This window comes from Sphingomonas sp. BL2 (assembly GCF_056680015.1).
The window spans coordinates 2,905,257-2,962,927 of sequence record NZ_CM155261.1 but is presented as its reverse complement, the minus strand read 5'-3'; the positions used below and the strand labels follow the sequence as shown (position 1 = coordinate 2,962,927).

At 65.3% G+C, this 57,671-nt stretch carries 55 protein-coding genes and 2 tRNA genes (2 of these 57 cut by a window edge); 17 read left to right on the top strand and 40 right to left on the bottom strand.

Annotated features, from left to right (window positions below; translation table 11 throughout):
* Positions 1–457, bottom strand: the 5' portion of a protein-coding gene (locus tag AC1ME3_RS13885) for an energy transducer TonB (RefSeq protein WP_480953597.1). The gene continues 236 nt to the left of window position 1, outside the view; the window shows 457 of its 693 coding nt (coding positions 1–457); the start codon lies at positions 455–457; the stop codon falls past the left edge of the window.
* A 566-nt stretch (positions 458–1,023) separates the two neighbouring features.
* Here AC1ME3_RS13885 and AC1ME3_RS13880 point away from each other — a divergent pair.
* Positions 1,024–2,205, top strand: coding sequence for a molybdopterin molybdotransferase MoeA (locus AC1ME3_RS13880; RefSeq protein WP_480953596.1), 1,182 nt, complete (start codon positions 1,024–1,026; stop codon positions 2,203–2,205).
* A 68-nt stretch (positions 2,206–2,273) separates the two neighbouring features.
* Positions 2,274–2,948 carry a transcriptional repressor LexA gene (gene lexA / locus AC1ME3_RS13875; protein WP_480953595.1) on the top strand — a complete coding sequence of 225 codons (675 nt, stop codon included), beginning with the start codon at positions 2,274–2,276 and terminating at the stop codon, positions 2,946–2,948.
* Positions 2,949–3,551: 603 nt separating this feature from the next.
* Here lexA and AC1ME3_RS13870 read toward each other — a convergent pair.
* The gene (locus tag AC1ME3_RS13870; protein ID WP_480955839.1) at positions 3,552–5,807 is read right to left on the bottom strand and encodes a ComEC/Rec2 family competence protein; all 2,256 of its coding nucleotides are present in this window, start codon (positions 5,805–5,807) and stop codon (positions 3,552–3,554) included.
* Positions 5,808–5,897: 90 nt separating this feature from the next.
* Between AC1ME3_RS13870 and gltX the strand changes: the two genes are divergently transcribed.
* From gltX to AC1ME3_RS13855, 3 genes are read left to right on the top strand one after another with little or no spacing between them, the layout of a single operon-like run.
* Positions 5,898–7,328, top strand: a complete 1,431-nt coding sequence (gltX, locus tag AC1ME3_RS13865) for a glutamate--tRNA ligase (RefSeq protein WP_480953594.1) — start codon at positions 5,898–5,900, stop codon at positions 7,326–7,328.
* A gap of 25 nt (positions 7,329–7,353) precedes the next feature.
* Positions 7,354–8,637 (top strand): citrate synthase, encoded by a 1,284-nt coding sequence (locus tag AC1ME3_RS13860; protein ID WP_056048581.1) that lies wholly within the window; start codon positions 7,354–7,356, stop codon positions 8,635–8,637.
* A complete protein-coding gene (locus AC1ME3_RS13855) occupies positions 8,637–8,840 on the top strand; it encodes a hypothetical protein (protein ID WP_480953593.1) in 204 nt (67 codons plus the stop codon). The genes AC1ME3_RS13860 and AC1ME3_RS13855 overlap by 1 nt, the downstream gene beginning before the upstream one ends.
* Here AC1ME3_RS13855 and AC1ME3_RS13850 read toward each other — a convergent pair.
* The 3 genes from AC1ME3_RS13850 to AC1ME3_RS13840 are packed head-to-tail and all read right to left on the bottom strand — an operon-like array spanning position 8,814 to position 12,426.
* Positions 8,814–10,196, bottom strand: a complete 1,383-nt coding sequence (locus AC1ME3_RS13850; protein WP_480953592.1) for a sensor histidine kinase — start codon at positions 10,194–10,196, stop codon at positions 8,814–8,816. The genes AC1ME3_RS13855 and AC1ME3_RS13850 overlap by 27 nt on opposite strands.
* On the bottom strand, positions 10,193–11,290 hold the full coding sequence (locus tag AC1ME3_RS13845) for a DUF2336 domain-containing protein (protein ID WP_480953591.1): 1,098 nt from the start codon (positions 11,288–11,290) through the stop codon (positions 10,193–10,195). The genes AC1ME3_RS13850 and AC1ME3_RS13845 overlap by 4 nt, the downstream gene beginning before the upstream one ends.
* A gap of 35 nt (positions 11,291–11,325) precedes the next feature.
* Entirely contained in the window at positions 11,326–12,426 is a 1,101-nt protein-coding gene (locus AC1ME3_RS13840) for a hypothetical protein (protein WP_480953590.1), read from the bottom strand.
* A gap of 514 nt (positions 12,427–12,940) precedes the next feature.
* Here AC1ME3_RS13840 and AC1ME3_RS13835 point away from each other — a divergent pair.
* Complete coding sequence (locus tag AC1ME3_RS13835) at positions 12,941–15,073, top strand: coiled-coil domain-containing protein (RefSeq protein ID WP_480953589.1); 2,133 nt, start codon at positions 12,941–12,943, stop codon at positions 15,071–15,073.
* Positions 15,074–15,174: 101 nt separating this feature from the next.
* The gene (locus tag AC1ME3_RS13830; protein WP_480953588.1) at positions 15,175–15,954 is read left to right on the top strand and encodes an SDR family oxidoreductase; all 780 of its coding nucleotides are present in this window, start codon (positions 15,175–15,177) and stop codon (positions 15,952–15,954) included.
* 141 nt (positions 15,955–16,095) lie between these two features.
* Here AC1ME3_RS13830 and AC1ME3_RS13825 read toward each other — a convergent pair whose 3' ends face one another.
* From AC1ME3_RS13825 to gap, 30 genes are all read right to left on the bottom strand, one after another.
* Positions 16,096–16,377, bottom strand: coding sequence for a DUF1467 family protein (locus AC1ME3_RS13825; RefSeq protein ID WP_093397299.1), 282 nt, complete (start codon positions 16,375–16,377; stop codon positions 16,096–16,098).
* A gap of 4 nt (positions 16,378–16,381) precedes the next feature.
* Entirely contained in the window at positions 16,382–18,019 is a 1,638-nt protein-coding gene (locus AC1ME3_RS13820; protein WP_480953587.1) for a ribonuclease J, read from the bottom strand.
* Between the two features lie 63 nt (positions 18,020–18,082).
* Positions 18,083–18,859, bottom strand: a complete 777-nt coding sequence (locus AC1ME3_RS13815) for a type III pantothenate kinase (RefSeq protein WP_480953586.1) — start codon at positions 18,857–18,859, stop codon at positions 18,083–18,085.
* Between the two features lie 10 nt (positions 18,860–18,869).
* Entirely contained in the window at positions 18,870–19,601 is a 732-nt protein-coding gene (locus AC1ME3_RS13810; RefSeq protein WP_480955838.1) for a biotin--[acetyl-CoA-carboxylase] ligase, read from the bottom strand.
* 2 nt (positions 19,602–19,603) lie between these two features.
* Positions 19,604–21,049 carry an NADH-quinone oxidoreductase subunit NuoN gene (gene nuoN / locus AC1ME3_RS13805; protein ID WP_480953585.1) on the bottom strand — a complete coding sequence of 482 codons (1,446 nt, stop codon included), beginning with the start codon at positions 21,047–21,049 and terminating at the stop codon, positions 19,604–19,606.
* Positions 21,049–22,584, bottom strand: a complete 1,536-nt coding sequence (locus AC1ME3_RS13800; RefSeq protein ID WP_480953584.1) for an NADH-quinone oxidoreductase subunit M — start codon at positions 22,582–22,584, stop codon at positions 21,049–21,051. The genes nuoN and AC1ME3_RS13800 overlap by 1 nt, the downstream gene beginning before the upstream one ends.
* A complete protein-coding gene (gene nuoL, locus AC1ME3_RS13795; RefSeq protein WP_480953583.1) occupies positions 22,584–24,689 on the bottom strand; it encodes an NADH-quinone oxidoreductase subunit L in 2,106 nt (701 codons plus the stop codon). Before nuoL ends, AC1ME3_RS13800 begins: the two co-directional genes overlap by 1 nt.
* Before the next feature lie 5 nt (positions 24,690–24,694).
* Positions 24,695–25,003 (bottom strand): NADH-quinone oxidoreductase subunit NuoK, encoded by a 309-nt coding sequence (gene nuoK / locus AC1ME3_RS13790; protein WP_082441002.1) that lies wholly within the window; start codon positions 25,001–25,003, stop codon positions 24,695–24,697.
* Complete coding sequence (locus AC1ME3_RS13785; protein WP_056048540.1) at positions 25,000–25,611, bottom strand: NADH-quinone oxidoreductase subunit J; 612 nt, start codon at positions 25,609–25,611, stop codon at positions 25,000–25,002. Before AC1ME3_RS13785 ends, nuoK begins: the two co-directional genes overlap by 4 nt.
* A gap of 43 nt (positions 25,612–25,654) precedes the next feature.
* Positions 25,655–26,140, bottom strand: coding sequence for an NADH-quinone oxidoreductase subunit NuoI (gene nuoI, locus AC1ME3_RS13780; RefSeq protein ID WP_055877898.1), 486 nt, complete (start codon positions 26,138–26,140; stop codon positions 25,655–25,657).
* Positions 26,137–27,183, bottom strand: coding sequence for an NADH-quinone oxidoreductase subunit NuoH (nuoH, locus tag AC1ME3_RS13775; protein ID WP_056058320.1), 1,047 nt, complete (start codon positions 27,181–27,183; stop codon positions 26,137–26,139). Before nuoH ends, nuoI begins: the two co-directional genes overlap by 4 nt.
* Positions 27,180–29,174: an NADH-quinone oxidoreductase subunit NuoG gene (gene nuoG / locus AC1ME3_RS13770; RefSeq protein WP_480953582.1), complete on the bottom strand. Its 1,995-nt coding sequence runs from the start codon at positions 29,172–29,174 to the stop codon at positions 27,180–27,182. The genes nuoH and nuoG overlap by 4 nt, the downstream gene beginning before the upstream one ends.
* Positions 29,174–30,475 carry an NADH-quinone oxidoreductase subunit NuoF gene (gene nuoF / locus AC1ME3_RS13765; protein ID WP_107955021.1) on the bottom strand — a complete coding sequence of 434 codons (1,302 nt, stop codon included), beginning with the start codon at positions 30,473–30,475 and terminating at the stop codon, positions 29,174–29,176. The genes nuoG and nuoF overlap by 1 nt, the downstream gene beginning before the upstream one ends.
* Complete coding sequence (locus AC1ME3_RS13760) at positions 30,475–31,143, bottom strand: complex I 24 kDa subunit family protein (RefSeq protein WP_480953581.1); 669 nt, start codon at positions 31,141–31,143, stop codon at positions 30,475–30,477. Before AC1ME3_RS13760 ends, nuoF begins: the two co-directional genes overlap by 1 nt.
* Positions 31,143–32,354, bottom strand: a complete 1,212-nt coding sequence (locus AC1ME3_RS13755; RefSeq protein ID WP_274705252.1) for an NADH-quinone oxidoreductase subunit D — start codon at positions 32,352–32,354, stop codon at positions 31,143–31,145. The genes AC1ME3_RS13760 and AC1ME3_RS13755 overlap by 1 nt, the downstream gene beginning before the upstream one ends.
* A gap of 20 nt (positions 32,355–32,374) precedes the next feature.
* Positions 32,375–33,211 carry an NADH-quinone oxidoreductase subunit C gene (locus tag AC1ME3_RS13750; protein ID WP_480953580.1) on the bottom strand — a complete coding sequence of 279 codons (837 nt, stop codon included), beginning with the start codon at positions 33,209–33,211 and terminating at the stop codon, positions 32,375–32,377.
* Positions 33,208–33,756, bottom strand: a complete 549-nt coding sequence (locus AC1ME3_RS13745; protein WP_056058310.1) for a NuoB/complex I 20 kDa subunit family protein — start codon at positions 33,754–33,756, stop codon at positions 33,208–33,210. The genes AC1ME3_RS13750 and AC1ME3_RS13745 overlap by 4 nt, the downstream gene beginning before the upstream one ends.
* Positions 33,747–34,121: an NADH-quinone oxidoreductase subunit A gene (locus tag AC1ME3_RS13740; protein WP_056048518.1), complete on the bottom strand. Its 375-nt coding sequence runs from the start codon at positions 34,119–34,121 to the stop codon at positions 33,747–33,749. The genes AC1ME3_RS13745 and AC1ME3_RS13740 overlap by 10 nt, the downstream gene beginning before the upstream one ends.
* 623 nt (positions 34,122–34,744) lie before the next feature.
* Complete coding sequence (locus AC1ME3_RS13735) at positions 34,745–35,557, bottom strand: inositol monophosphatase family protein (protein ID WP_056048515.1); 813 nt, start codon at positions 35,555–35,557, stop codon at positions 34,745–34,747.
* 163 nt (positions 35,558–35,720) lie between these two features.
* Entirely contained in the window at positions 35,721–36,284 is a 564-nt protein-coding gene (gene efp / locus AC1ME3_RS13730) for an elongation factor P (RefSeq protein WP_056482276.1), read from the bottom strand.
* 86 nt (positions 36,285–36,370) lie between these two features.
* Positions 36,371–36,982, bottom strand: a complete 612-nt coding sequence (locus tag AC1ME3_RS13725; protein WP_480953579.1) for a M23 family metallopeptidase — start codon at positions 36,980–36,982, stop codon at positions 36,371–36,373.
* A gap of 4 nt (positions 36,983–36,986) precedes the next feature.
* Positions 36,987–38,000 carry a L,D-transpeptidase family protein gene (locus AC1ME3_RS13720; RefSeq protein ID WP_480953578.1) on the bottom strand — a complete coding sequence of 338 codons (1,014 nt, stop codon included), beginning with the start codon at positions 37,998–38,000 and terminating at the stop codon, positions 36,987–36,989.
* A 64-nt stretch (positions 38,001–38,064) separates the two neighbouring features.
* On the bottom strand, positions 38,065–38,754 hold the full coding sequence (thiE, locus tag AC1ME3_RS13715) for a thiamine phosphate synthase (protein ID WP_480953577.1): 690 nt from the start codon (positions 38,752–38,754) through the stop codon (positions 38,065–38,067).
* Positions 38,751–39,227 carry a hypothetical protein gene (locus AC1ME3_RS13710; RefSeq protein ID WP_480953576.1) on the bottom strand — a complete coding sequence of 159 codons (477 nt, stop codon included), beginning with the start codon at positions 39,225–39,227 and terminating at the stop codon, positions 38,751–38,753. The genes thiE and AC1ME3_RS13710 overlap by 4 nt, the downstream gene beginning before the upstream one ends.
* Positions 39,228–39,233: 6 nt before the next feature.
* Entirely contained in the window at positions 39,234–40,154 is a 921-nt protein-coding gene (locus AC1ME3_RS13705) for a class I fructose-bisphosphate aldolase (protein ID WP_480953575.1), read from the bottom strand.
* A 22-nt stretch (positions 40,155–40,176) separates the two neighbouring features.
* Complete coding sequence (locus tag AC1ME3_RS13700; RefSeq protein WP_353464302.1) at positions 40,177–40,509, bottom strand: type II toxin-antitoxin system PemK/MazF family toxin; 333 nt, start codon at positions 40,507–40,509, stop codon at positions 40,177–40,179.
* A complete protein-coding gene (relB, locus tag AC1ME3_RS13695) occupies positions 40,506–40,772 on the bottom strand; it encodes a type II toxin-antitoxin system RelB family antitoxin (RefSeq protein ID WP_093397274.1) in 267 nt (88 codons plus the stop codon). The genes AC1ME3_RS13700 and relB overlap by 4 nt, the downstream gene beginning before the upstream one ends.
* A gap of 48 nt (positions 40,773–40,820) precedes the next feature.
* A complete protein-coding gene (locus tag AC1ME3_RS13690) occupies positions 40,821–42,011 on the bottom strand; it encodes a phosphoglycerate kinase (RefSeq protein WP_480953574.1) in 1,191 nt (396 codons plus the stop codon).
* Positions 42,008–42,469, bottom strand: a complete 462-nt coding sequence (locus tag AC1ME3_RS13685) for an MOSC domain-containing protein (RefSeq protein WP_480953573.1) — start codon at positions 42,467–42,469, stop codon at positions 42,008–42,010. Before AC1ME3_RS13685 ends, AC1ME3_RS13690 begins: the two co-directional genes overlap by 4 nt.
* Positions 42,470–42,601: 132 nt before the next feature.
* Positions 42,602–43,612 carry a type I glyceraldehyde-3-phosphate dehydrogenase gene (gene gap, locus AC1ME3_RS13680; protein ID WP_480953572.1) on the bottom strand — a complete coding sequence of 337 codons (1,011 nt, stop codon included), beginning with the start codon at positions 43,610–43,612 and terminating at the stop codon, positions 42,602–42,604.
* A gap of 144 nt (positions 43,613–43,756) precedes the next feature.
* Here gap and AC1ME3_RS13675 point away from each other — a divergent pair, with 144 nt between their 5' ends.
* The 4 genes from AC1ME3_RS13675 (at position 43,757) to AC1ME3_RS13660 (ending at position 45,182) form a co-directional block, all read left to right on the top strand.
* Entirely contained in the window at positions 43,757–43,951 is a 195-nt protein-coding gene (locus tag AC1ME3_RS13675) for a hypothetical protein (RefSeq protein WP_181321090.1), read from the top strand.
* Entirely contained in the window at positions 43,951–44,259 is a 309-nt protein-coding gene (locus AC1ME3_RS13670) for a cell division protein ZapA (protein WP_056048487.1), read from the top strand. The genes AC1ME3_RS13675 and AC1ME3_RS13670 overlap by 1 nt, the downstream gene beginning before the upstream one ends.
* Positions 44,260–44,451: 192 nt before the next feature.
* Positions 44,452–44,985, top strand: a complete 534-nt coding sequence (locus tag AC1ME3_RS13665; RefSeq protein ID WP_480953571.1) for a 5-formyltetrahydrofolate cyclo-ligase — start codon at positions 44,452–44,454, stop codon at positions 44,983–44,985.
* Complete coding sequence (locus tag AC1ME3_RS13660) at positions 44,982–45,182, top strand: DUF2842 domain-containing protein (protein WP_056048481.1); 201 nt, start codon at positions 44,982–44,984, stop codon at positions 45,180–45,182. The genes AC1ME3_RS13665 and AC1ME3_RS13660 overlap by 4 nt, the downstream gene beginning before the upstream one ends.
* A 295-nt stretch (positions 45,183–45,477) precedes the next feature.
* On the opposite strand, the gene AC1ME3_RS13655 is transcribed toward AC1ME3_RS13660, so the two are convergent.
* The 4 genes from AC1ME3_RS13655 to AC1ME3_RS13640 all read right to left on the bottom strand — a co-directional run bounded on the left by AC1ME3_RS13655 (position 45,478) and on the right by AC1ME3_RS13640 (position 49,031).
* Positions 45,478–45,554 (bottom strand) — tRNA-Asp (locus AC1ME3_RS13655).
* An 85-nt stretch (positions 45,555–45,639) separates the two neighbouring features.
* A tRNA-Asp gene (locus tag AC1ME3_RS13650) sits at positions 45,640–45,716 on the bottom strand.
* A gap of 54 nt (positions 45,717–45,770) precedes the next feature.
* Positions 45,771–46,919 (bottom strand): AI-2E family transporter, encoded by a 1,149-nt coding sequence (locus AC1ME3_RS13645; protein WP_093398070.1) that lies wholly within the window; start codon positions 46,917–46,919, stop codon positions 45,771–45,773.
* A 360-nt stretch (positions 46,920–47,279) separates the two neighbouring features.
* A complete protein-coding gene (locus tag AC1ME3_RS13640; RefSeq protein WP_480953570.1) occupies positions 47,280–49,031 on the bottom strand; it encodes a class I adenylate-forming enzyme family protein in 1,752 nt (583 codons plus the stop codon).
* A 148-nt stretch (positions 49,032–49,179) separates the two neighbouring features.
* Here AC1ME3_RS13640 and AC1ME3_RS13635 point away from each other — a divergent pair, with 148 nt between their 5' ends.
* The 6 genes from AC1ME3_RS13635 to AC1ME3_RS13610 all read left to right on the top strand — a co-directional run bounded on the left by AC1ME3_RS13635 (position 49,180) and on the right by AC1ME3_RS13610 (position 57,316).
* Complete coding sequence (locus AC1ME3_RS13635) at positions 49,180–50,400, top strand: serine hydrolase domain-containing protein (protein ID WP_480953569.1); 1,221 nt, start codon at positions 49,180–49,182, stop codon at positions 50,398–50,400.
* A 115-nt stretch (positions 50,401–50,515) separates the two neighbouring features.
* A complete protein-coding gene (locus AC1ME3_RS13630) occupies positions 50,516–52,561 on the top strand; it encodes a 3-hydroxyacyl-CoA dehydrogenase NAD-binding domain-containing protein (protein ID WP_480953568.1) in 2,046 nt (681 codons plus the stop codon).
* Positions 52,562–52,598: 37 nt separating this feature from the next.
* Positions 52,599–53,903, top strand: coding sequence for an amidase family protein (locus AC1ME3_RS13625; RefSeq protein WP_480953567.1), 1,305 nt, complete (start codon positions 52,599–52,601; stop codon positions 53,901–53,903).
* Positions 53,904–53,907: 4 nt separating this feature from the next.
* Entirely contained in the window at positions 53,908–55,089 is a 1,182-nt protein-coding gene (locus AC1ME3_RS13620; protein ID WP_120300063.1) for an acyl-CoA dehydrogenase family protein, read from the top strand.
* A 138-nt stretch (positions 55,090–55,227) separates the two neighbouring features.
* Positions 55,228–56,355: an acyl-CoA dehydrogenase family protein gene (locus AC1ME3_RS13615; RefSeq protein ID WP_480953566.1), complete on the top strand. Its 1,128-nt coding sequence runs from the start codon at positions 55,228–55,230 to the stop codon at positions 56,353–56,355.
* Between the two features lie 73 nt (positions 56,356–56,428).
* Entirely contained in the window at positions 56,429–57,316 is an 888-nt protein-coding gene (locus AC1ME3_RS13610) for an acyl-CoA thioesterase (protein WP_480953565.1), read from the top strand.
* A gap of 9 nt (positions 57,317–57,325) precedes the next feature.
* On the opposite strand, the gene AC1ME3_RS13605 is transcribed toward AC1ME3_RS13610, so the two are convergent.
* A protein-coding gene (locus tag AC1ME3_RS13605) for an amidohydrolase (RefSeq protein ID WP_480953564.1) crosses the window boundary here: on the bottom strand, positions 57,326–57,671 show its final stretch. 1,340 nt of this gene lie beyond the right edge of the window; only the last 346 of its 1,686 coding nucleotides appear in the window; the start codon falls outside the window, past its right edge — the gene reads right to left on this strand; the stop codon is at positions 57,326–57,328.

The following is a 57,671-nucleotide window of genomic DNA, read 5'->3' as shown; positions in this document are numbered from 1 at the left end:
GCGGATAGTCCGAATCCTTCAACCGCCCCTTACGCCACCGCGGCGGCGTCTCCTCTCCACCCCCACCGTCACCATCGCCATACCCACCGCTGCCGGTGCCATTACCAATCCCCCCACTCCCGGTCCCCGGTCCGCGAACATCCGAAGCGCCAGCCGTCGCCTGCGCCCCCACCCCAGCCTTCTCCGCGACCACGACCGGCGGTGGCACGACGATCGGTACCACCGGCGGCGGCGCCACCACCTCCGTAGCCTTCGACTTCAAATTAGGCGGCGACGCAGCCCCCTCCGGCTTGCGGCTAGGCGACGGCCGAGGCCTAACCTTCTCCTCAGGCGGTGGTGGTGACGGCGGCGCCGCATCGAACACCTTCAACGCATCGCTCACCGCCGCCGGCATCGGCACCACCAGCCCGTTGAGCAGCGCATAGCCCAGCACCCCCGGCAACAGGGCAGCACCCACCGCCGCCCCGATCCTGTCTCTCGCCCGAGGCTGATTACGTGTCATCATACTGATCTGGTGCCTCTTTCTCCCAAACAAAGCCCTGCTTCGGATGAACCCCCGCTGGCCGAGCGCTTTGGGAAGGCGACAGGCGATCACCCGCGTCCCCTCGTCGGCTCGGAAGAGGGCAGCCCCCCAACCACCACCCCGGCGAAGGCCGGGGCCCAATTGGGAAGTTCGCAGTAACGAAGCGCGACGTCCGCCAAACCCATGTTTCCCCGCGAAGGCGGGGACCCAGTCTGGGCTCCCGCCTTCGCGGGAGAACAAGAAGGATGTCGCAAACGTTCGATATCAAGCAGCGCAGAGAGCAACGGATCGTCCTGCCGCAGCCCCAACAACACCTGTCCTACATCCCAAACCCATGGCAAAGCGCCAGCCACGCCAAAACTCACCCCCTCCCGCCGGACCTTCTACCGGACGAGACCGTTCCAAACCTGAACCCCAGATCCGCTCCCGCCAAGAGTCTCCCAGCGTGTGAACTTCCTGCACTTCCAGCAGGAAAACCACGTAATATCAGAGCCAAAAGCATGACCCTAGTCCCCGTCGCCGAAGCCCAGAACCGCCTCTTCGCCATGGCCCCCCGCGTCGCTAGCGAGACCGTGACGTTACGCGAAGCCGCCGGCCGCTGGGCCGCCGAGGACATCCTCGCCCGCCGGACGCAACCCGCCGCGGATCTCTCGGCCATGGACGGCTACGCGATCCGCTTCGAAGACCTCCCCGGCCCCTGGAAAGTCATCGGCGAAAGCGCCGCCGGCCGCCCCTTCGCAGGCCACGTCGCCTCCAACGAGGCCACCCGCATCTTCACCGGCGCCGCCATGCCCGACGGCGCCGACACCGTCATGGTCCAGGAAGAAGCCGAGCGAGACGGCGCGACCCTGATCCTAGCCGGCGAAGGCCCGCCCACGGTCGGCCGCAACACCCGCCGCAAGGGCCTCGACTTCTCCACCGGCACCCGCCTCATCGCCGCCGGCGACCGCCTCAGCCCCGCACGCATCGCCGTCGCCGCAACCGGCGGCCACGGCAGCCTCACCGTCAATCGCCGCGTCCGCGTCGCCGTCGCCGCCACCGGCGACGAACTCGTCCCCCCCGGTTCGACCACCGACGGCGTCGCGCTCCCCGAATCGAACGGCATCATGCTCGCCGCGATGCTCGCCGACATGCCCGTCGACGTCGTCGATCTCGGCATCCTGCCCGACAATCTCGACATACTCCGCGAAGCCTTCGCCAGCGTTCAGGCAGACCTGCTCGTCACCACCGGCGGCGCGTCGGTCGGCGACCACGACCTCGTCCGCCCGGCGATCGAAGCCGCCGGCGGCACCATCGAATTCTGGCGGATCGCGCTGCGCCCCGGCAAGCCGATGATGGCCGGCCGGATCGGCGAGATGATGGTGCTCGGCCTCCCCGGCAACCCGGTCTCCGCGTTCGTCACCGCGACGTTGTTCGTCAAACCCGTCGTCGCGCACATGGCCGGCGCCCGCGACCCGTTGCCCCAGTCGACCCACGCCCTCCTCGGCGAAGACCTGCCCGCCAACAACGCCCGCACCGACTATCTCCGCGCCGAACTGCGCGACGGCAAAGCCTATGCCTCGACGATCCAGGACAGTTCGATGCTGCTCACGCTCGCCCGCTCGACCTGCCTGATCGTCCGCCCCGGCAACGCACCCTTAGCAAAGACAGGCGAATCGGCGGAAATCCTCGTGATCGCGTGAAGCGAGCGCTTGACGCGGTTAATTATGTTCCATAGAAGTTCCCAGTCTGTTCCGGACGGAGAACCGCCATGCTCACGCGCAAGCAGCACGAACTCGTCTGCTTCATCAACGATCGCCTCAACGATACCGGCGTCTCGCCGTCGTTCGAAGAGATGAAGGACGCACTCGACCTCAAGTCGAAGTCGGGCGTCCACCGTCTGATCAGCGCGCTCGAGGAGCGCAACTTCATCCGCCGCCTGCCGAACCGCGCGCGCGCGCTCGAAGTGCTGCGCATGCCCGAGCGTGCGGAAAAGAAGACGCCGACCAAGCCATCGAACGTCAAGGCCGCCCCAGCGGCCGCGACGCCGCAACCAGCGAACGACGTCGTCGAAATCCCGCTCCACGGCCGCATCGCCGCCGGCGTCCCGATCGAGGCGTTCGAAGGCAGCACTATGCTGGCTGTCCCCGCCGCACTCCTCGGCACCGGCGAACACTACGCCCTCGAAGTTTCGGGCGACTCGATGGTCGAAGCCGGCATCCTCGACGGCGACTACGCCCTGATCCGCCGCACCGAAACTGCCCGCGACGGCGAGATCGTCGTAGCCCTGATCGAAGACAGCGAAGCCACTCTAAAATACTTCCGTCGCGAAGGCGCCATGGTCCGCCTCGACCCGGCAAACCGAGCCTACGACCCTCAACGCTATGCCCCCGCCCAAGTTCGCGTCCAAGGCAAACTCTCCGGCATCCTCCGCCGCTACGACTGAGTTGCCGAGACCGGGCTGCGTCATCGCGACGCAGCCCGGTCTCGGTTTTTGGTTGCTCAGGAAAAGCGACAGCCTAGCCCCTTAGCTAAGTCGCTTCTCCGCCCGACAACAGCGACGGGATCTGTTGGGCAAGTTAAGCTAGATGCACTGGGCGTGTCGAAAAGCGGCTAGTTTTTCGACACCCCCAACCAGCCCCCAAGCGTCCGAAAGCCCCTCTAACGCTTCGATGCATAGTCGCGCTCTCAACTCGAATGCCCAATCTCTGCGCCTCTGCGCCTCTGCGCGAACATCTCGTCCTCAATCTCCAGCGCGGCCGAAGAATTGGTTCACGTGGAGACGCGGAGCTGTTGCGCTTAGGGAAAACGAAGCACCTCCAAACGTCTTCGGAAGGAAGACTAAACAGTCCCCAGCCTGAGCCACCCCGTCATACAAAAACCTTCTCCGCGCCTCCGCGTCTCGGCGTGCACCAGTTCTTCTTGCTGTGACCGTATGCGACGACGGAAGATTTTGTTCACGCGAAGGCGCAAAGGCGCGAAGATATGGTGCCTGGATCAGCGCCTACCGGCCTTCGCGGACCGCCGAAAACCAACGTCGGCTTATCGTTCATGGAGGTATAAAGGTCTCCCGAGTCGCATCACCTTCGCGCCTTTGCGCCTTCGCGTGAACATTTCTACTTTGACGGACTCGGCTGGCGCGAAACGCCGGCACAGCACCGTGAAACCGGTCATGGCGCGGCCTGAACGCGTACGCGGTGCGTTCGAGGAGAGGCGGATCGCGCCAGGGGTGGCGATCGCCTGCGTTCAGGATCGTCACGACTGTCCCGCTACCTAAGGTCAGCGCGACGCCGCCCGTACGCCGGAGTACACGACGATCCAGTTTCAGCCACCGTGGTACACACGGTTTCGGCAGACCGCGTTCGCTGACGACGACATCGGCGCCGTGACAGGCGGTAATGAACTCAGCAATCGGAACCATATAGGCGCTGCGGGTCGCCAGGATGCGCCACATCTGTCCCCGCGCAGCAATATCTGTGACGCAAAGATCGCGACTGCACCGCGCATCGGGTTGGTCCGCCAGCAGCAGCGGCTCGCCATCCACCCCGCCATTCTCGGCCAGCATGTCGCGCGTGTAGTCGCCCGCTCGGTCGCGCAGCATCGCGAGCCCCGCCGCCGTTCGCACCGCGACATGGCGCCCGTCACCGGTCACGAGAACGTCCGGGGCCGGCGTCGTCAGCGCCCAGACCGTGCCGATCACCAGCGGGACCAGCCCGAGCCGTCGCCACCGCGTTCGCCACAAGGCGATCCATATTCCCCCGACGATCATCAGCGCGAACGCCGCCGTCGGCATCGCGGGCAAGGACCGCACCGAGCCTGGCGCGCTGGCAACGATATGCGCAAGCCACAGCAGAGCATCGAGCGAGCGCTGCACCAGCCACCATATCGGCGCCCCGAGCCCGCCCGCATCGAGCAGCAACGCCAAAGCTTCCAGCGGCATAACGACGAAGGTCGTCAAGGGAATGGCGACGATGTTGGCGAACGCGCCGTAAAGCCCGGCCTTGTGGAAATGATAGACCGCGATCGGCATGAGCGCGAACTCGACGAGCAGGCCGGTGAGCAACAGCGATGCTATGCCGCGGGCGAGGCGGTGCGCTCGCCCCTCCTCATGCGGACCGAAAAACGCGCGGATCACCGGATGCTCGTGCAGCGCCATTATCGCAGTGATTGCCGCGAACGAGAGTTGAAAGCTCGGCCCCGCCGCCGATTCGGGCAGCACGAGCATGACGCACGCCGCGCCCGCCGCGACGAGGCGCAAGGTCATCGCCTCGCGCCCCATCGCCAGCGCCGCCAACACGAGCAGCGCGGCGACGCACGACCGGATCGTCGGGACTTGGCTGCCCGTCAGCAGCGTATAGCCGATCGCTGCCGCTGCTCCCGCCAACGCAGCGATCAAAGGCAAGCGCGCGTGCAACGCCAGCCACGGGCTCAGCGCCAGCAGCCGCAGCACGATCAGCATCGTCGCGGCTACCGCCGCCGTAATATGCAACCCGCTCACCGACAGCAGATGCGCGAGCCCGGCGCGGCGCATCGCCTCCGAATCCTCCTCGCTGATCGCGCCGACGTCGCCGGTTGCGAGCGCTGCGGCGATACCGCCGGCACTCCCCTCCAGTCGCGATACGATGTGATGCGACAGCGCGACGCGGATGCCGGCACCCGACTCGCTCGGCGTCGTCACGACCACCGGTGCGAAGCCGCGTCCCGTCGCACCGATCTCGCCGAACCACGCGACCCGAGCGAAATCATAGGCGCCCGGCACCGCGGGCAGCGGCGGCGGCATCAGCCGCGCCCGTAGATGCACGACCGCTCCCGTTCCCAGCAGCTTGGGTGCATCCGCTTCCGCCAGATTAACCCGGACGCGGTATGGCAGGGCGACCGGTTGCCCGTCGGTTTCGGCGCCCTTCCCGATCGGCAGCAGCGTCAGCCGGACCAGCTTCCGCGCGACCAGTGGCTCGATCGCCTCCACCCTCGCGGAGAAGCTCGCGATCGTCGGTCCACCCAGCACCGGTCGCGCCACCAACTCCGATCGCGCCCAGATCAACCCCAGCCCCAGCGCCGCCGTCAGCAACCCGATCGCCAGCGACCGCGCCGCACGCCCGCCATGCCCCACTGCCAGACACGCCAGCCCACCCGCGACCAACACCAATATCGCCACGCACCATGCCGCCGGATCAGGCAACGCGAACCACAGCGCGATCCCGCCACCCAGCATCACCGGCAGCCACAACACCAACTGGTCGCGCTCCGCCTCGAGCCAGCGTTCCACAGCCAGCCCGACGACAGCCCCCCATCGCGGCACGCCCATTTGTCGCCGCCAAGGACGCATGCTAGGGGCGGCGACGGCTGTCATGGCCATCGTTTCTCCATCGTTTCATCAGTCTGGGAGCACCCGCGGTTGGGCGCAATATCTGATACGGGCACCGCCAATTCGGCCGCACCCGTGGTTACCCGTTTCGCTCCGTCGCCGACGGGGTTCCTGCATCTCGGCGGCGCGCGCACCGCGTTGTTCAACTGGCTGTTCGCGAAAGCAAACGGGGGTAAATTCCTGCTGCGGATCGAGGATACCGACCGGGTCCGCTCGACCCAGCCGGCGATCGACGCGATCATCGACGGGATGCGCTGGCTCGGGCTCGACTGGGACGGCGACGTCGTCATGCAGTTTGCCGGTGCCGAGCGCCACGCGCAGGTCGCGCACGAGATGGTCGCGAACGGCCACGCCTATCGCTGCTACATGACCAACGACGAGATCGCCGCGATGCGCGCCGAGGCACAGGCCGCGAAGAAGCCGCTGCGCATCCGCAGCCCTTGGCGCGACCGCCCCGAGAGCGAAGCGCCGAACCTCCCCCACGTCGTCCGCCTGCGCGCGCCGCAGGAAGGTGCCGTCACGATCGAGGACCGCGTGCAAGGATCGGTCACGGTCAAGAACGAAGAGATCGACGACCTCGTCCTGCTCCGCTCCGACGGCACGCCGACCTACATGCTCGCGGTCGTCGTCGACGATCACGACATGGGCGTCACGCACGTCATCCGCGGCGACGATCACCTCAACAACGCGTTCCGCCAGCTGCCGATCTACCACGCGATGGGCTGGCCCGAGCCGACCTACGCGCACATCCCGCTGATCCACGGCCCCGACGGCGCCAAGCTGTCGAAGCGTCACGGCGCGGTGGGCATCGAGGCCTACCGCGACGAGATGGGAATTCTTCCCGAGGCGTTCGACAATTACCTACTCCGGCTCGGCTGGGGTCACGGCGACGACGAGATCATCAGTCGCGAGCAGGCGGTCGAATGGTTCGACCTGTCGGGCGTCGGCAAGTCGCCGTCGCGCTTCGACCTGAAGAAGCTCGAGAACCTCAACGGCCATTATATCCGCGAAGCCGACGACGCGCGCCTCGCGCAGCTCGCCGCCGACCGTCTCGGCCACGACCTGCCGACCGGCGGACTCGATCTTCTGACTCGGGCAATGCCCGTCCTGAAGCCGCGTGCCGCAAACCTGAACGAGTTGGCCGAAGGGTCGAATTTCCTGTTCAGTCAGCGTCCTTTGGCGATGGATGACGCCGCGGCGAGCCTTTTGCAGGGTGAAGCGAGTTCGATTTTGGTCAATGTTCATGCCGAACTTGACGCGCTCGCGGAGTGGGATACGGAAGCGCTCGAAGGCGCGGTACGGCGCGTGGCCGAAGCGCGGGGCGTCAAGCTCGGCCAGGTTGCACAGCCGCTTCGCGCCGCGCTGACGGGACGCAAGACGTCGCCGGGGATCTTCGATGTGCTCGACCTGCTCGGGCGCGAGGAGAGCCTGGGACGGATCGCCGACCGGATGGCTAGCTGATAAGATTTCGAGGAAGGATACAAGCATGAGCGAGACCGCAACCCTCAAGGTCGACGGCAAGGATTTCGAGTATCCGGTGATGTCCGGTACGGTCGGACCCGATGTCATCGATATCCGCAAGCTGTACGCGCAGACGGACAATTTCACCTATGATCCGGGCTTCACCTCGACGGCGTCGTGCCAGTCGAAGCTGACCTACATCGATGGTGACGCGGGCACGCTGCTGCACCGCGGCTACACGATCGGCGAGCTGGCCGAGCAGTCGAACTTCATGGAGGTGGCGTACCTGCTCCTGAACGGCGAACTGCCGAGCGAAGACGAGCTGGCGAACTTTTCAAACACGATCACGCGCCACACGATGGTGCACGAGCAGCTCGCGCAGTTCTTCCGTGGCTTCCGCCGCGACGCGCATCCGATGGCGATCCTGTGCGGCGTCGTTGGCGCGCTCTCGGCCTTCTATCACGATTCGACCGACATCCACGATCCGGCACAGCGCGTCATCGCGTCGCACCGCCTGATCGCCAAGATGCCGACGATCGCCGCGATGGCGTACAAGTACAGCGTCGGCCAGCCGTTCGTCTATCCGGACAACACGCTGAGCTACACCGGCAATTTCCTTAAGATGACGTTCGGCGTCCCGGCCGAGAAGTACGTCGTGAACCCGATCGTCGAAAAGGCGATGGACCGCATCTTCATCCTCCACGCCGATCACGAGCAGAACGCGTCGACCTCGACCGTTCGTCTCGCCGGATCGTCGGGCGCCAACCCGTTCGCGTGCATCGCGGCCGGCATCGCCTGCCTGTGGGGCCCCGCGCATGGCGGCGCCAACGAAGCCGCGCTCAACATGCTGCACGAGATCGGCACCGTCGACCGCATCCCCGAGTACATCGCTCGCGCCAAGGACAAGAACGATCCGTTCCGCCTGATGGGCTTCGGCCACCGCGTCTACAAGAACTACGATCCGCGCGCGGCCGTCATGCAGACGACCGTCAAGGAAGTGCTCGGCGAGCTGGGCGTCACCGACCCCGTGTTCGACGTCGCGATCGAGCTCGAGCGTCTCGCGCTCAGCGATCCGTACTTCATCGAGAAGAAGCTCTTCCCGAACGTCGATTTCTACTCGGGCGTGATCCTGTCGGCGATCGGCTTCCCGACCTCGATGTTCACCGTCCTCTTCGCGCTCGCCCGCACGGTCGGCTGGGTCGCGCAGTGGAACGAGATGATCACCGATCCCGACCAGAAGATTGGCCGTCCGCGCCAGCTCTACAGCGGCCCGACCGCGCGTGACTACGTCCCGATGGCGTCACGCTGATGAAGACGCTCCGGCCGATCCTGATGGTCGTCGGCGTGCTGTGCGCGCTGATGGGTCTGCTCTGGATCGGTCAGGGGCTGGGATACGTCCATTGGCCGCAGTCGAGCTTCATGCTCGACCAGCGGCCATGGGCGGATCGCGGCGCATTCCTCGCCGCGTTCGGCCTCGCGCTGATATTACTGGCGCGCCGGATCCGCCGGTAACGTCAAGACGAACCGCGCGCCTTCGCCGGGCGCGCTCTCGATTGTTAGATTTCCCTGCATCGCCCGCGCGAGACGCCGTGCGATGTACAGGCCGAGCCCGTTGCCGCCGGCCTCCGATTGGTCGACCCGCTCGAACTTCTCGAAAATCCGGACCTGATCCTCGGGCGCGACGCCCTTGCCCTTGTCCGCGACCACGACTACCGCGTGGGTCTGCGTGCGCGTCACGGTGACGATCACCTGCGCACCGCGTGGCGAGTAGCGCACCGCGTTGCCGACGAGATTGACCAGAACCTGCAACACGCGACGGAAATCGCCGAACGCCGGAACGCGCACGTCCAGCGCCGGGCGTGTGATCGTGACGCCCGCGTTCGCGGCGCGCACCGACAACAGCCCAACCGCCCGTCGCGCCACATCGGCGAGGTCGATGGGCTCGGGCACCAGCGCAAAATCGGGCCGCTCGACCGCCTGGAGGTCGACGAGATCATCGACAAGTTCGAGCAGATGCCGCCCCGCACTGGCGATATCCGCGGCGTAATCCGCATAATCGCCCTGCACCGGACCATCCGCCTGCGCATTGATGCTGTCTGCGTTCGCGACGATACGCGCGAGAGGAACCCGCAACGCCTTGTCGAGTCCGCTCGTAAAGGTCGGCGACAGCGTTTCCGTCGACGCGGCAGGGGGCGGCGCGTCTTCTACCACCATGCGTGCAGCGCCAACGAACCCGGCAAAGTCGCCCGCCGCATCGTGTCGAACATTGGCCGTCAACGTCACCGCGCGTCCGGAACTCCGCAGCCGCGCGGGCTGCGCCGTCATCGGGCGTCGCCGGGCGAGAGAATCGAGGATCGGCAAAGCCCCATCCGCACCGGCGTCCAGCGAAAACATCGCCGTCAGCGGTTGGCCGAGCAGCGCGAAGGCGTCGAACCCGTGCTTAGGCCCTGCATCGAGCGTAACGAACGTCAGGCGGAGCGCGGAATCCGTCTCCCACCGCCAATCCGTATCGCTGCCATGGAAATCGTCCTGAGCATCCGGCGACGGTCGCGCCGGCCGCCACGCCGCGATCTCGCGCCAGCCACTCACCGTCAGCCGTACGTTCTCGCCATCCGGTTGAGCCCGCACCCAAAGATCTACATCCGTTTCGTCGTCCGCAACGACCACGCCGCGCGACACGACGATCCCGAGCCGACGCGCCAGCCGGGCGATCGTCGCAAGCTGCGGCACCGCGAGTGGCGCACCGCGCATCCCGCCCGCCCGCTGGTTGAGCGCAACCAGCGCCGGGTCCGCAAACAACAGCGAGCCGTCGGGCGCGACGATCGCGTGCGCAATCGGGCTTTCAATCGAAGGGTCGAACACGCTCATCGCCGATCCGTACGCGCCAGCGCGCGCAACGCCATCCGAAAATCGCGGTTCAACGCCAGTGGGGCGAGCGACGCGCGCGCATCCTCGACCCCCACCGACACGATCGCGTCGAGCGCATCCGCAAACGCCTCGATATCCCGCCGCGGATCGGCCTCCGACAGCGCCAGCCCGATCCGCGCGATCGTCGGCCGATCGAGATCGATCGCGCGCAACGCCAGCCACAGCCGATCGCCCTCCGGATCGAGCGTGATCGCCCGAGCCTGATCGAACGCGATGCCGATCGCATGCGCCAGCACTGCGACGAACAACGACAGCCGCCGGTCGCCGATCGACTCGACCAGCACCGCAGGCAATTCGTTCGGTCGCGCATCGAGCGCACCGGCGAGCCGCGTCGCCACCGCATCGGGCCGCTCGCCCTCGTCATGCGCGGCGAGACTACGCTGTGCCGCATCGGTGATCGCCCGGTCGCTTTCGCGCGTGACGGACTTCAAGCCATCGCGGACAGCCGCCGCCACCCACCAGACCAGCCGATGATGCAGTTCGGCGGGCAACTCGCTGCCGCCGACCGATCCCTGCTCGTTCGCCACCCGCCGCCGGCTTTCCGCAGCCAGCAATGCAGACGCCGCCGACGCCACCACGCTGTCCGGCACCCCCGCCAGCCGTACCAGCAAGCTCGCTTCGTCGGGTTCGGCGACCTCGACCGGCAACGACGCGGCGATCAGGTCATGCCGCACGCGCGCGATCAGTTCGTCCATCAATTCTTCATCGCGGAGCAGCCCCGCACGCGTGAGACGATCGAGAACGCCCCCCGCCCCGGCCTTCAACATCGCCTCGCCGGCCTGCGTCGCGCCACCGCCCGCGAGCAGTCGTGCGGCATGTCGGCGGATGTCCCATTCGATCGCCCCGACGATCGCGCCGAGCACTTGCGCGAGCATCAGCCGCGTCCGGTCGTCGAGCCGTGCGTCGGCGTCGAGAAAGAAATCTGCGATCGTTCCGGTCAGCCGCGCGTCCGCGCGCAGGCGTGCATCCTCCGCTCGCGCAACGGGATCATAGGGCGACACGACGTCACGCACTGGGTCTGGACCGACCGACATGATCCCGTGCTTAGCCTCCGGACGTTAAGGTCCGCCTAAGGCGTTCGGCGAAGACGCTCGATGACGACGGCCAGCGTCGCGGTGGCATACACCGCGGTCAGGCCGAGCCCGAACACCGGGAACCCCAGGATCGCGAACAGCGCGACGATCATCAGATAGGCTGCCGGACTTCCCCACCACATCTGCCGTTCGCGCTCGAGTATGGCGCGTTCGGCCAGCGCGCCGATCGCGACGAGCGCGGTACCGATCGCCAATGCGGTGTTGTTCGCCGCATAGCCGCTGACGAAGAACGCGAAGACCAGGATCGATGCCGCAGCCACGCCGCCGATTGCGAGGGTCTGCCCACTGGCCATCGGCGCATCGTCGCGCAGTCCGCTCAGCACCGAGCCGAGTGCCAGGGCAATGCATCCTACGAGCGACAGGACCAGGCCGATCGACGGCAGCCCGAAGCCGATCGTCACCAATCCGGCCACGCCCAGCGCCGCGCCGGCGGCTCCAACCGTCGTGCCCGCCGCACCACGATCGACCAGCAGCGGCAATGCCAGCCGCGCGATCGGTGCGAGAACGAAGCGGTCGAACCAGCCCCGCCGTCCCGACACGATCGTCATCAGTACCGCGCGCCCGCGCTCTTCCAGCGTCCGCGCCTGACGCTCGATCCCATGCCCACCGCGCACCGCGTCGGTCGGCAGCAGCACGTGTGTCGCGCGCGATTGCACTGCGAAGCGCAGGAGTGATGACTGGAGATCGTAATCCTGCGGCAGGCCCGCGACTTCGGCGATCCGGCTCGAACTCAGCCGGGCAACGCCGGCCCAAGCCATCTGCCCACCGACACGCTCGAACCCCGGCCCTGCGTCGCTCTCGGGGACGACGAGCAGGCAGTCGCCCTCTTCGACCGCCATCGCCTTGACGATCGCATCGGTGGTGACGAGTCCGTCGCCGAGCATCAGCACCGGCGCCAGCGGGTGAAGTTTTTCGCCCGCTTCCATCGCGGATCGTACCGTATCGACGCTCACGCCGCGTCGTCCGATGCGGTTGATCGCCCCGAGCAACTCGGGGGTCATGCGCGCGACCACGATGATGATCTGCGAAACGCCGGCGGCGATCAGCAACCGCGCCTGGTACTCGATCAACGTCACGCCGCTGAAGGGCAAGGTCGCAGCAAGACGATCGGGGCGATCGTCGGCGTCATGAATTGCAAATAATAGGCCGGCAAGCATCGCAGGCTGTTAGGCGGTACGCGCCGTCCTGCAAAGCCCGCGTTCGGCCGAACTGCCCTGCGCCAAGGCTCGGTTCGGCGTTGCAGGCGCGAAACCGCACCCCGATCGATACTCAAATTCTCGCGCGTTCCGTCGATCAAGGGTCGCCGACCTTATGGTCATCGGACCGTACGCCGTGCCGCCCTGCTTACCGGACGGATGAACGCGCGAAGATCGCATCATCCGTTTTGTACCGCCGCAATTCATGATACTTCCGCAGTTCATGAACGGGGGTTCGTCAATGATCGGGTTTCGCGCGTCGGCAGGCAATGCCCATCCCATTCGCGCGGATATCGTGATGGATCCGGTGATAGAAAACATGTCCGACACCGTCACAGAATCCAGTTTTGATGAGGCTTATCAAGAGCCTGCGCCCGACCGCGGACGCCTTTACGTGGGTATCGCGGTTGCCGTCGTGGTCGTGTGGCTGGCGGGGATGCTGTGGCTCGCGCGCGGTTCGCTCGCGACGATCGAGCCGGTTGCCTTGGTCCAGTTCATCGCCGCGCTCTGCGTCGTCCCCGCGCTGATCGGCATCGTCTGGCTGCTTGCGATGCGGACCAGCCGTAGCGAGGCGCACCGGTTCGGCATCACCGCGCAGGCGATGCGCGACGAGGCCGCCAGCCTCGAACGGACCGTCGCCGCCCTGTCGAACACGATCGACGCCAACCGCCAGCACCTCGCCGAACAATTGAACGCGTTGATGGCGATGGGCGGTGGCGCGACCGAGCAACTCGCGGCGATCGGTCGCGGCATGGTCTCCGAAATCGACCAGGCCGCGGCGCACGCGCGCAACCTCGCCACCTCGACTGCCGGCGCGCAGACCAGCCTCGGCGTACTGATCGCCACCCTCCCCCGCGCGCAGGCAGAGATCGACGACGTTGCCAAACGCCTCGAACGTACCGGCCTGTCTGCGAGCGAACATGCCGCCGCCCTCGACGCGCAGATCGTCGCGCTAGCCGAACGCGGCCGCGACGCCGACGCAATGGCCAGCGGCGCCGCACAGCGTCTCGCCGCGCACATCGTCCGGATGGAGGCGACCAGCCAGACCGCCGGCGCGCATCTCGACTCGGTCACCGACGGCATGTCCGCGGCCGTCGACGCACTGCTCAACCGCACCGCAGACGCAGTAGACCTGTCACGCCGCGGCATCGCCGCGCAGGGTGACGCGATGCTGGCAATGGTCGGCGCGAACCAGGCCGCACTCGACAGCGCCGCCCGCGACAGCGCCGAAGCGCTCGCCAAGCGGATCGCCAGCGTGGAGGACGCGATCGAACGCGTCGCGATCCGCCTCGACCTGCAACGCAGCGCCGGCGACCGGATCGTCGATGATCTCCACACCGGACTCGGCGAAGTCGAATCCCGGATCGAACTGCTCCATCGCCACGGCACCGAGCGCACGCAGGATCTCGCGGTATCGATCAGCGCGCTCGGCGGCTCTGCCGACGCGATGACCGAAGCGCTGCGGGCCGGCGACGACATGGCGCACCGGACGATCGCGACAACCGAGACGCTGCTCGTCGCACTCGACTCTGCCGCGCGCGAAATCGACGAGACGATGCCCGAGGCACTCGGCCGCCTCGATACGCAGGTGCTGGCCAGCAAGAGCATCGTCGTCTCGGCGCGACCCGAACTGCTCGCGCTCGTCACCGCTGCGGAGAGCACGCACGACGCGATCGAGGCGATCGCCGGGGTTATCGGCGAACAGCGCCATGTGCTCGACACGCTCTCGACCGACCTGCTCAACACGCTCAACACCGGCCGCGCGAAGGCCGATGCGCTCGGTCACATGGTCGACGAGGCGATCGGTCGCACGCAGCATTTCGCCGAAGACGCCGCGCCGCAGTTGATCGAGGCGCTCCACCGCGTCCGCGAGACCGCTGCCGTCGCCGCCGACAAGGCGCGCGAGACGCTGTCGAAGGTCATCCCCGAAGCCGCAGCCGCACTCGAAGCCGCCAGCGCCGACGCGATGCGCCGCGCGACCAACGACACCGTGGAACGCCAGGTCAAGGCGCTCACCGACGCCACCGGCGCCGCGGTCGACGCGGCGACCGGCGCGACCGAACGCCTCGCGCGCGAAGTCCAGGCGATCGTCGACCAGACCGCGATCGTCGAAACGCGGCTCCAGGAAGCCCGCACAGAGCGCGAAGACGCCGACCAGGATACCTTCGCGCGCCGGGTCTCTCTGCTGATCGAATCGCTCAACTCAGCCTCGATCGACATTACCAAGGCGATCGCGCCCGAAATCTCTGACAGCGCGTGGGGCGCGTATCTCAAGGGCGACCGCGGCGTGTTCACACGTCGCGCGGTCCGTATCCTGGACGCCAGCGAAGTCCGCGAGATCGCCGGCCTCTATGACGAGGACGAGACCTTCCGCGAGATGGTCAACCGCTACATCCACGATTTCGAGGCGATGCTCCGCACGATCCTGACGCAACGCGACGGCTCGCCGCTCGGGGTGACACTGTTGTCGTCGGACATGGGCAAGCTATACGTAGCGCTCGCGCAGGCGATCGAGCGTCTGCGCTGAACCGCACGTCGAAGGAGCTCCCGGAATGATTCAGCGTCACCGCTAACGCGGCCATCGCCAGCGGAGCAGTCCGCCGACCGGACTCATATTTCGAGGCTTACATGCCCAGACTGAACACCAAGATCTGCGTCGTCACCGGCGGAGCACGTGGCATCGGCCGCGCGATCGCCGAGCGCTTCCATGACGAAGGCGCCATCGTCATCCTAACCGACGTCGACGAAGCCGCCGGCGCCGAGACTGCGGCGGCGATAGGCTGCCGGTTCGAAAGGCTCGACGTCCGCGAAGAGGCGGATTGGCAGCGCCTGGCGGAGATCGTTCCGGTGGTCGACGTGCTCGTGAACAATGCGGGCGTAACGGGTTTCGAGCACGGCATGATCGCGCACGACCCGGAACATGCAAGCCTTTCGGACTGGCGCGCGGTTCATGCGGTCAACCTTGACGGCACGTTCCTCGGCTGCCGCTATGCGATCGGTGCGATGAAAGCAGCGGGCACGGGCTCGATCATCAACATCTCGTCGCGGTCCGGGCTGGTCGGCATCCCCCTCGCCGCGGCCTATGCTTCCTCAAAGGCGGCGATCCGCAACCACAGCAAGACGGTGGCGCTATATTGCGCGCAACAGGGGTGGAAGATTCGCTGCAACTCGGTGCATCCTGCGGCGATCCTGACACCGATCTGGGAGCCGATGCTTGGAACCGGGGCGGACCGCGAGGCGCGGATGGCGGCCTTGGTGACGGATACGCCGTTGAAGCGGTTCGGAATGCCAGACGAGGTGGCCACGGTAGCCGCGATGCTCGCGTCAGACGAGGCGACATATATTACGGGAACGGAGATCAATATCGATGGCGGCTTGCTGGCAGGCTCCGCCGCGTCGCCGGGGTAACGATCCTCCCCCCGCGAGGGGGAGGTGGCTGGCACTTGCCAGACGGAGGGGGAGGTTAGGGAAACCTCTGTTCCGTGCCCTCCCCCTCCGTCACCTTCGGTGCCACCTCCCCCTTGCGGGGGAGGATCGTGAAGCCGCCACTCAGCGCGTGACCATGTTCCCACGGTCGAACAGGTCGACGCTCTGCGGCGTGATCCACCCGTACGAATAATTCAGCTGGAACAACACGAACAACACCGTCGCGACCACCGTCACCCGCCACGCCGTCCGCCCAGACCGAAACTCGTGCGGCGCGCTTTCGGCCTGGCCGGGGACGTGTTCGCCCCCGACCTCGCGAGTCGTCTTCACGCCGAACGGCAGGACCAGGAACACCGAGAACGACCAGAACAGGACGTAGATCGCGAGTGCCGAGGTCCAGCGCACCCGATCAGCCCTCGATCAGCAGGACGTCGACGATCGGCTGCTTACCGGTCCAGCGCTTGGCGACCTTGCGCACCGCGAGACGAATCTGCTCGCGCATCTTCTCGCTCTCGCGCTTGCCGCCCCGCACCGTGTCGGCCGCTGCCTGCACCGCATCGGCGATGAACGCCGCGCGGTCTTCCTCGACCGGGACGCCCTGCACGCGCACCTGCGGCTGGCCGACCATTCGGCCGTCCTTGCCGAGCGCGACACCGACCGAGATCTGACCGTTGATCGCCAGCTTCCGCCGCTCACTAAGCGTCGCGCCGTCCGCCGGCAGGATCACGTCGCCGTCGAGCACCAAGCGGCCGACCGTCGCATTACCGATCTTCGCCGGGCCCTTGGGCGCCAGGCGGATGATGTCGCCATTGCTCTGCACGATCGCGCGCGGAATACCCTGCTCGAGCCCGAAGCGCGCATGCTCCATCATGTGGCGCATTTCTCCGTGCGTCGGCACGAGCACCTCAGGACGCAGCCAGTCATACATCTGCGCGAGTTCGGGCTGCCCTGGATGGCCCGACACGTGGACGTGCGCCTGGCGCTCGGTGATCATGCGGATGCCCTTGGCCGCCAGCGTGTTCTGGATGCGACCGATCTGGACCTCGTTGCCCGGGATCTGCTTCGACGAGAAGATCACCGTGTCGTCGGCCTCAAGCGTGATCGTGTGCTGGCCATTGGCGACACGCGCCAGCGCCGCGCGCTCTTCACCCTGGCCACCGGTGGCGATGATCAGCACCTTGTTCTTGGGCAGGCGCATCGCCTCGTCGGGGCTGATCGTGTCGGGGAAATCCTTCAGATACCCCGTCGCGCGCGCGACCTTGATGATCCGGTCGAGCGAACGCCCGGTCACGCACAGCTTGCGCCCGGTTTCCTTCGCGACTTCGCCGAACGTGTGCAGACGCGCGGCGTTCGACGCGAAGCTGGTAATCATCACCCGGCCCTTGGCCTTGCTGACCTCCTCGAACAGACCTTTCCGCACGGTGCTCTCGCTGCCCGATGCGGTGGTGTTCAAGATGTTGGTCGAATCGCAGACCAGCACGTCGACGCCCTTGTCGCCGATCGCCATGAAGCCCTCGGGCGTGGTCGGATTGCCGATCACCGGGTTCTTGTCGAGCTTCCAGTCGCCGGTGTGGAACACGCGACCGTAAGGCGTGTCGATCAACAGCGCGTTCGCCTCGGGGATCGAATGCGACATCTCGACGAAGGTGAAGCCGAACGGCCCGAGCTGGAAATTGCCGCCCATCGGGATCATCTTGAGCTTCACGCGGTTGGCGATGCCCTCTTCCTCGAGCTTGCCGCGGATCAGGCCCATCGTGAACGGGGTCGCGTAGATCGGCACGCCGAGGTCTTCGGCGAGATACGGCAACGAGCCGATGTGGTCCTCATGGCCGTGCGTGATGACGATGCCGAGCAGGTCGTCGATCCGATCCTCGATAAAGGACAGGTCGGGCAGGATCACGTCGACGCCGGGATATTGCGGATCGGCGAAGGTGATGCCGAGATCGACCATCACCCACTTGCCCTGGCAGCCGTACAGGTTGACGTTCATGCCGATTTCGCCGGAGCCGCCAAGGCCACAGAAAAGGAGTTCGTTCTTCGGAGTCATTGAATACTTTCAGGATTATACAGGAATATGGCCCGCAGGCCGGTCGGCGCGAGCCCAATGGCCCTAGATATGGTGACGATCCCACATCATCGCCAGCCCCTGGATCGTCAGGTCGGCTTCGATGACGTCGAACACGTCGGTCTGTTTCTCGAATAATGTGGCAAGGCCGCCGGTGGCGACGACCTTCACGGGACGGCCGATCTCGCGCTTCATCCGCGCGACCAGCCCCTCGATCATCGCGACATAGCCCCAATAGATGCCGATGTGCATCTGCGAGACGGTGTTGAGCCCGATGACGCTTGTGTCCGTTGGCGCCTCGATCGCGATCCGCGGCAGTTTCGCGGCGGCGGTCACGAGCGCGTCGAGCGACAGGTTGATCCCCGGCGCGATGATCCCGCCCTTGTACGCGCCGCTATAGTCGACGACGTCGAACGTGGTCGCGGTGCCGAAGTCGATCACGATCAGATCACCCGGATGCAGCGCATGCGCGGCGATCGTGTTGACCGCACGGTCGGCACCCAGCGAGGCCGGCTCGTCGACGTCGATCGCGATGCCCCATTCGACCGGCGCATGGCCGGCGATCAGTGCTTCGGTGTTGAAGTATTTCGACGCGAGCACCTGGAGGTTGTGGAGCGCGCGCGGGACGACGGTGGCGACAATCACGCCCTCGACCGCGGTGCGATCATGCCCGCCGAGCTGCATCAACTGGCTCAGCCACACCGCATATTCGTCCGCCGTCCGCCGCGGATCGGTTGCGATCCGCCAGCGCGCGACGATCTCGCCGGCTTTGACCAGCGCGAACACGACATTGGTATTGCCGGCATCGATCGCGAGCAGCATCAGCGGGGCCTCAAAGCAGGAAGACGTCGGCAGCGTGAATGACACGCCGCTCGCCAGACGCCAAGCGGAGGATCAGCGCGCCGTCGGTGTCGAGCCCGACGAACAGGCCGTCGATCCCGCTGCCATCGGGAAGCCGAGCGGTCAGCGCTGTACCCGCCGGGTGCGCGCAATCGACCCAGCGCTCGCGGACGGGGGCAATGCCCTCGGTGCGCCAGCGACCGATCCAGCGCGCGAAACTATCGGCGAGGATGTCGAGGAACATCGCGGGTTCGACCACAACGCCGTGCGCAGCGAGATCGGTCGTCGCACGATCGGGCAGATCGGGATGATGCGCGATGTTGACGCCGTAGCCGACGATTACCGCATTATCAGCGCGTTCGAGCAGGATGCCCGACAGCTTGGCATCCGCCAGCAACAGGTCGTTGGGCCATTTCAAGACCAGCGTCTCGCTCGCGTCGGTCGTGCCCTGGCAGATCCCGGCAACGAGGAACGTCGACACGGTTTCCTGCAAGGCGACCGCGGCGACCAGCGCGAGGCTGGCAGCCGGCGGATCGTTCGGTCGCAAACGGACCAGCGTGCTGGCATAAAGGTTACCCTCGGGCGACGACCATTTGCGCCCGAGCCGCCCCCGCCCCGCCGTTTGTCGGATCGCGCGCAACCAGAGACCGTCCTCGGCACCGCCGCGTGCAAGCTCCAGCAGGTCGGCGTTGGTCGATCCTGTTTCCGCGACGGTGCGGATGATGCTCAGAACAACGCCCGTGCGGCCGCCATCGTCCACGCGCCGAGCACGGGGATGAGGAGGTAGCCGGCTGGCGACACGAACACCGCGGCAATGGCGATCAGGCCACCCTCGACCTTGCTCTCCATCGGCGCGAACGCCGGAGCGGGATCGTCGAAGTACATCGTCTTGACCACGCGCAGATAATAATACGCGCCGATCACCGAGGCGGCGATGCCGACCACCGCCAGCGGGAAGAGCCCGGCGTCGACCGCAGCACTGAACACCGCGAACTTCGCGTAGAAGCCGAACAGCGGCGGGATGCCGGCGAGGCTGAACATGAAGATCGCGAGCGCCGCTGCCAGCGCAGGCCGGGTCCGCGACATGCCGGCAAGGCTGTCGATCGTCTCGACCGGCTGGCCGTCGTCACCACGCATCTGCAACACGACCAGAAACGAGCCAAGCGTCATCGCGACGTAGATCGTCAGGTACATCAGCACGCCCGACACGCCTTCCGGCGTCCCGGCCGCGAGACCGATCAGCGCGAAGCCGACATTGTTGATCGACGAATAGGCGAGCAGGCGCTTGATGTTGGTCTGGCCGATCGCCGCGACCGCACCGAGTATGATCGACGCGAGAGCCGCGAAGATCACGATCTGGCGCCACTGGTCGGTCGCCGGGCCCATCGCATCGACCGCTACGCGGACGCTCAGAGCGAGCGCTGCGACCTTGGGGGCGGACGCGAAGAACGCGGTTACCGGGGTCGGTGCGCCTTCGTACACGTCGGGCGTCCACATGTGGAACGGCACCGCGCTGATCTTGAAGGCAAGGCCAGCGAACACGAACACCAGACCGAACAGCAGGCCGAGCGACTTGGTGCCGGCGTATGCTTCCGAGATGCCCGAGAACAACGTCGTGCCGCTGAACCCGTAGACCAGCGAGATACCGTACAACAGGATGCCGCTGGCGAGCGCGCCGAGCACGAAATACTTCAGGCCGGCTTCCGCCGAACGCCCGTCACGCCGCATGAAGCTGGCGAGAACGTATGCTGCAAGGCTTTGGAGCTCGAGACCGACATACAGCGTGAGCATGTCGGTGGCGGAAACCATGATCCCCATACCGCATGCTGACAGCAGGATCAGCACCGGATATTCCGGACGCAGATCGTCGCCGTGCGTGCGCGAGAAGAAGCTCGGCGCCATGACGATCGCGACCGCCGAGGCGATGTAGATCAGCACCTTGGCGAACGCGCCGAACGCGTCCGCGCGGTAGAGCCCGTCGAACGCATAGCCGCCCGACGACGCCGGCCCGACTAATGCGATCCCTGCCCCGACCAGCACGAACACGGCGGCTATCGAGGCGGCGCGCGTCGACTTGTCCCCGCCCCAGGCCGAGACGAGCATCAAGGCGATCGCACCCAACGCCAGCACCAGTTCGGGCAGCGTCATTGCGATGTTAGCGGCGTAATCCATCAGTGTGCCTCCCCGTGCGCGGCACTACGGACAGTTGCAGCGGGCTTCCCCGCAGTTGGGTTGGAATCGCTAGCCGGCTTGGCGCGGTCGACACGGGCGAGTAGCACGCCCACGTCCTTGCGCATCGGTGCCAGGAAGCTCTCGGGATACACGCCCATCCACAGCACGACGGCTGCGATCGGTGCGAGCAGCCACATCTCGCGGCCCGACAGATCGACCATCGCGCGGACGTCGTCCGACTTGATTTCGCCGAACACGACGCGGCGGTACAGGAACAGCATGTACGCGGCGCCGAGGATGATGCTCGTCGTGCAGAGCAGCGCGGTCCAGGTCGAGACCTGATACGTGCCCATCAGCGACAGGAACTCGGCGACGAAGCCGCTGGTGCCCGGCAGGCCGATCGATGCCATCGTGAAGAACAGGAAGAAGATCGCATATTTCGGCATGTTGATCGCGAGGCCGCCATAGCGCGAGATCTCGCGGGTATGGAGCTGGTCGTAGATCACGCCGACGCACAGGAACAACGCACCCGATACCAGGCCGTGGCTCAGCATCATGATCATCGCGCCTTCGATGCCCTGCCGGTTGAACGCGAACAGACCGATCGTGACGATCGCCATGTGTGCGACCGACGAGTAGGCGATCAGCTTCTTCATGTCCGACTGCACGAGCGCGACAAGGCTCGTGTAGATCACCGCGACCGCCGACAGGCCGAAGATCAGCCAGGTCAGCTGGCCCGAGGCTTCGGGGAACATCGGCAGCAGGAAGCGGAGGAAGCCGTATCCGCCGAGCTTCAGCAGCACGCCCGCCAGGATCACCGAGCCTGCGGTCGGCGCCTGGACGTGCGCGTCGGGCAACCAGGTGTGGACCGGCCACATCGGCATCTTGACCGCGAACGACGCGAAGAACGCCAGCCACAGCCAAGTCTGCACGTGCGCCGGGAAGTCGTAGTTCATCAGCGCCGGGATGCTGGTCGTGCCCGCGGTCTTCGCCATGTACAACATCGCGATGAACATCAGAACCGAGCCGAGCAGCGTGTACAGGAAGAACTTGTACGACGCGTAGATCCGGTTCGCACCGCCCCAGATGCCGATGATCAGGTACATCGGGATCAGGCCGGCTTCGAAGAACACGTAGAACAGGAACAAGTCCTGCGCCGCGAACGTGCCGATCATCAGCACTTCGGTGAACAGGAACGCCGCCATGTATTCGGGTACGCGCGTGGTGATCGAGCGCCAGCTGGCGCCGATGCAGATCGGCATCAGGAATACGCTGAGCATGATCAGCATCAGCGCGAAGCCATCGATGCCAAGCGACCAGCCGAACGGGCCAAAGATGCCGGGGGCATGCTCGACGAACTGCCACTGCGCACCGCCGATGTCGTAGTTCATCCACAGCATAATGCCGAGAACGAAGTCGATCAGCGTCGCCGCCAGCGCCAGCGTCCGCGCCGTGTTCGCCGAGACGAACAGGCACACGACGGCCGCGATCATCGGGACCGCGATCAGGACGGAGAGGATAGGAAAGCCGGTCATTACAGTCCGATCGCCCAGGTTACGGCTGCGGTCAGCCCGATCAGCATGACGAAGGCATAGGTGTAGAGGTATCCCGTCTGGAAGCGGTTGGCCACGCGGCTGCCGATCTGGACGACCCAGGTCGCGCCGTCGGGCCCGAACCGGTTGATCGTCTTCTCGTCACCGCGGTGCCACAGGAAGCGGCCGATCGCGAACGCCGGGCGGACGAAGATCAGGTCGTACAGCTCGTCGAAATACCACTTATGCAGCAGGAAGTCGTAGAGCACGCCGAACTGTTCGACGACCTTGGCCGGGAACGTGGGTGCCTTGATATAGGCGTACCAAGCGGTCAGCAGGCCGAGCAGCATCGCGATCGTCGCCGACAGTTTGATCAGCAACGGCACGCCGTGCATCTCGTGCATCAGATGTTCGCGGAACGCGAGCGCGCCCTTCCAGAACTCCTCGCCTGCGGTCGGCTCGATGAAGAAGCCGTGGAACACGAAGCCTGCGAGGACCGCGCCGACCGACAGTACGATCAGCGGGATCAGCATCGGCAGCGGACTCTCGTGCGGGTGATACCCACCGTCCCCTTCGGCCGGTGCATGTGCGGCGTCGTGATGACCGTGCGGCGCGTGACCTGCGTCCTCGGCCTGAGCCGGGTTCGCGTGATGGTCATCCGCGTGATGCGCGTCATGCGCGTGGTCATCGTGACCATGCGCGTCATGGAGCGCATGCTGGATGTGCTCCGATGCGGCCCAGCGCGGCTTGCCCCAGAAGGTCAGGAACATCACGCGCCACGAATAGAAGCTGGTCAGCAACGCGACGAGCACGCCGACGAACCATACGCCCGGCTGACCCGCAGCCCAACTCGCCTCGATGATCGCATCCTTCGAGTGGAAGCCCGCAAAGCCGATCGCGGTGTTGCCGAAGATGCCGGGGATGCCGACGCCGGTAATCGCGAGCGTACCCGCCATCATCGCCCAGAACGTCACCGGGATCTTCTTACGCAGGCCACCGTAATAGCGCATGTCCTGCTCGTGGTGCATCGCATGGATGACCGAGCCGGCGCCGAGGAACAGCAGCGCCTTAAAGAACGCATGCGTGAAGAGGTGGAACATCGCCGCGCCGTACGCGCCGACACCGGCCGCGAAGAACATGTAGCCGAGCTGCGAACAGGTCGAATACGCGATCACGCGCTTGATGTCGGTCTGCACGAGACCGCAGGTCGCCGCGAACAAACAGGTCGCGGCACCGACCGATGTGACCACGGTCAGCGCGACCGGGCTCATCTCGAACATCGGTGACAGGCGGCAGACCATGAAGACGCCGGCCGTGACCATTGTCGCTGCGTGGATCAGCGCCGACACCGGAGTCGGGCCTTCCATCGCGTCCGGCAACCAAGTGTGCAAGCCAAGCTGCGCCGACTTGCCCATCGCACCGACGAACAGCAGCAGGCAGAGCACCGTCATCGTATCGAAGCGGTAGCCGAGGAAGCCGAGCGTCGAACCCGCCATACCAGGGGCCGCTGCGAGGATCTCGGGGATCGAGACCGTGCCGAACACCAGGAACGTGCCGAAGATACCGAGCATGAAGCCAAGATCGCCGACGCGGTTGACGACGAACGCTTTGATCGCGGCTGCGCTGGCGGAAGGCTTGCGGAACCAGAACCCGATCAGGAGGTAGGATGCGAGACCCACGCCTTCCCAGCCGAAGAACATCTGGACGAGGTTGTTCGCCGTCACGAGCATCAGCATCGCGAACGTGAACAGCGACAAATACGCGAAGAAGCGCGGCTGGTCAGGATCCTCGTCCATATAGCCCCAGCTATACAGATGGACGAGCGCCGAGACCGACGTGACGACCACGAGCATCACCGCGGTCAGCGCGTCAACGCGCAGCGACCACGCGACGTTCATGTCGCCCGAGTGGATGAAGTCGAGCAGCGGCGCGACGGTGGCCGTGCTGGTACCCGACAGGAAGCCGATGAAGATCGGCCAGGACAACAGGCACGACGCGAACAGCGCAGCCGTGGTGACGAGTTTCGCCGGCACGTTGCCGATCGCGCGATTGCCGAACCCGGCAACGATCGCGGCCAGTAACGGCAGGAAGACGATAAGCTGGATCAACCGTATTACCCCTTCATCCGGTTGACGTCGTCGACCGCGATGGTGCCGCGACCGCGGAAATAGATCACGAGAATGGCGAGGCCGATCGCGGCTTCACCCGCGGCGACCGTCAGCACGAACATCGCGAACACCTGTCCGACGAGATCGTGGAGGAACGCCGAGAACGCGACGAGATTGATGTTCACCGCCAGCAGGATCAGCTCGATCGCCATCAGGATGACGATGAGGTTCTTGCGGTTGAGGAAGATGCCGAGCACCCCCATCGTGAACAGGATCGCCGCGACGACCAGATAATGGACGAGACCGATCGTCACAGTTCGACTCCCTGCCCGACGACCGGGCTCGTGTTGCGCGTGGCGTCCTGTGGACGACGCGCGTTCTGGCGGCTGATGTTCTGCGCCTTGACGCCGCCACGCTGGCGGTGGGTCAGCACGATCGCCCCGATCATCGCGACCAGCAGCACCAGGCCGGCACCCTCGAACACGAACAGATAGCGCGTGTAGAGCAGGTTACCGATCGCCTGGATGTTGGGAACGGTGTCGTCGATCGGTGCGGCACGCCGCGCGAGCTGGATCGGGCCGGTGCTCCATGCACCGATCGCGATCATCACCTCGGCGGCAAGCGCCACCGCTAGTGCGAGACCGATCCCGAAATACCGGGCGACGCCTGCGCGCAGTTCGGTGAAGTCGATGTCGAGCATCATGACCACGAACAGGAACAGCACCGCGACCGCACCGACATAGACGATGACGAGCAGCATCGCGATGAACTCGGCACCGACTAGGATCATGAGACCCGCCGCGTTGAAGAACGCGAGGATCAGCCACATCACCGAATGGACCGGGTTGCGCGACGCGATCGTCAGCGCGCCCGACAAGACGACGACGAAAGCGAAGAGATAGAAGGCTAAGGCCTGAATCACGATTGCGGCCCCTTAGACGCCCACGAGAAGAATGAGCGCGCCATTAACGGTACGGCGCATCGGCGGCAAGGTTCGCCGCGATCGCGCTTTCCCAACGGTCGCCATTATCGAGCAGCTTCGACTTGTCGTAGATCAGCTCTTCGCGCGTTTCGGTCGCGAACTCGTAGTTCGGCCCCTCGACGATCGCATCGACCGGGCACGCCTCGGCGCACAGGCCGCAGTAGATGCACTTGGTCATGTCGATGTCGTAGCGCGTGGTGCGGCGCGAACCGTCATCACGCGGCTCGGCCTCGATCGTGATCGCCTGCGCAGGGCACACGGCTTCGCACAGCTTGCACGCGATGCAGCGCTCTTCGCCGTTCGGATAGCGACGCAGCGCATGCTCACCACGGAACCGCGGCGACACCGGATTGCGCTCGTACGGATAGTTGATCGTCGCCTTTTCCTTGAAGAAATAGCGGAGCGTCAACGCGTGCGCCTTCACGAATTCCCACAGGGTAAACGACTTGATGATCTGAGCGACGCTCATGAACCCACTCCAACGCGCGTCAGCATGAGATAGCCCGACACGAGGAAAACCCAGAACAGCGAGACGGGAAGGAAGACCTTCCAGCCGAGCCGCATCAGCTGATCGTAGCGATAGCGCGGCACGGTCGCCTTCACCCAGCTGAACAGGAAGAAGAAGAACAGGATCTTGGCGAACAGCCAGATGATCCCCGGCACGTAATATAGTGGCGCCCAGTCGACCGGTGGCAGCCAGCCGCCCCAGAACAGCGTCGCATTGAGCGCGCACATCAGCAGCACGTTGGCGTACTCGCCGAGCCAGAACAGCGCGAACGACATCGACGAATATTCGGTCTGGTACCCGGCGACGAGCTCGCTTTCCGCCTCGGTCAGATCGAACGGCGCGCGCTGCGTCTCGGCAAGGCTCGAGATGAAGAACATCACAGCCATCGGGAACATCAGCGGGTTCAGGATGTACCCGTTGAAGAACCAGACGTGCGACTTCTGCGCCATCACGATCGCCGACAGGTTGAAGCTGCCGGTCCACAGCACGACCGAAATCAGGATGAAGCCGATCGCGACTTCATACGACACCATCTGCGCGGCCGCACGAAGCGCCGAGTAGAATGGGTATTTCGAGTTCGACGCCCAGCCCGACAGGATGATCCCGTACACGCCGAGCGACGACGCCGCGAGCACGTAGAGCAACCCGACGTTGATGTCGGCAAGCACGACGCCGACGCCGAACGGCACCACCGCCCAGACGATCAGCGCGACCGTGAAGGTGATGATCGGTGCCAGCAGGAACAGCGTGCGGTTGGCGGCTGCGGGGACGATCGTCTCCTGCAGGAACACCTTCAGGCCGTCGGCAAAGCTCTGCAACAGGCCGAACGGACCGACGACGTTGGGACCACGCCGCAACGCCATCGCCGCCCAGATCTTGCGGTCGGCATAGATGATCATCGCCACCGCCAGCATCAGCGGCAGGGCGATCACGAGGATGTCGATGATCGTCGCGAGGAAGAACGCCCAGTCGTAACCGAGCGAGGATTCGAACCAGGAGATCATTCGGCTGCCTCCGCGTAATCTTCTCCGTGGAGAAGTTCGGCCGAGCAGCGCTGCATCGTCGGCGACGCACGGCAGATCGCGTTGGTCAGGTAGAAGTCCTTGATCGGATAGCCGGCGAGGACACCCTCACCTGCGCCATTGAGCGAAGGCGGATTCCACTCGAACGTCGCGAGCGCCTGGTGCCGCAACGCAGGCACGTCCACGTACATTTCCTCGCGCAGCCCCTCGAAGCTGTCGAACGGCAGCGTGTGGCCGAGCGTGTCGGACAGCGCGCGGAAGATCGACCAGTCGTCACGCGCGTCGCCGGGGGCGAACACCGCGCGCTCGCCGCGCTGGACTCGACCCTCGAGATTGACCCACGTCCCCGACTTCTCGGCATAGGTAACGCCCGGCAGGATGACGTCGGCAGCCGCCGCACCCTTGTCGCCGTGATGCCCCACAAACACCTTGAAGCCAGTGAACTTCGAATAATCGACCTCGTCCGCACCGAGGAAGAAGCCGAGCTTAGCCCCCATCACGTCGGCGATGCCACCCTTCTGCGCATAACCGAGCATCAGCCCACCCATCCGCGAGGCCGCCATGTGGACGACATTGAAGCCGTTCCAGTCCGCCTTCACGAGACCGAGCGTATCGACCAGCTTCAGCGCAGCCGCATGGCCACCCTTCAGCGCGCCGCCACCGACGATCACCATCGGACGCTCGGCCTTGCCGAACGCCTCGGTCACCGCGTCAGGCAGATTGCCGAGCAGCGCCAGATCGTCGCCGAGCCACTCAACCTTGTACGTCAGGTCCGTCTCCGGCCCGATCGCGAAGACCTTCGCACCCTTCTTGATCGCTTTCCGCACCCGCGTGTTCACCAGCGGCGCTTCCCAGCGCAGGTTGGTACCCACGAGCAGGATCGCGTCGGCACGCTCGGTGCCAGCGATCGTCGTGTTGAAATTGACCGCGGCGATGCTCGTCGCGTCATAGTCCATGCCGGTCTGACGGCCTTCGAGCAGGCTCGAACCCATCTTCGCGAGCAGCGCCTTGGCGGCGTACATCGTCTCGCAATCGACCAGATCGCCAGCGACGGCCGCAACGCTCGACCCGGCGTTCACCGCCTTGATCGCCGCAAACGCTTCGTCCCACGTCGCGGGCTGGAGCTTGCCGTTCACCCGGACATAAGGCTTGTCGAGGCGACGACGCACGAGGCCGTCGATCGCGTGGCGCGTCTTGTCGGTGGCCCACTCCTCGTTCACGTCCTCGTTGATCCGTGGCACGCAGCGCAGCACCTGGCGACCACGGCTGTCGAGCCGGATGTTGGTGCCGACCGCGTCCATCACGTCGATCGTCAGCGTCTTGCGCAATTCCCACGGACGCGCCTCGAACGCATACGGCTTCGACGTCAGCGCGCCGACCGGGCACAGATCGACTACGTTGCCGCTCAGTTCGCTCTTGACCGCATTCTCGAGATACGAAGTGATCTGCATGTCCTCGCCGCGGAAGATCGCACCGATCTCCTCGACGCCTGACACTTCCTCGGCGAACCGGATGCAGCGCGTGCACTGGATGCAGCGGGTCATGACCGTCTTGACGATCGGACCCATATACTTCTCGGTGACCGCGCGCTTGTTCTCGTCGTAGCGCGAATGGCCGCGACCATAGGCGACCGACTGGTCCTGCAGATCGCACTCGCCGCCCTGATCGCAAATCGGGCAATCGAGCGGATGGTTGATCAGCAGGAATTCCATGATGCCCTCGCGGGCGTTCTTCACCATCGGCGAGTTGGTGAAGATCTCCTGCTTGTCCGCCGCCGGCAGCGCGCACGACGCCTGCGGCTTGGGCGGACCAGGCTTCACCTCGACCAGGCACATCCGGCAATTGCCGGCGATGCTCAGCCGCTCATGATAACAGAAACGCGGAATCTCCTTGCCGGCAAGCTCGCACGCCTGCAGCACGGTGGCACCCTGAGGCACCTCGATCTCTACGCCATCGACTTTGACTAAGGGCATTACTCTGCGGCTTCCATCATCGGCGCGGTGTCGCCACCGCGCTCACGGATACGGCGCTCCATCTCGGGGCGGAAATGCTTGATCAGGCCCTGGATCGGCCAGGCTGCAGCGTCGCCGAGCGCGCAGATCGAGTGACCCTCGACCTGCTTGGTGACCTGCTGGAGCATGTCGATCTCGGACAGCTCGGCGTCGCCGGTGCGCATCCGCTCCATCACGCGCCACATCCAGCCGGTGCCCTCGCGGCACGGCGTGCACTGGCCACAGCTCTCGTGCTTGTAGAAGTACGAGATGCGGCTGATCGCGCGGACGATGTCGGTCGACTTGTCCATGACGATGATCGCCGCGGTGCCGAGGCCCGACCCGACCGCCTTCAGGCCGTCGAAGTCCATCGCGCAGTCCATGATCTGCGCGGCGGGCACCAACGGCACCGAAGAGCCACCCGGAATCACCGCGAGCAGATTGTCCCAGCCGCCACGGATGCCACCGCAATGCGTCTCGATCAGGTCGCGGAACGAGATGCTCATCTCTTCCTCGACCACGCACGGCTTGTTCACATGGCCGCTGATCTGGAACAGCTTCGTGCCGCGGTTGTTCTCCGCGCCGAAGCTGGAGAACCAAGCAGCGCCGCGACGAAGGATCGTCGGTGCGACCGCGATCGATTCGACGTTGTTGACCGTCGTCGGGCAGCCGTAAAGACCAGCACCTGCCGGGAAAGGCGGCTTCAGCCGTGGCTGGCCCTTCTTCCCCTCGAGGCTCTCCAGCATCGCGGTCTCTTCGCCGCAGATATACGCGCCGGCACCCCGGTGCACGAACACGTCGAAGTCATAGCCCGACCCGCACGCGTTCTTGCCGATGAAACCGCGGTCGTATGCTTCAGCCACAGCTGCGAACAGCGTCTCGGCCTCGCGAATATACTCGCCGCGGATGTAGATGTAGGCGGCGCGCGCGCGCATCGCGAACCCGGCGATCAGCGCGCCCTCGATCAGCTTGTGCGGATCGTGGCGGATGATCTCGCGATCCTTGCAGCTGCCCGGCTCAGATTCATCGGCGTTGATGACGAGGAAGTTCGGCCGATCGGGCTTGGGCTCCTTCGGCATGAACGACCATTTGGTGCCGGTCGGGAAGCCCGCACCGCCACGGCCACGCAGACCCGACGCCTTCATCACGTCGATGATCGCGTCCTGGCCAAGCGCCATCAGGTCCTTGGTGTTGTCCCAATCGCCGCGCATGATCGCCGCGTCGATGGTCCACGGCTGGAAACCGTAGACGTTGGTAAAGATGCGGTCCTTGTCGGCGAGCATCAGGCCCACTCCCCCCGGTAATCGTGGTTCGCGTCGACCATCGCTTTGAGCGAGGTCGGGCCGCCTTCGGGGCAGCTCGCGCGGCGACCGAATTGCGGACCCGGCGTCGGGTGCCCGCCATTGGCCAGCGCCTCGAGGATCTCGGTCGTCTTGTCGTAATCGAGGTCTTCGAAGTTATCGTCGTTGATCTGCACCATCGGCGCATTCGCGCACGTGCCCAGGCACTCGACTTCGGTCAGCGTGAACATGCCGTCCGGCGTCGTGCCGCCCTTGACCAGACCGCGGTTCTTGCACGCGGCAAGAACATCATCCGACCCCCGCAGCATGCACGGCGTCGTGCCGCAGACCTGGACGTGGAAGCGACCAACCGGCGCCAGATTGAACATCGTGTAGAAGGTCACCACCTCGTACACGCGCATGTAGGGCACGCTGATCTGGCGCGCGACGAACTCGATCACCGGCACCGGCAACCAGCCCTGCGTCTGCGTTTCCGCGCCGACCTGGCGCTGCGCCAAATCGAGCAACGGGATCGACGCCGACTGCTCGCGACCCTTGGGATAGCGCCCGAGGATCTCGTTCGCCTTCACCTGGTTCTCGTCCGTCCACGCGAACGCACCCCAGCGTGCGCGGGTCTCGGCCTCGTCGGGAATTTTCGGAGCTTCAGCCATCAGCGGTCACATTCACCAAAAACGATATCCATCGCACCGAGGATCGCAGTCGTATCCGCCAGCATGTGGCCCTTCGCCATGAAGTCCATGGCTTGCAGATGCGAGAACGCGGTCGGGCGGATCTTGCAGCGGTACGGCTTGTTCGAGCCATCGGCGACCAGATACACGCCGAATTCGCCCTTGGGGCTTTCGGTCGCGACATAGACGTCGCCGGCGGGCACGTGGAAGCCCTCCGTATAGAGCTTGAAGTGATGGATCAGCGCTTCCATCGACTGCTTCATCTCACCACGCTTGGGCGGCACGACCTTACGGTCGAGCGACGCAATCGGCCCCTCGGGCATGTCGCGCAGGCACTGCTTCATGATCCGAGCGGACTGACGCACTTCCTCGACGCGCACCATGAACCGGTCATAGCAATCGCCGCGCGTACCGACCGGCACCTCGAAGTCCATCTTGGCATAGGCATCGTAGGGCTGCGACTTGCGCAGATCCCAGGCGATACCCGAACCGCGGATCATTGGGCCGGAAAAGCCCCACTTGATCGCATCGTCGCGGCTGACCACGGCGATGTCGACGTTGCGCTGCTTGAAGATGCGGTTGTCCGCGACGAGCGAGATCGCATCCTCGAACAACCGCGGCAGGCGCGTGTCGAGCCAGTCGCCGATGTCGGCGAGCAGCTTCAACGGCGCATCCTGATGCACGCCACCGGGACGGAAATAGTTAGAATGCATGCGCGCGCCGGAGACGCGCTCGAAGAAGTTCATGCAGTCTTCGCGGATTTCGAACAGCCACAGGTTCGGCGTCATCGCGCCGACGTCCATGACATGCGACCCGAGGTTCAACATGTGGTTCGAGATACGCGTCAGCTCGGCAAAGAACACCCGCAGATACTGCGCACGCTCGGGCACTTCGAGGTCGAGCAGCTTCTCGACCGCCAGCACCCAGCTATGCTCCATGCACAAGGGCGAGCAGTAATCGAGACGATCGAAATACGGCAGCGCCTGCGTGTACGTCTTGTACTCGATCAGCTTCTCGGTGCCGCGGTGGAGCAGACCGACATGCGGGTCGACGCGCTCGACGATCTCACCGTCGAGTTCCATGACCAGACGGAGCACGCCGTGCGCGGCCGGATGCTGCGGACCGAAGTTGATCGTGTAGTTCTGGATCGTGACGTCGCCGGTCGTGGGATCGGCTGCGTCCGCTTCGCCCAGAAGCTCTTCGACATACAGACTCACTGGTTCTGTCCCCCGCTAGCATTGGCACCCTTGGTCGGGACCACGTCGGGGTTCGCAGGCTTCGGCGTCGCATCGGACTCCGACTTGCCGGCGCCCGTCTGCGCGGTCGACTCGGTGCTCTTGGGTTCGGTCGGCGCCTGGGTCGGCGACTGCGCCGCATTGGCCTTGACGATCGTGTCCGCCGACAACGGCGTCTGTGCGCCCTTGGCCTGGGGCAAGGCACCCTTTTCGTCACCCGGAAGGACGTAGTTCGCGCCCTCCCAAGGGCTCATGAAATCGAACGTGCGGAAATCCTGCGCAAGCTGCACGGGTTCGTACACGACGCGCTTGGACTCTTCCGAATAGCGCAGCTCGACATACCCGGTCAGCGGGAAGTCCTTGCGCTGCGGATGACCACGGAAGCCGTAATCGGTCAGGATGCGGCGCAGGTCCGGATTGCCGCTGAACAGCACGCCGTACATGTCGTACACTTCGCGCTCGAGCCAACCGGCGACCGGCCAGATGTCGGTCACCGACGGCACAAGCTTTTCCTCGTCGGTCGCGACATGCACGCGCAGGCGGTGATTCCGCGTCAGCGACAGCATGCAATAGACGACCTCGAACCGCTCAGGCCGATCCGGATAGTCGACGCCCGCGATCTCCATGAGCTGCTGGTAGGCAAGCCCCGGGGTGTCGCGCAGCGCGATCATCGCGTCGTACAGGTCTTCGCGACGAACATGCAGCGCGACTTCGCCGACATGGTCGACCGCGTCGAGCAGCATACCGCCGAGCGCCGCGCGGGCGCTGTCGATTACGCCGTCGTTCGACGTGTACGCTGGTGCGGGAGCCCTCAACGCTCGATGCTCCCGGACCGCCGGATCTTCCGCTGCAACTGCATGATGCCGTACAGCAGAGCCTCAGCTGTCGGCGGGCACCCAGGAACATAGATGTCCACCGGCACGATCCGATCGCAGCCACGCACGACGCTGTAACTGTAATGATAATAGCCGCCGCCGTTCGCGCACGATCCCATCGAGATCACGTACTTCGGCTCGGACATCTGGTCATAGACCTTGCGGAGTGCCGGCGCCATCTTGTTGCACAGCGTGCCGGCAACGATCATCACGTCCGACTGGCGCGGGGACGCGCGCGGTGCGGCGCCGAAGCGCTCCAGATCGTAGCGCGGCATGTTCACGTGGATCATCTCGACCGCGCAGCATGCGAGCCCGAATGTCATCCACCACAGCGAACCCGTGCGGGCCCACTGGAACAGTTCCTCGGTCGACGTGACGAGGAAACCCTTGTCCGTCAACTCACCGTTCAATCCGTCGAAAAAGCCCTGGTCGGGTGGCACCAGCGAACTGGGCGAACCGGGTGCGGGCTGAAGCTCTACTCCCAATCGAGTGCTCCCTTCTTCCATGCGTAGACGAGGCCAAGGGCCAATTCGCCAATAAAGATCATCATCGAAATCCACGCGGTCCAGCCGAGCGTGAAGACCGAGACGGCCCAGGGATACAGGAACGCGGCCTCGAGATCGAAGATGATGAAGAGGATGGCGATCAGGTAGAAGCGCACGTCGAACTGGCTCCGCGGATCCTCGAATGCGGGAAATCCGCACTCGTATTCGCTAAGCTTCTCAGGCGTAGGCTTGTGTGACCCCGTGAGGCGCGAGACGGCCATCGGCAGGAACACGAACGTGCTCGACAATGCGATGGCGATCCCGAGGAACAGGAGGATCGGAAGATAGTGCGACAGGTCGACCAAATTGCTTCTCGCAAGTGCGAACGGAACGGGGCCGCTTTAGGCCGATGGGGGGTGATGGGCAAGGCGTGGAGGGTGTGAGAATCACTCGCAAGTGGAGGGGTCGGGGTGGCGGGAAACATGCGTTACTCGGCGTGCTCTGCTGCACTCGGCGTGCCGGGATGCAGACGTGGCTGCTGCGAATAGCGGCAATATCACCAAACCGGCTCCGTCACCCCGGACTGGTTCCGGGGTCCACGGTGCCGCAAACCAACGGTCGGAGAGACTGCGGAACAGTGGATGCCGGAACAAGCCCGGCATGACGGACAGATATTAGGTCACTCTGGCCTGCCCGCTCAGCCGCCGCCCCCCGTCACCCGAGCAAAAGCTGGGGCATCATGGTTGGCGAGCGCGCCGGCTATCATGGAGATACCCTGGCTTTCGCTGGTGTGACGGATAGGGTGGCAGTATCACCTTCACCAGCATGACCGGATTGCTCTCCGACCTAACGATCCTCCCCCGCCAGGGGGAGGTGGCACCGAAGGTGACGGAGGGGGAGGACGCGGAACAGAGGTTGCCCTTACCTCCCCCTCCGAATGGCAAAAGCCAGCCACCTCCCCCTTGCGGGGGAGGATCGTGCATTCGCCTTAGCGAAGAGCGCCGGCCACCAGCTTATGCAGGCGGGAGTGCAACGCGTCGTTCGCCGCCAGGAACTCGTTGCGCTCCATCGCGCGATCGCCGCCGCGGAAGTCGGTAACGAAACCGCCGGCTTCCTTCACCAACAGCATCCCAGCTGCAACATCCCAAGGCTTCAGGTTCGATTCCCAGAACCCGTCAAACCGGCCAGCCGCAAGCCACGCCAGATCGAGCGCCGCAGCACCCAAACGACGGATCCCCGCAACCTCAGGCGCAACCGCGCCGAAAATCCGGCTCCACTGCGCGAAGTCGCCATGCCCCAGGAACGGGATCCCCGTCGCGATCAGCGATTCGGACAGATCACGCCGCGACGACACGCGCAGACGCTGGTCGGTGAGCCATGCCCCCCGCCCCTTCTCGGCCCAGAAGCTTTCGTCGGTCAGCGGCTGATACACCAGCGCGGTGGTGACTTCGCGCTTACCGTTCGGCATCGGCTCCTCGACCGCGATCGAGATGCAGAAATGCGGGATGCCATGGAGGAAGTTCGACGTGCCATCCAGCGGATCGACGATGAACCGCGGCTTGTTCGGATCACCCTCGACCTCGCCGCGCTCCTCCATCAACATGCCCCAGTCGGGACGGGCGTGGCTGAGTTCTTCGAAGATCGTCTGCTCGGCGCGCTGGTCGGCTTGGCTGACGAAGTCGGCCGGCCCCTTGCGGCTCACCTGGAGCTGCTGGACCTCGTTGAAGTCGCGGCGCAGGCGCGGCGCGGCCTTGCGGGCGGCGCGCTCGATAACGGTCATGATGCCGGAATGGCTGGGCATGGTATTCTATCTCCCCCCTCCCGCAAGCGGGAGGGGCCGGGGGTGGGCTCGCGCTATCAGCGTCGCGCGGCATCGAAATAGTTCGCGCCAATATCGTCGCGTAAAATGGAGGGCGGGCGCCCACCCCCCGGCCCCCTCCCGCTTGCGGGAAGGGGAGCAGTTTTCAGTCCGCGCGACGCACGTAGGTCTGCTCGTAGACATCGACGACGATCCGCGTGCCCGCACCGATATGCGGCGGCACCATCACGCGCACGCCGTTCTCGAGCACGGCAGGCTTATACGACGACGAGGCAGTCTGCCCCTTCACGACGGCATCCGCCTCGACGATCAGCGCCTCGATCGTGTCGGGCAGCTGGACCGAGATCGGCCGCTCTTCCCAGAGTTCCATTACCACGTCCATGCCGTCCTGCAGGAACGCCGCGGCGTCGCCCAGGATGTCGGCGTCGAGCGAGATCTGCTCGTAATTGATCTTGTCCATGAAGGTGAGCATGTCGCCTTCGCGGAATAGGAACTGGAAGTCGACGGTCTCGAGCCGCACCTTCTCGACGCTCTCGGCGGAGCGGAAGCGGGTGTTGTTCTTGCGGCCGTCGATGAGGTTCTTCATCTCGACCTGCATATAGGCACCGCCCTTGCCGGGCTGGGTGTGCTGAATCTTGACGGCGCGCCAGATGCCGCCCTCATATTCAAGAATGTTGCCGGGACGAATCTCGACCGCGTTGATCTTCATGACCGATTCCTGCTGGAAAGAGCTAGGGGCCGTCCGCGAAGCATAACCCTGGAGCATGACTCTGCGGAAACCCGAAGCGGCGGCCTTTAGCGGGACGACCCCGTTCCGGCAAGCAGCGGGTACGGATTGACGTTCTCGCCCTGCCACCATCGCTCCCCCGGCTGCATCTTGGTCAGCCCGAAATGAAGGTGGTAATTGCCTGCCCCCGCATCACCGGTGTCGCCGACATAGCCGAGCGTGTCGCCCGCCTTGACCGCCATCCCCTCTCGGATGCCAGCCGCGTACCCGGCAAGGTGCGCATAATAATAGGTCCAGCGCCGGTCGGGCGAACGGACGTACAGCGTGATCCCGCCAAGCCCGCTCTGGAACAGCTTTTCGATCCGCCCCGGCGCAGCCGCAACGACGGGCGTGCCGCCCGGTGCCATGATGTCCGTCCCATGATGACCGCGCAGACCGCCGCCCCGCGCATCGTTCCAGCTGTCCGCAATCGCTTTTCGCGGAACGCCCGCCACCGGGACGGCAAGCACCCCCGGCGTCACGGAAACGGTATCGACCTCAGCCGGAGGCACCGGCTTGCGCCAAGGCACCCGTCGCTCGATGCCGCTACCGCTACCGCTGCTCCCGAACGACATCATTGACGCAAAGCCGCCGACAACGACCACGATCAGCCCGAGAATGATCCAGAACGTCCGCGTCATCGCCTCAAGCCTGGAACACCGCCTTGGTTCCCGGCTTGATCATCATCGACAATCGCGCCGCATCCCAGTTGGTCAGGCGAATACAGCCATGGCTCTCCGCACGCCCGATCGTCTCGGGATTGGGCGTGCCGTGAATGCCGTAATGCTCCTTCGAAAGGTCCATCCAGACGACCCCGACCGGACCGTTCGGCCCCGGCGGCAGCATCTCCTTCTGCTGCCCCTTCTTCGCATCCCAGAACAACGCTGGGTTAAAATGGAACTTCGGGTTGTAATCGGAGCCCTTGATCGTCCACGTGCCGAGCGGCAGCGGGTCATGGCTCGACCCCATCGTCGCGGAGAATTGCGCGATCAGCTTGTCGTTCGCATCGAGCACGCGCAGCACGCCGTCCGACTTGTCGACCACGACATGATCCGCGTGCGGCTGCTTCGCATCGACGTTCAGCATGGTGAGCGTCGCGATCCAGTCGGGTTTTAGCTTCGGATCATAAGCGCGCGACGATGGCAGCGCGTTGGGGAACACGACCTTGGTGCCCGGCGCCAGCTTCGTCGTCGGCGAGTTCAGCGCGACGATCACCGCCGGCGTCGTGTGGAACATCTCGCCGAGCTTCTCCATGACATTCTTGTAGCCAAGCGATGGGAGTTCGGCCTGCTTGGCGGGATCCTTCGGGAACGGATTGACGAACGGCCCCGCCAGCATCTCGGGCGTCAGTGCGACCGTCACGGTCGGTCGCGCGGCGCGGTACGGATACAGCGCCTGTAACGTTCGCGCATCAGACTTGCCGGTAATCGGCAGCCCCTTCGCCTCCTGAAACCCCTTCAGCGCCGCGACCAGCGACTGCCCGCCACGCCCGTCGAGCACGCCCGGCCCGAAGCCGAGATGGTCGAGGATCACCTGCACGTGCAGGATGTTGCGATCGATCAGTACGGGCTTGGCCGGCGCTGTCTGCGCCAATGCGGGCGACGCGGCACCCAGCAGGCAGGCCGCAAGAACCGAAGCCTTCATCGCAAATGCCGTCATGCCATCATCCCAAACCGTTACGCTGCTGCATCAAACGGTCGGAACGACGGTTGTTTCCAACGGCTCAGCGCTTCGCGAGAACCTCGCCGAACGCCTTGATCGCAGCGACCTCGTCGCCACCCCAAACGGCGCTCGACACCGCAATGAAGTCGGCACCGGCGGCAACCAGCGGTGCGGCGTTTTCGGGCGTGATGCCACCGATCGCGACGCAGGGCATCTCGAACAGCGTCGACCACCAGGACAGGATCACCGGCTCGGCGGTATGCGTCGCGACCTTCGTCGTGGTCGGATAGAACGCACCAAACGCGACGTAGTCGGCCCCGGCCTCGCCAGCTTCCATCGCCAGATGACGGCTGCCATGACAGCTCACCCCGATCTGCGCATTTGGCCCTAGTTGCGCCCGCGCCTCACGCGGATCGCCATCGTCCTGCCCGAGATGCACGCCGTCCGCATCGAGCCGCTTCGCAAGCCCGATATCGTCGTTGACGATAAACGCGACGTCACGCTCAGCACAGATCGCGCGCAACGGCTCGCCCAGCGCGGCAGCCGCGTGCTGGTCGATATCCTTAACTCGAAACTGGAATGCCGCCACCGGCCCGGCGTCAAGAGCGCGCGCGAGACGCTCGGGGAAGTCGCCACCGACGTCCAGCGGCGACACCAGATAAAGCTGGCAAGCCGGCCGACGCATGTCGCGGCGGAAATTCTCGGCGAAATTGGGATCGAGCGGGCCCAGCGGATCTTCGAATTCGGTCATGTCCGCCCCCCTAGCCGGTTCAGCGCCACAGCGAAACCGGCTGGATCATCGAGCCGATGCGCAATCGTCGAAATCCGCCGCCGACCGACTACGATCGGCGTAGCGAGATCGACCACCGCGTTGGGATACGCGATCAACGCCAGGTTCAACACATGGCGCTGCTTCAATGTTGCTCCGTCGCAAGACGTTCGCAGCCCACCGATGTGATCGGTCGGAACGCTGACCGAGCGCAGCCGGCCGACCCGCATGAGCAGGCGGTCGCCATCGAGCAGCACCGGCATGCCGCGGAACGACCGCACGATCATCACGAGCCATACGATCCCGCACACCGTCACGATCGCGACGATGGCCGCGACCCATGGCCACCAGTGCGCCAACAATAAATGGACGACCACGAGTTCGACGCTCGACAGCCCAATCAGCACCCAGATCATCGGGGCGATCGCCTTGTGATAGGAGAACGCCCCGATCACAGAGCCTTATTCCTCGTTCTTGTAGATCCGGATGATCCGGTCGAGCATCGCCAGCGCCTCGTCGCGCGGACGCTGGAAGGTGTTGCGGCCGATGATCGAGCCGTTGCCGCCGCCGTCGCGAATGTCGCGCGCGTCCTGGAAGATCGCGTCCTCGCCCTTCGACGCGCCGCCCGAGAAAACGTTGATGCGACGCCCGGCAAAGCTCGACTGGACGACGTGCTTCACGCGATCCGCCTGCTTCGACCAGTCGGCGTTGGCGTAGAGTGGCTTGGCCTCCTTCTGCTCGATATGCGCGGTCGGCAGCTTGGTCTTGATGATGTGCGCACCGAGCAGTGCGGCCATGTGCGCGGCATAGGCACCGACGTCGAGCGCGAGCTCGCCGTCCTTGGTCAGCTCGCCGCCACGCGGATACGACCAGATCACCGTCGCGATGCCGACCGACTTCGCCTCTTCGCTCAGCTCGCGGATTTCCTCGACGAGGTCGAAGAACTGGTCCGCGCCCGGGTAGATCGTGAAGCCGATCGCCGCCGACCCGAGCCGCACCGCGTCCGAGACCGTCGCCGTCACCGCCTGGTCGATCGTCGTCGCCCAGCTGTTCGAGCTGTTGCACTTGAGGATCGTCGGGATCTGCCCGGCGAACGTATCCGCCCCCGCTTCGAGCATCCCGAGCGGTGCGGCATAGGCGCTGAGCCCGGCATCGATCGCGAGCTGGTAATGGTAATGTGGGTCGTACGCCGCCGGATTGACCGAGAAGCTGCGCGCCGGGCCATGCTCGAACCCCTGGTCGACCGGCAGGATCACGAGCTTGCCGGTGCCGCCAAGCTTGCCCTGCATCAGGATGCGCGCGAGGTTGGCCTTCACCGCCGAACTGGTGGCTTCATACTTGTCGAGAATGGTTTTGACTTGCGGCGTGATCGTGGATGTCATGGGTAAGTCCTCTCTCAGTATTTTAAAGTTCAAGCCATCGGCGCAGTGCCTGATCGACCGCAAACATGGTTTCGTTGGAAGCAGCACCGACCCGTCGACCGACGCGATGCCGCCAGACCGACTGCACCTTGTCGATACAGATCTCGCTCGGATTGAAGAGTCCCGTATCGGGATTTGCGGCGATCGGTATACGAAACATTCCGAGGCCGGCAAGCTGGCTGGTAATCAAACACACCGTCACGCTGTCATGGTCTTGCATGAACGCGTCGGTCTGAACGACGAGCGCCGGGCGCGGCTTGCTGGCAAAATCCCCCGCGTTGGCGTCGGCAATAGTAACAATATCACCGCGTTTCATTCGGCGGCATCACGGCGATTGCTGGCAGGCTCCGGATCATCCCAGGCAACACCCAACCGCTCCCATGCGTCGTCTTCTTCGGTCCAGCCAAGTGCCGCCGCCGCGAGCGACTGCCGCTTCGCCTCCGCCAGGAAAGCCTCGTCGTGGCGCTCGACATAGCGTCGCACGGCTTCGCGTGCGATATCGCTCTTGCTGCGCCCTTGGGTGCGCGCAACTGCCGCGAGTCGCTCTTCGAGTTCGCTATCGAGCCTGACGCCGAGCATCCGAGTCTCCGTTTAACATGTTAAACATAGCTTGGATGCGCGCGTAGTTCAACCGTGGAGCGCGGCCACCCCTGGAAGCGTCTTGCCTTCCATCCATTCCAGGAACGCGCCGCCTGCCGTCGATACAAACGTGAACGCGTCCGCGACGCCAGCGTGGTTGAGCGCCGCAACCGTATCGCCACCGCCGGCGACCGAGACGAGTGAACCGCCTTCGGTGAGGGCCGCAGCGGTCTTGGCGAGCGCGACGGTCGCCTTGTCGAACGGCGGCGTCTCGAACGCGCCGAGCGGGCCGTTCCAGACCAGCGTGCGGCAATTCTTGAGCACGTCGCCGAGCGACTCGACTGCGGCGGGGCCGACGTCGAGGATCATCTCGTCGGCGGCGACTTCGTGGACGTTGACGGTGCGGGTGGCGGGGTTCGGCTTGAACTCCTTCGCGACCACGACATCGTACGGCAGGTGAACCGTGCAGTTCGCCTTGTCCGCAGCTTCCATGATCTGTTCGCAAACGCTCGCAAGCTCATGCTCGCAAAGGCTTTTGCCGACATCGACGCCGCGTGCCGCGAGGAAGGTGTTCGCCATGCCGCCGCCGATGATCAGATGATCTACCTTGGTCACGAGATGCCGCAGCACGTCGAGCTTCGACGACACCTTCGCGCCACCAACCACGGCTGCGACCGGATGCTCGGGCTCACCGAGTGCCTTCTGGAGCGCGTCGAGTTCGGCTTCCATCGCGCGGCCGGCAAAGGCTGGCAGGACGTGCGCAAGGCCTTCGGTCGAAGCATGTGCGCGGTGTGCGGCGGAGAAGGCGTCGTTGACGTACAGGTCACCGAGGCTGGCGAACCGGGTCACCACCGCCGCATCGTTCGTTTCCTCGCCGCCGAAGAAGCGCGTGTTCTCCAGCACCGCGATATCGCCGGGCTCAAGCGTCGCGACAGCGTCATCTGCCCCTTCCCAATCGATGTAGCGGACTTCACGGCCGAGCACTTCGCTATACGGCTTCACGACCTGCGACAGCGAGAATTCAGGGCTCGGCACGCCCTTCGGACGACCGAAATGCGCTAGGACAAGGACGATCGCGCCCTTGTCGGCGAGTTCGCCAACGGTCGCTACGGTGGCGCGCAGACGGGTATCGTCGGTGACGCGACCCTCGGCCATTGGCACGTTGAGGTCTTCGCGCACGAGCACGCGCTTGCCCTGGACATCGCCCATATCATCGAGCGTCTTGAATGGCTTGGTCATGGTTCTTCGATCCTGATCTCATCACCGACGGCGATTCTGCCGCCCATCAAAACTCGGGCACAGGCCCCGCCCCGCCAGTCCGGCGTCAGCGCGGCGAACAATCCCGGCGCCAGTGCATCCATGCGGTCGCACGGATCGGTGTGGCGCGTCACCTCCAGCACGACGTCCGCGCCGATGCGGAGCCGCGTGCCGGGTATCTGGGGAAGGTCGAAGCCGTCGACCAGCAGATTGGCACGCCGTTCGTACCACGGAATATCGCGCCCGACTTCGGCCATCGCCGCGTCCCAGTCGCTACGTTCGAGCAACGTGACCTGCCGCCGCCCCTTGCCGCCGGGCTTCACGCGACCGCGGAAGTCGCCGTGCAGGCCAGCCTCGATTGTGATCTCGACATCGTCGATGACCTCCATCGGACCTTTAGCGCGGGCGTGGCGGGCGATACCGGCTATCGTGCCGATCATCGTGGAGGCCGGGGCCTGAGCCAACGCCCCCCCCCGTTCGTGTCGAGCGCAGTCGAGACACCATCTGTCACAGAAAACGACTTCTCGACTGCGCTCGAAGCGAACGGAACAGGAAACGCATAGATCGCGAGCTTAGATGAACTTCGCCATCGCAGTGGCCGTATCGACCATGCGGTTCGAGAAGCCCCACTCGTTGTCGTACCAGCTGACGACGCGAACCAGCTTGCCGTCGATCACCGCGGTTTCCAGGCTATCGATCGTCGACGACGCCGGGGTATGCTGGAGATCGATCGAGACGAGCGGCTCGTCCGACCAGTCGAGCACGCCGACCAGCGGGCCGCTCTCGGAGGCCGCCTTCAGCACCGCATTCACCTCTTCACGCGTCGTATCGCGCGACGGGGTGAAGGTCAGGTCGATCAGCGATACGTCCGGCACCGGCACGCGGATCGCCGAGCCGTCGAGCTTGCCCTTCAGCTCCGGCAGCACTTCGGCGACGGCGCGCGCGGCCCCCGTCGTGGTCGGGATCATCGACATCGCCGCAGCGCGTGCGCGACGCAGGTCAGGGTGGATCTGGTCGAGGATCTTCTGGTCGTTGGTGTAGGCGTGGACGGTCGTCATCAGGCCGCGCTCGATACCGATCGCATCGTTCAGCACCTTGGCGACGGGCGCGAGGCAGTTGGTGGTGCACGACGCGTTCGAGACGATCGTGTGCTCGGCGGTCAGCTTGTCGTGGTTGACGCCGTAGACGACGGTCAGATCGACGTTCTTGCCCGGTGCCGAGATCAGCACCTTCTTCGCGCCGGCATCAAGGTGCTTCTGGCAGCTCGCCTTATCAGTGAAGAAGCCGGTGCACTCAAGGACGATGTCGACGCCCAATTCCTTGTGCGGCAAATTCGCGGGATCGCGCTCGGCGGTGACGCGGATGCGCTTGCCGTCGACGACCAGCTCGTTGCCCTCGGCCGAAACCTCACCCGGATACTTGCCGTGGACGCTGTCGCGCTTGAACAGCCAGGCGTTCGACTTCGCATCGCCTAGATCGTTGATCGCGACGAGTTCGAGTGCGCCGTTCGACTGTTCGAGTACCGCACGGGCGACGAGACGGCCGATGCGCCCGAAACCGTTGATCGCAACCTTGACCGTCATTGCTGTTTCTCCGCTACGCCCGCGAGTCCGTTCCGGGCGCGCAGCCTTTGCGGGGCGGTGGGGCGCCCTGTCAACACCGTGGATGGTGATGGGTTTCGCCTAAACCGACTTGTCGCACCCCCCGTCCATGCTATCTCGCATGGCATGTCAGAAACACTTCCCGACGGACCAACTGCCGTCGAACGGATCGACGCCGCGATCGCACGGATCGAATCCGCCATTGCAGCCCGCACCGAAGCCGGCGACGCGCTCGCCAAGCGCCACGCCGCCCTCAAGGCGCGGATGGCCGAAGCCGTCGCCGCGCTCGACGATGTCATCACGCGCGGGAGCCCCAACTGATGGCCCAGGTCATGCTCGATATCGGCGGCCGTCCCCACGCCGTCGCCTGCCGTGATGGCGAAGAGTCGCGCGTGCGCCTGCTGGGCGCGATGGTCGCCGAACGCTGGGCGACTGCGGACCGCGCGGCTGGCGGTCTCAGCGCCGAGCGCGCGATGCTGTTCGTCGCGCTGATGCTCGCCGACGACCTCGACGAAGCCGCGCATCGCCCACCCGAAGGCTCCGCGGTCAGCGAGATCGCACTGACGCGGATCGCAGATCGTCTCGAAGGCCTCGCACAAGCCCTTGAGCTTAGTCCCCCCAACGCCTAGATTGGCTGTGGCGGGTTCTGCCCGGTACGAGCCTTTATTATCCCTGAGGCTATTCATCATCCATAGGGGGCTGTCCCTGTTAGGATCCTGGTCCGAAGCATATGGTCCCCACCTGACGTACCGTGCGTCAGTGGATAACCCGGCACACGGCCATGGTGGGCCCGCCACACCACCATTTTCCAAGGTCGCCGCATGACCGACAAGAGCGCGCTCAGAGCCTCGCTCCGCGCCGCGCGGGAAGCGCGCCCGCCGGTTGAGCTTCCGGTGCCGTCGGCGTTCTTGGCACGGCTGAAACCCGGACTGACGGTCGCCTCCTACGTCCCGTTCGGCGGCGAAGCGGAACCCTCACCCTTTGCGCGCGCTGCGGTCGATGCCGGATGCGTCATCGCCCTGCCCCATGTCGTCCGCCGCTCGCTGCCGATGCGCTTCCTGTCCTGGGCGACCGAGGCGGCGCTGATCGCCGGACCGTTCGGGTTGCACCAGCCCGCCGAAGACGCCGCCGAACTCGAACCCGACATTATCCTGACCCCGCTGGTCGGCTTCGATCGCAGCGGCAACCGGATCGGCCAGGGCGCCGGCTATTACGACCGCGCCTTCCTCGCGCACCCGAACGCCTGGCGCGTCGGGGTTGCGTTGTCTTTGCAGGAAGTCGACACGCTGACCCCAGACCCGTGGGACGTCCCGCTCCACGCCATCGCCACCGAATCAGACTGGATCACGCCATGACGCCAACCTGGCGCAAACCCGTCGGGATGCTCGGCATCCTGCTACTGATTCTGGTATGGTGCGTGGCTATCGTCAGCCTGTCGAACATCGTCGGCAGCTGGCACTGGCTGGGGCAACTGGTGTTCTACCTGTTCACCGGCCTGATCTGGATCGCGCCGCTGAAGCCGGTCTTGCGGTGGATGGAGCTTGGGCGGTAGCCCGGCCCCGACCGGCGTTTCCCTAATCCGGTGCGCTGCACCGCCCCCGGCTCCCTTGCCGTTCGTCCTGAGTAGCCATCGAGTAGCCGCGCAGCGGCGTATCGAGAGGGCGTATCGAAGGACAGGTTGGCGCGCGGAACGCATGCTTCGATACGAGCCCTCGATACGCTTCTGACGAAGCTACTCGGTCTCTACTCAGCACGAAAGGTGTAGGGGGAGATGGTCCTAACCAAGCGGCAGGACGGAATGCTCTCGGCATCCAAAACTTTGAAGGGTCTCGGCCACCCCGAACGGGTGGCGCGAGTGACGGGACTCGAACCCGCGACCTCCGGCGTGACAGGCCGGCGCTCTAACCAACTGAGCTACACCCGCATTCCCAATGACGAACCCTAGCGTCCCAAGGGACACGCGGGAAGGCTCGTCAAAACCTCAACACAATCTCGAACCACCTAAACGATGGCGCGAGTGACGGGACTCGAACCCGCGACCTCCGGCGTGACAGGCCGGCGCTCTAACCAACTGAGCTACACCCGCTGAAACAGCGTGGAGGCGGCAACTAGGCGAGGGTTCGGATACCGTCAACCCAAATTATCCGCCAGTTTCACGTTGTGCCTCGGGCGGGTCGCCACGACGGCGATTTCGCCCGGTCTTGGGCTGCACCAGCGTCCCGTGCTCGAATAGGAACCCGGCGATGTCGGGCTTGCCGGCGGCCTTCACGATCGTCTGGATGATGATCAGCAGCGGAACCGCGAGCAGTGCGCCCGACGTGCCCCACACCCATCCCCAGAAGCTCAGAGAGATCAGGATCAGCAACGGGCTGATCGTCAGCCGGTGCCCGACCACGAACGGCGTGATCGCGTTGGCCTCGACCAGGTGCAGCCCGTACATCAGCGCCGGCGGCAGCATCGCCATCCAGATGTCCGAGAACGTCATCAGCCCGCCCAGCGCGAGCAGGAACGCACCGATCACGGGCCCGAAATACGGGATGTAATTCAGCAGCGCGACGATCCCGCCCCACATCGCCGGATACGGCATGCCGATAAACCACAATGCGGTCCCGGTGACGATCCCGAGCACGATATTGATCAGCGTGATCGTGCCCAGATACGCAGATACGTCGTCGACGATGTCCTGGATCACACGAGCGGTCGCCATCGCCCCATCGAAGCTGGTCCGCCCGGTGATCGTCTGCCGCCGCATCCGCGTCCAGCCCGAGAGGAAGAAGAACACGATCAGCACGCCGAACAGGAATTGCACGATAACGGCCGGCGCCGACGTCGCGGCGAGTTCGAGGATCGAGCCCGGCGCGGCTACGCCTGCGGTCGCCGGCTGCTTGATCGGCGTCGACGCGACCTGCCGCAGTGTCTTGTTCACGTATTTCTCGAGACTTGAATACAGGTCGAGCAGCGGCGCGAGGTTGCTCTGGATCCGATCCAACCGTGTCGGCAACAGTCGAAAGAAGTCGGTCGCAGGGACAAGGATCGCGGCGATCGCGATGTTCGCGGCGATGAGGAAGACGAGGATGCACAGGATCGCTGCCAGAGGCGACGGCACATGCCGCCGCTCGAGCCACTCCAGCACCGGCACCAGCGCGACCGAGATCACGAGCGCGATGGTCAGCGGCAGGAAGAACTCCGCCCCCGATTTCAGCGCGAACGGCGTAGCGAGGATCAGACCGACACCCGCGGTCAGCGTCAACGCCGCGAGCAACCGATCCCGACGCTGCGCGATACGCATTGCATCCTCGACCCCGACCGCGATCGGCAACCCGAACGCACTTTCCGCCGGTGGACCTTCCGCGACAATGTCGTCCCTGCCCCCCGGCTGGTGCGTTTCCTGGCGAAGACCCTCGTCCGTCATGGCAATTCCTTTGCCACTCCCATCCCGTAATCCCGGCCGGCATTCAAGCGGCGCGCGGTCCCAGCGCGATGGAATTCCTAGAAAAGACCGCGTTATGTCCGATCATGTCTGGATCCCGAGACACCCGCTCTCCGTCATCCTAACGAAAGCCAGGACCCAGAGCCCATAAGCGCTACCTTCCGTTACTCCAGATCCTGACTTTCGTCAGGATGACGGAGCAGTATCAGGTACGGTCTCCTACGCCGACACCCCCACCCGGTCCTCGAACAGTACCTGGAGATCCTTCTTCAGGATCTTTCCGTTCGCGTTCCGCGGCAGAGTCTCGTGGACGAAGCGCACCGCCACCGGGGTCTTGAATGCCGCCAGATGTTGCCGCACCCAGCCCTGCAACTCTGCCTCGGTCGTCACTGCTCCCGGCGCCAGGTGCACCACCGCGGCCGGCTCCTCGCCGAGAATCCGGTGCGGGATGCCGATCAGTGCTGCGTCGGTTACTGCGGGGTGGGAGTATAGGACGTTCTCTACTTCGCTGGAGTAGATGTTTTCTCCGCCGCGGATTATCATGTCTTTTGCGCGGTCTACTATGTAGCAGAATCCCTCTTCATCGAGGCGGGCCAGGTCGCCGGTTCGGACCCAGCCGTCGACGAACGTCGAGGCGGTCGCGTCTGGCTTGTTCCAATAGCCTTTCACGATCATAGGGCCGCGTGCCCAGAGTTCGCCGACTTCGCCCAGAGGCATCTCCGTCACACCGTCGTCCGCCATGATCTTCAGGTCAGCAGCAGCCACCGGCGGCCCGGCGCTAGTCGGGCGGTTGAGATAGTCCTCTCCGCCGTGATGCGTGACGGTCGCCATCGTCTCGGTCATGCCCCAGCCATTGCCGGGCATCGCGCCGAACTCGGCATAGATGCGCTTCACCAGTTCGGGCGCCGCGGGCGCGCCGCCATAAGCGATCGATTCGAGCGACGAGAGGTCGTATTTCTTGCGGTCGGGATGCTCCAGAAGCTGCCACGCGATGGTCGGCACGCCACCGGTGATGTTGACCTTCTCGCGCTCGATGATCTCCATCGCGCGCACGGTGTCCCATTTCCGCATGAAGATCATCGTGCTGCCGGTCGCGATCACCCCCATCATCCCCGCCGAGCAGGCGGTGACGTGGAACAGCGGAATCACCGTCAGCGTCACACGCGGCGTCGGCTCGGGCGGCGCTTCGCCGCGGCGCAAGAATGAGCGCGCGGAGGAATAGCCGCCGGACATGATGTTCGACATCATGTTGCGGTGCGTGCCGAGCGCACCTTTCGGCGCGCCGGTGGTGCCGCTGGTGTAGAAGATCGTTGCATCGTCGTCGGGTGCGATCGTCGCTTCGGGGAGGCCGACATCGGGCAGCGCAGCCCAGTCGTGCGGGGTTCCGATCACGTCCTCCAGCCGCGTCACGATCCCCGTCAGCGGCTCCGCGGCGCGCGCGACGAACACGTGCTCCAGCGCCGGCAGCGTCGCGTAGGCCGCCTCCAGCCGGTGATGCCGCTCGTCGTCGGTGATCAGCACGCGCGCCCCCGAATCGGCTAGGCCGTATTCCATCTCCGCGCCGGTCCACCAGGCGTTGAGCGGCACCATGATCGCGCCGATGCTTGCGCCGGCAAAGAACGCGACCGGCCATTCGGGCAGGTTGCGCATCGCCAGCGCGACGCGGTCGCCGGGACCGATCCCCATCTCGCGCAACCGGTGCGCCAGCACCGCGATCGCACGAAAGTTCGCCTCGTAGGTGACGCGCTCGTCCTCATACGCGGTGAAGACCCGTTCGCCATGCGCCCGCGCCGCCTCGGCCAGCCAGCGCAGCGACGGCGGCGCGTTCTTCCAGATGCGCGTCTCGACGCCGTCGATCGTCAGCACCTCCATCTCGAACTTCGCGCCGGGGGCGGTCAGCATTCGCCCGGCATCGGCGAGCGACAACGCCGGCCAGGAGGGATCGAGTGCGATGATCGGTTCGCTTGCCAAGACCGGTTGACTCCAGAGTTGAATTTCGGGTTTGGCTTATCGCCTGTTCGAAGACAGGTTATAGTTGATTCCTGCCGCACTCAAGGCAATAGAGGCACCAAGTTCGAACTAGGGGTATGGAGCGGGTCATGACAGGGACGGCCGAATCGTGAAAATCGCTGAACCTGCCGCGCACGGCTTCGATGCGAGCCGGTTGGCGGCGATCGATACGCTGCTCCAGACGCGCTACATCGATTCGGGCAAGCTGCCGAACGCGCAATTGCTGATCGCGCGCGACGGCGAGATCGTCCATTTCTCGAATGCGGGCGCGGCGCGTGAGGGCGGCAAGAGCGTCGACGAAGGTTCGCTGTTCCGGATCGCATCGATGACCAAGCCGATCACCTCGGTCGCGTTCATGATGCTGGTCGAGCAGGGCCTCGTCGCGGTCGATACGCCGGTCCACCATGTGCTGCCCGAGTTCAAGGATATCGGCGTCTATGATGGCGGCGGTGGCGGCGTGCCGTTCGTGACCAGGCCGACCGCCGAGCCGATGCGGATGGTCGACCTGCTCCGCCACACCTCGGGGCTGACGTATAGCTTCCAGAACCGTTCGAACGTCGATGCCGCCTACCGCGAAGGCAAGATCGAGGGCTGGCATGGCGGATATGACCTCGACGGGTTCATCGGCGCGCTGGCGAAGATCCCGCTCGAATTCTCGCCCGGCACCGCTTGGAATTATTCGGTCGCGACCGACGTGCTCGGCGCGGTCGTGCAGCGGGTGTCGGGCCTGCCGCTCGACCAGTTCTTCCGGACGCGCATCTTCGCGCCGCTGAAGATGGACGACACCTTCTTCCAGGTTCCCTCCGACAAGCTCGACCGCCTGACGGACTGCTACACGCTCGCGCCGGGCAAGGGCCGCGTGATTTACGATCGCGGCGCGGAGAGTGCATGGAGCCGGCAGCCGAAGCTCGTTTCCGGCGGCGGGGGGCTCGTCTCGACCGCGCTCGATTATCACCGGTTCAATACGATGCTGCTCAACGGCGGCGAACTCGACGGCGCGCGCATCCTCGGACGCAAGACGCTGGACCTGATGACGCAGAACCACCTGCCCGGAAAATCGGATCTCGCAGCGATGTCGAAGTCGCTGTTCAGCGAGGCATCGAACGCGGGCACCGGCTTCGGGCTCGGGTTCGCGATCACCGACGACGTCGCGAAGACGATGGTGCCGGGGTCGAAGGGCGAGTTCTACTGGGGCGGGATGTTCTCGACCGCATTCTTCGTCGACCCCGTCGAGCGCCTGTCGATGGTGTTCATGACGCAGCTTTCGCCGAGCAGTTTCTATCCCATCCGCCGCGAGCTGAAGACGATGATCTACGCGGCGATGACCTGATCCCCCAACGGCCGTCATCCCGGCGGACGCCGGGACCCACGGCCGCACGCACACCGAATTTGGCTCTGGGTCCCGGCGTTCGCCGGGATGACGGGGCCGGCACCAGGAGACTATGATGACCCCGTCAACGAATACTGGCCCGATCCGCACCGAACGCCATGACGACGTGCTCGTCATCATCTCGAACAATCCTCCCGTCAACGCGCTCGGCGCCGCGGTGCGGCAGGGTCTCGAAGCCGCGATCAAGGAGGGCGTGAACGACGACAGCGTCACCGCGATGGTGATCCGCTGCGACGGGCGCACGTTCTTCGCGGGCGCGGACATCACCGAGTTCGGCAAGGAGATGGTCGAGCCCGGCCTGCCGACCGTCGTCGACATGATCGAGGCGTCGTCCAAACCCGTCGTCGCGGCGATCCACGGCACCGCGCTCGGCGGCGGGTGCGAAGTCACGCTCGGCTGCCATTACCGCGTTGCCGTCCCCTCGGCGAAGATCGGTACGCCCGAAGTGAAGCTCGGCCTGCTCCCCGGCGCGGGCGGCACGCAACGCATCCCGCGGATCGCCGGCGTGAAGCTCGCGCTGGAGATGACCGCGAAGGGCGATCCGATCTCGGCGAAGAAGGCGCTCGACGCAGGCCTGATCGACAAGATCGTCGGCGAGGATTCGCTCGAGGCCGATGCCGTCGCGTTCGCGCGCGAGATCGCGACCAAGCGCCCCCTGCCCCGCGCGTCCGAGAAGACGGCGCAGGCCGATTCCGACGCGGTCGCCGCGTTCAAAAAGGAGAATGCGCGTCGTTTCCGTAACTTCGACGCGCCGGCCGCGAACATCGCCTGCGTCGAGAAGGCCGCCGACGGCTCCAGCTTCGAGGAGGGCATCGCGTTCGAGCGCCAGGAATTCATGAAGCTGATGACCGGCGTTCAGTCGGCAGCCCAGCGCCACATCTTCTTCGCCGAACGCCAGGCCGCGAAGATCGACGACGTCCCCGCCGACACCAAGCTGCGCGAGATCAAGCGTGTCGGCGTGATCGGCGCGGGCACGATGGGCGGCGGCATCTCGATGAACTTCCTGTCCGCAGGCATCCCCGTGACGATCGTCGAGATGCAGCAGGACGCGCTCGACCGCGGCACCGGAGTCGTGCGGAAGAACTACGAGGCGACCGCCGCGAAGGGCCGGATAAAGCCGGAGCAGGTCGAGCAGGCGATGGGCGCGCTGAAGCCGACGCTCGACTTCGCCGATCTCGCCGAGTGCGACCTGATCATCGAGGCGGTGTACGAGACGATGGAGGTGAAGAAGGAGATCTTCACCAAGCTCGACGCGATCGCCAAGCCGGGCGCGATCCTGGCGTCGAACACCTCGTATCTGGACATCGATGCGATCGCGGCGTGCACTAAGCGGCCACAGGACGTGGTCGGGATGCACTTCTTCTCGCCGGCCAACGTGATGAAATTGCTGGAGGTCGTGCGCGGAGACAAGACCGCTGACGACGTGCTCGCGACCGTCATGGCGCTCGCGAAGAAAATCAAGAAGGTCGCCGTGGTGGCGGGCGTCACCTACGGCTTCATCGGTAACCGCATGCTGATGCCGCGGCAGGTCGAGGCGACCAAGCTGCTGCTGGAAGGCGCGAGCCCGGAGCAGATCGACAAGGTCCATGTCGCGTTCGGGATGCCGATGGGGCCGTTCCAGATGAGCGATCTGGCGGGCGTCGACATCGGCTGGCACCGCGATCCGAGCCGGATCGAGAACATCCGCGATGCGCTGGCTGCGGAGAACCGCTGGGGCCAGAAGACCAAGGCGGGTTTCTACGACTACGACGAGAAGCGGACGCCGTCGAACTCGGCACGGGTGACCGAGATCATCGACGATTTCCGCAAGAAATCGGGCGTGACGCCGCGCGAGATCAGCGACGAGGAGATCGTCGTGCGGACGCTCTACACCATGGTCAACGAAGGCGCGCTGATCCTCGAAGAGGGCAAGGCGCAGCGCGCGTCGGACGTCGATGTGGTCTGGATCTACGGCTATGGCTGGCCGGTGTACCGCGGCGGGCCGATGTTCTGGGCGCAGTCCGAGGGCTTGCCGAAGGTCGTCGCGGGGCTCGAGAAATACGGGTTCCCGGTGGCGAAGTCGCTGAAGGACGCGGCGGCATCGGGTGGTCGACTGAAGTGATCGGTCGCGGTCGTTTCTTGCCGGTAGTCGATCGCTGATGGAGCGTTCCGCGCTTCAGACGGCGGCTGCGATCCGTGCGGGCGAGACGACCGCGCTCGCCGAGTGCGAGGCGGCGATCGCGCGGATCGAGGCTCACGACGGTGCGATCAACGCCGTCGTCGTCCGCGATTTCGCGCGGGCGCGGGAGGCTGCACGCGCACTCGATGCGGAAGGGCCCGATGACCGGCCGCTGTTCGGCGTGCCGATGACGGTCAAGGAATCCTTCGACGTCGCCGGCCTACCGACCAGCTGGGGCGTCGGGGTCCACCGCGACAATATCGTCGACCGCGATGCCGTGGCCGTAACCCGGCTGAAGGCAGCGGGCGCGGTGATCCTCGGCAAGACCAACGTGCCGGTGCGGTTGAGCGACTGGCAGGCGGACAACCCGATCCATGGCCGGACGAACCATCCCATCGATCCGACGCTGACGCCCGGCGGATCGTCGGGTGGTGCCGCGGCGGCGCTCGCGTCGGGGATGGTACCGCTCGAGCTCGGCTCCGATATCGGCGGCTCGATCCGCGTGCCGGCCGCGTTCTGTGGCGTCTGGGGGCACAAGCCGACCTATGGCGCCTTGTCCGATATCGGCCACCGCGTGCCCGGCACCGACGGGGCGAGCGCGGCTCTCGGCGTCATCGGTCCGCTCGCGCGTAATCCCCAGGATCTGGCCGTTGCGCTGGACATCCTCGCCGACGTCCCCTTGCCGCGCGCGACCGTCGATTTAGCCCGACCACGCATCCTGCTGCTCACCGCGCATCCCTCGGCACGCGTCGATTCGTCGATCGTCGGCGCGATCGGGCGCGTTGGTGAAGCCCTCGCCGCGGCCGGCGCCATCATTTCAAGCGCACCCCCGCCGATCGACCTCGCCGCGCAGCATGCCGACTATATGCGCATGCTCGGCATCGCGATGACCCGCGGCGGGCCTGCGCGCGATGGCAAGGTCGCGACGCTGTCGCACTGGTTCGACCTGCTCGATTCGCAGGCGCGGTTGCAACGCGCCTGGGGTGCGCTGTTCGAGCAGTTCGACGCGGTGATCGCGCCGGCCAGCGGCGTGAACGCCTTCCCGCACATCGCCGAGCGCAACGTCGCGCGGCGCACGCTGTCGATCGACGGCGAGGATACCCCGTTCGGCGTCCAGTTCGCCTGGGCCGGGCTCGCCACCTTCCCCAATCTGCCCGCGACCAGCGTGCCCGTCGGGATCGACCCGCGCGGCCTGCCGATCGGCGTGCAGGTCATCACCAACCGTTACCGCGACCACGACGCGATCGCCGTCGCCGCGCTGTGCAACCGATTAAGCAGGAGCTGATCCGATGTCCGACCTCGACACTTTCCGGTCCGAAACCCGCGCCTGGCTCGCGGAGAATTGCCCGCCCGAGATGCGCAAGCCGGTGCGCTCGGAGGACGACGTCTGCTGGGGCGGGCGCCAGTTCAAGCCGTCGTCGCCGGCGCAGAAGGAGTGGCTCGACAAGATGGCCGCCAAGGGCTGGACCGTGCCCGACTGGCCCAAAGCCTATGGTGGCGGTGGGTTGTCGCCTGCGGAGACGAAGATCCTGCGCGAAGAGATGGCGGCAATAAAGGCGCGCAACCCACTCAACTCGTTCGGGATTTCAATGCTCGGGCCGGCATTGCTCAAATACGGCACCGAGGAGCAGAAGCTCGATCACCTGACCAAAATCGCGCGCGGCGAGATCCGCTGGTGCCAGGGGTATTCGGAGCCGAATGCGGGGTCCGACCTTGCCGGGCTCGCGACCTCGGCAGAGGACAAGGGCGACCATTACCTCGTCAACGGGCAGAAGGTGTGGACCTCGTACGCCGACAAGGCCGACTGGATCTTCTGCCTCGTCCGCACCGACAAGACGTCGAAGCAGGGCGGGATCAGCTTCGTGCTGTTCGACATGGCCTCGCCGGGCGTGTCGACCAAGCCGATCCTGCTGATCAGTGGCAATTCACCATTCTGCGAGACGTTCTTCGACAATGTCGAGGTGCCCAAGGTCAACCGCGTCTACGAGGAGAACAAGGGCTGGGACGTCGCGAAATACCTGCTTGGGCATGAGCGCGAGATGATCTCGGGGATGGGGCTGGCGTCGAGCGGCGGCAACCCGCTGATCGACGGGGCGATCGCGACCGTCGGGCTTGGGCATGACGGGCGGCTGGCGGATCCGTTGCTGCGTGCGTCGATCGCGTTGTTCGAGGTTCGGGCTAAGGCGTTCGGGGCGATGTCCGAGCGGTTCATCGACGAGCTGAAGGCGGGCAAGGCGCACCCTGCCCAGCCGAGCATGATGAAATATTACGGGACCGAGCTGAACAAGGGTCGGTACGAATTGATGATGGCGGCAGGCGGGTCGGATGCGCTCGAATGGGACAGCGATCGGTCGCGTGGCGGAGCGATCCCGCGGTCGTGGCTGCGGACCAAGGCGAACTCGATCGAGGGCGGGACGAGCGAGATCCAGCTCAACATCATCGCCAAGCGGATTTTGGAATTGCCGGCGTAATTCCCTCGCCCCTTCGGGGAGAGGGTGCCGCAGCGAAGCGCAGGCGGGAGAGGGGCAGTGAGGCTCGGACGATCCGACCCAACAGCCCCTCTTCCCGACCCTCTCCCCGTCGGGGCGAGGGAGCAGAAGGACGAAGACATGCCACTGTATCTAGACGACGACCAGACCGTCCTTCAGGACACCATTCGCGATTTCGTGGCGGAGCACGCGCCCGTGAGCCACATGCGGGCGTTGCGCGATGCCAACGACGCGACCGGTTTCTCGCGCGACCTGTGGAAGCAGTTCGCGGAGATGGGCTTTACCGGCATCCTGATCGGTGAGGACCAGAGCGGGCTCGGGCTCGGGCATGTCGAGGCGGGCGTGGTGCTGGAGGAGATCGGGCGCAACCTGTCCCCCTCCCCGTTCCTTTCCACTGCGGTCGCGGCGGTCGAGGCGCTCAAGGGCACGGGGCAGGCCGAGCGGTGGTTTCCAGGGATCATCGCCGGCGAGACCGTCGCGGCGCTGGCGATCGACGAGGGCGCCAAGCATCGCGATACGGTCGGAATGACCGCCGAACGCTCGGGCAACGGGTTCAAGCTGACCGGCGCCAAGCGGTTCGTCACGCACGGCCACACCGCGGATCTGATCATCGTCGCTGCGCGTACCGGGGGTAGTGCCGACGACACGGACGGCATCACGCTGTTTGCGGTGCCGAAGGATGCTGCCGGGCTGACCGCGAATGCTGAGCGTCTGGCTGATTCGAGCTTGGCTGCACGGCTCGAGTTCGAGGGAGTCGAGGTCGATGCGGATGCGGTGATCGGTGAGGTCGATGCGGGGCGCACGCCTCTCGACCGCCTGCTCCGCGCAGGGCGGACCGGCGCTTCGGCGGAACTGCTCGGCGTCGGCGGCGGGGCGATGGACATGACGATCGGCTACATGAAGGAGCGCAAGCAGTTCGGGACGTTGATCGGCAGCTTCCAGGCGCTCCAGCACCGTGCCGCGCATCTGTATTCGGAGATGGAGGTGGCGCGGGCCGCCGTTCTCAAGGCGCAGCAATTGCTCGACCAGGGCAGCGATCGCGCGGACGAGGCGGTGTCGGTGGCCAAGGCGATGACCGCGCTGGCGACGACGCTGAGCGTGCAGGAAGGCGTGCAGATGCATGGCGGGATCGGTATGACCGACGAATACGATATCGGCTTCTACATGAAGCGCGCGCGGGTGCTGGCGGAGATGTTCGGGGATGCGAACTTCCACGCGGATCGGCTGGCCGTAGCCGCGGGGTATTGACCGTAGGGTGCGCCCCCGCGAAGGCGGGGCCCCAGTCTGGGCACTCGCCTCCGCGGGTGAACACGGAGGTCAGATGAGCTTGGATACTGCCGATACGTCGCCCGAAGCACTCGCGCAGGGTCTCGTCGACCTGCTCGAGATCGAGGAGGTCGATACCGATCTCTATGTTGGGAGGCGCCAGCCGGGCGGGGTCGGTCGCGTGTTCGGGGGGCAGGTCATCGCGCAGGCGTTGCAGGCCGCGCAACGCTCGACCGAAAGCCCCAAGGCGGCACATTCGCTGCACGCGTATTTCATGCGGCCGGGGAACGAGGACTATCCGATCGTCTACCGCGTGGTGCGCGACTTCGAAGGACGGAGCTTCGCCACTCGGCGCGTGATCGCGATGCAGAAGGGGCAGCCGATCCTCAACATGGCGGCGTCGTTCCAGACGCCCGAGGACGGACTTCATCATCAGGATTCGATGCCCGATGTCGCGCCGCCCGAAGACCTGCGCTCCGATCGCGAACTGCGCCTGGAGAGCATCGACGGCATCCCCGAGAAGTTCCGCGCGCACATGCTGCGCCAGCGGCCGATCGAGATCCGTCCGGTCAATCCGCGCAGCTGGATCGAGCCCGTTCCGCAACCCGCAGCGCATGCCAACTGGTTCCGCTTGGTCGCGCCGATCGGCGACGACCCGGCAATGCACCGTGCGATCCTGTCCTATGCGTCGGACATGGCGCTGCTAGGTACCGCGCTGCTGCCGCACGGCGTCAACTGGATCACGCCGGGGCTGCAGACCGCGAGCCTCGATCATTCGCTGTGGCTGCACGAGGACTTCCGCGCCGACGACTGGCTGCTCTACGCCTGCGACGCGCCGTGGTCCGGCCATGCCCGCGGGTTCAACCGCGGGCGTATCTTCGCGCGCGACGGCCGGCTCGTCGCCAGCGTCGCGCAGGAGGGGCTGATCCGGATGCGCCAGTAACCCGCGCGGTTACTGTCGCGCCCAGACCTTCTCGCCACCGATCCACGTCTCGCTGACCTTGGTCGCGCGCAGGTCTGTCGGCGAGGCCATCGTCGGATCGCGGTCGACAACGATGAAGTCCGCACGCTGGCCCGGCGCGAGCGCACCGAACTGCTTCTCGGCGAACCCTGCATAAGCGGCCGCACCGGTCATCGCCCACCACGCCTGTTCGCGCGTGACGAGTTCCTGCGGCTGCCAGCCACCCTGAGGCTGCCCTTCGGCGTCCTGGCGCGTGAACGCCGCCGCCCAGGTTGCGAAAGGATCCGGTTTCTCGACCGGAAAGTCGGTGCCGAACGCAAGCTTGGCGCCGTTGGTC

Coding starts and splice junctions, on each gene's coding strand:
- AC1ME3_RS13880 (WP_480953596.1), top strand. CDS start 1,024: ATGACCCTAGTCCCCGTCGCCGAAGCCCAGAACCGCCTCTTCGCCATG.
- lexA (WP_480953595.1), top strand. CDS start 2,274: ATGCTCACGCGCAAGCAGCACGAACTCGTCTGCTTCATCAACGATCGC.
- AC1ME3_RS13870 (WP_480955839.1), bottom strand. CDS start 5,807: ATGGGCGTGCCGCGATGGGGGGCTGTCGTCGGGCTGGCTGTGGAACGC.
- AC1ME3_RS13860 (WP_056048581.1), top strand. CDS start 7,354: ATGAGCGAGACCGCAACCCTCAAGGTCGACGGCAAGGATTTCGAGTAT.
- AC1ME3_RS13855 (WP_480953593.1), top strand. CDS start 8,637: ATGAAGACGCTCCGGCCGATCCTGATGGTCGTCGGCGTGCTGTGCGCG.
- AC1ME3_RS13850 (WP_480953592.1), bottom strand. CDS start 10,196: ATGAGCGTGTTCGACCCTTCGATTGAAAGCCCGATTGCGCACGCGATC.
- AC1ME3_RS13845 (WP_480953591.1), bottom strand. CDS start 11,290: ATGTCGGTCGGTCCAGACCCAGTGCGTGACGTCGTGTCGCCCTATGAT.
- AC1ME3_RS13830 (WP_480953588.1), top strand. CDS start 15,175: ATGCCCAGACTGAACACCAAGATCTGCGTCGTCACCGGCGGAGCACGT.
- AC1ME3_RS13820 (WP_480953587.1), bottom strand. CDS start 18,019: ATGACTCCGAAGAACGAACTCCTTTTCTGTGGCCTTGGCGGCTCCGGC.
- AC1ME3_RS13815 (WP_480953586.1), bottom strand. CDS start 18,859: ATGCTGCTCGCGATCGATGCCGGCAATACCAATGTCGTGTTCGCGCTG.
- nuoN (WP_480953585.1), bottom strand. CDS start 21,049: ATGGATTACGCCGCTAACATCGCAATGACGCTGCCCGAACTGGTGCTG.
- AC1ME3_RS13800 (WP_480953584.1), bottom strand. CDS start 22,584: ATGACCGGCTTTCCTATCCTCTCCGTCCTGATCGCGGTCCCGATGATC.
- nuoI (WP_055877898.1), bottom strand. CDS start 26,140: ATGAGCGTCGCTCAGATCATCAAGTCGTTTACCCTGTGGGAATTCGTG.
- nuoH (WP_056058320.1), bottom strand. CDS start 27,183: ATGATCTCCTGGTTCGAATCCTCGCTCGGTTACGACTGGGCGTTCTTC.
- nuoG (WP_480953582.1), bottom strand. CDS start 29,174: ATGCCCTTAGTCAAAGTCGATGGCGTAGAGATCGAGGTGCCTCAGGGT.
- nuoF (WP_107955021.1), bottom strand. CDS start 30,475: ATGCTCGCCGACAAGGACCGCATCTTTACCAACGTCTACGGTTTCCAG.
- AC1ME3_RS13760 (WP_480953581.1), bottom strand. CDS start 31,143: ATGGCTGAAGCTCCGAAAATTCCCGACGAGGCCGAGACCCGCGCACGC.
- AC1ME3_RS13735 (WP_056048515.1), bottom strand. CDS start 35,557: ATGCCCAGCCATTCCGGCATCATGACCGTTATCGAGCGCGCCGCCCGC.
- efp (WP_056482276.1), bottom strand. CDS start 36,284: ATGAAGATCAACGCGGTCGAGATTCGTCCCGGCAACATTCTTGAATAT.
- AC1ME3_RS13725 (WP_480953579.1), bottom strand. CDS start 36,982: ATGACGCGGACGTTCTGGATCATTCTCGGGCTGATCGTGGTCGTTGTC.
- AC1ME3_RS13720 (WP_480953578.1), bottom strand. CDS start 38,000: ATGACGGCATTTGCGATGAAGGCTTCGGTTCTTGCGGCCTGCCTGCTG.
- thiE (WP_480953577.1), bottom strand. CDS start 38,754: ATGACCGAATTCGAAGATCCGCTGGGCCCGCTCGATCCCAATTTCGCC.
- AC1ME3_RS13705 (WP_480953575.1), bottom strand. CDS start 40,154: ATGACATCCACGATCACGCCGCAAGTCAAAACCATTCTCGACAAGTAT.
- AC1ME3_RS13700 (WP_353464302.1), bottom strand. CDS start 40,509: ATGAAACGCGGTGATATTGTTACTATTGCCGACGCCAACGCGGGGGAT.
- relB (WP_093397274.1), bottom strand. CDS start 40,772: ATGCTCGGCGTCAGGCTCGATAGCGAACTCGAAGAGCGACTCGCGGCA.
- AC1ME3_RS13690 (WP_480953574.1), bottom strand. CDS start 42,011: ATGACCAAGCCATTCAAGACGCTCGATGATATGGGCGATGTCCAGGGC.
- AC1ME3_RS13685 (WP_480953573.1), bottom strand. CDS start 42,469: ATGATCGGCACGATAGCCGGTATCGCCCGCCACGCCCGCGCTAAAGGT.
- gap (WP_480953572.1), bottom strand. CDS start 43,612: ATGACGGTCAAGGTTGCGATCAACGGTTTCGGGCGCATCGGCCGTCTC.
- AC1ME3_RS13675 (WP_181321090.1), top strand. CDS start 43,757: ATGTCAGAAACACTTCCCGACGGACCAACTGCCGTCGAACGGATCGAC.
- AC1ME3_RS13670 (WP_056048487.1), top strand. CDS start 43,951: ATGGCCCAGGTCATGCTCGATATCGGCGGCCGTCCCCACGCCGTCGCC.
- AC1ME3_RS13665 (WP_480953571.1), top strand. CDS start 44,452: ATGACCGACAAGAGCGCGCTCAGAGCCTCGCTCCGCGCCGCGCGGGAA.
- AC1ME3_RS13660 (WP_056048481.1), top strand. CDS start 44,982: ATGACGCCAACCTGGCGCAAACCCGTCGGGATGCTCGGCATCCTGCTA.
- AC1ME3_RS13645 (WP_093398070.1), bottom strand. CDS start 46,919: ATGCGTATCGCGCAGCGTCGGGATCGGTTGCTCGCGGCGTTGACGCTG.
- AC1ME3_RS13630 (WP_480953568.1), top strand. CDS start 50,516: ATGACCCCGTCAACGAATACTGGCCCGATCCGCACCGAACGCCATGAC.
- AC1ME3_RS13625 (WP_480953567.1), top strand. CDS start 52,599: ATGGAGCGTTCCGCGCTTCAGACGGCGGCTGCGATCCGTGCGGGCGAG.
- AC1ME3_RS13620 (WP_120300063.1), top strand. CDS start 53,908: ATGTCCGACCTCGACACTTTCCGGTCCGAAACCCGCGCCTGGCTCGCG.
- AC1ME3_RS13615 (WP_480953566.1), top strand. CDS start 55,228: ATGCCACTGTATCTAGACGACGACCAGACCGTCCTTCAGGACACCATT.
- AC1ME3_RS13610 (WP_480953565.1), top strand. CDS start 56,429: ATGAGCTTGGATACTGCCGATACGTCGCCCGAAGCACTCGCGCAGGGT.